We start from the raw sequence: 57,671 nt of genomic DNA on the forward strand, positions 1-57,671 counted from the left end.
TGTAGACAATTGTGTTTCTATTGCTAATGCAGACCAAGCAGATGCAGATGGAAATGGAATAGGAGATGCATGTCAAGATACTGATGGAGATGGTGTAAAAGACAATGTAGATAATTGCCCAACTGTTGCAAATGCAGATCAAAAGGATACTGATGGAAATGGTGTAGGAGATGCATGTCAAGATACCGATGGAGATGGTATATTAGATATTAATGATAATTGCCCAACTGTTGCAAATGCAGACCAAAAGGATACTGATGGAAATGGCGTAGGAGATGTATGTCAAGATACAGATGGAGATGGTGTAATTGACGATGTAGATAACTGTCCAACAAATTCGAATGCAGACCAAAAGGATACTGACGGAAATGGCGTAGGAGATGCATGTCAAGATACAGATGGAGATGGAGTAATGGATGATGTAGATAATTGTATTAATACAAAGAATGCAGGTCAAGAAGATGGAAATAATGATGGAGTAGGAGATGTTTGTGATACTAGTTATTTAAATCCTGATAATATTTCTATTGAAACGATATCTGAAACATGTGTAGACCAAAATGATGGGAAAATTACTGTAAATGTTAAACAAACATTTGTAAGTTATACGGTAACTATAAAAGGAGATGGAAAAGATGAAACAAAAGCATTAACAGGAACATCATTAACTTTTGAAAATTTAAAACCAGCTAGTTACGAAGTTTGTGTTAAAATAGATGGTAAAAATTATACACAATGTTTTGAGATTAATATAATCAAAGCAAGTACAGTTGCATTAAAAGTTGCTAAAAACCAACAGTCAAGAGATTATACATTTAGCATTAGTTCAGGTACAGCTCCTTATAATGTTTACTTAAATGGTAATTTAATAAATACATATAATGTATCTACATTTAATGTTAAAGTTCAAGGAAGTGGAGTTTTAGAAGTTAAGACAGCTAAATCTTGTGAAGGAGTGTTTAAAACATCAATAAACAATATTTTCTTAAGAGAAAACCCTGTAACTGATTTTATTAAATTAATTCTTCCTTCAGATAGTGCGTCAAATTTAGATGTATTAATTTATGATGTTACTGGTAAAACAGTAATAAATAAGAAGATTGAAAAACAAGGGAATGAATTATCAATTCCATTCAGTAACTTTAAATCAGGAATTTATATTCTTAAAATAGGAGCAGATAAAACTAATACTTTTAAAATCTTAAAATAATGAGAAAAGCAATAAAAAATATAGCATTATTTTCAATTCCATTATTCGTAGCCTGTGGAGGTGGAAGTAGTTCAAGTGGAGGAGGAGAAGTAGTTAACGACGCTCCAAGTAAAGTAGATTTAGTATATCCTACAGAAAATTTATTATGTATAGAAAATAGTATTACTTTTGATTGGAGTGATGCTACAGACCCTAATAATGATAATGTTACTTATAAAGTAGAAATCTCTAAAAATAGAGATATGTCTAATATAATTAAAACTGAAACAGCTAGTACATCTCAAGTTCTTATTACATTAGATAAAGGAGTAGCTCATTATTGGCGAGTAACTGCTACTGATAGTAAAGGGAAATCTGGAGATGCTTCTTCCGTGTTTGCTTTTTATACAAAAGGAACAGGAACAGTTAATATAGCACCATTTACAGCTGAATTAACAAGTCCAGCTATGGATAGTTCAGTTTCTGGTACTACTGTTAGTTTAAAATGGAAAGGTGCTGATTCAAATACAGGAGATACTTTAAAGTATGATGTATATTTTGGAGAAGACGCTGATCCACAAACTAAAGATGGAGATCTTCTAACAACAAACACACATGATGTTACAGTTGTAAGTGGAAAAACGTATTACTGGAAAGTAAATACAATTGATGATTCAGGAGCAAAATCAATTGGACAAATATGGAGTTTTAAAGTAAATTAATACAATACTTTAATTATATAGATAAAAAAAGAGGTGATTTTTAAATCACCTCTTTTTTATTTTAAATGCTTTTCAGCCATTTTTTCTAACTCGTCATACCAGTTTTGACCAAACTTTCTTACTAAAGCCTGTTTTACAAATTTATAAACAGGTACCTGTAATTCTTTTCCTAAAGAACATGCATCATCACATATTTCCCATTTGTTATAGTTAACTGCAGAGAACTCACTATAATCTTTAACACGAACTGGGTATAAATGGCAAGAAACTGGCTTCTTCCATTTTACGATTCCTTGATTATAAGCTTCTTCTATAGCACAAAGAGCGGTGTTTTTATCATCAAAGATTACATAAGCACAATCTGCATCATTAATAAGAGGAGTTTCCAATTCACCAAAATCACTTGTAATCCAAGTTCCTTGTTTCTCAATTGCCTCAATACCTTCTTTACGAAGAAAAGGTTTAATTTTTGGATATATGTCTTCTAAAATTTTTGTTTCTTCTTCTTCTAATGGTGCACCAGCATCACCATCAATACAACAAGCACCCTTACATGCTGATAAATTACAAACAAAATCTTTTTCTATAAGATCTTCTGAAACGATGGTTTTTCCTAATTGAAACATAAAAGATATTTAAAGTTGGAAGTTTACATTAACTTCACGTAAATTTAGATGCAAAAATACTAGATTGTAACATTACTTATCTAATTTTGTACACGAAAAACAATATAATATGAATTTTAATTTTAAAGAAATTTTTACCGCCTTTATGGTATTGTTTGCAGTAATTGATATTATTGGAAACATTCCTATAATTATTGACTTACGTAAAAAAGTAGGTCATATTCAATCCGAAAAAGCCTCTGTAATAGCTGGTTTTATTATGATTTTATTCTTATTCGTAGGAGAAAGATTATTAAGTTTAATTGGCATAGATGTACATTCTTTTGCAGTTGCAGGAGCATTTATTTTATTTTTTATTGCTTTAGAGATGATTTTAGGAATTACTTTATACAAAGATGATGAAGATGAAACGTTAACAGCAACTGTTTTTCCACTTGCATTTCCATTAATCGCTGGTCCAGGTAGTTTAACAACACTTTTATCGTTACGTGCTGAATTTGACATAACAAACATCATTATAGCAGTCTTATTAAATGTGTTAGTAATTTATTTAGTACTAAAAACATCTTCTAAAATTGAAAAAATGATAGGTAACAACGGAATTAAAATTATTAGAAAGATTTTTGGAGTAATTTTATTAGCAATAGCGGTAAAATTATTTGCAACGAATATAAAAGTATTATTAGCCTAGATGATTTTTGACGTTTTAATTATTGGAGGAGGAGTTGCAGGAATGCAATGTGCTCTGGTTTTAGGATCTGCTCAAAATAAGATTTACTGTAAGGATAAGAAAATAGGAATAATCTTACATCAACGGACTTCTCATTTGCAAAATGCTTTATTTAATAATGTTTTGGGTTTACCATCTGGAACATTAGGAAAAGATATTTTAGCACAAGGGAAAGAGCAGTTAAGAACAGAATATTCCAACGTAGCCCAATTAGAAAACGAAAAAGTAATAGCTGTTTTAGATGATGGAGAAGAATTGTATAAAGTAGTAACTAATAAAAATGAATACTTTAGTAAGAATGTTGTTGTAGCTTTAAATTATTCTAAACCTTTTGAAATTGCAGGCCTTGAGCAGTATATAGAGCCTCATATGAGGGCTAATGCAATGAAAGACAGAATACAATTGCGTAATTTTAACCATCTAATAAAAAAAGGTTTGTATGTTTGCGGAACTTTAGCTGGATGGCGAAGTCAATTTGCTATAGCAGCAGGTAGTGGAGCAAGTGTAGCTACTGATATATTAACCGAGTGGAATGATAATATACCAACTAAAGTACACGATAAAATAATAATTAAGTAAATTTTTAAAATAGTACATATAATGATGAAAAGAATATTAATGTTAGGGTTTATTACTCTTTTATATATTAATTGTGGAGGAAATGATAATGAAGTGGTTCCTACACCAGACGATAAGGTTTTAGCTGTAAATGATTCTTATCAAGGAGAAGAAAACACAGCAAAAGTAATAAGTAACTTCTTATCAAATGATACTTATAAACAAGGAAATGTTAAGGTAACTGTAGAAGCTACTTCATTAAAAAATGGGAAAATAACTCAAAACGGAAATGAGTTTACGTATACACCAGCTCAAGGTTTTATAGGGAATGACTCTTTTAAATACACAATTTGTAGTACTATTACAGCAACAAGTTGTGCTACCGCTACTATTACCATAACAGTAAAAACAGGATCTGGTAATTCTAATAATTCAGGAAATTTTAATATTCCTTCAGAATTAGCAAGTTATTATAACGACGTGAATTTTACTTTAACAGGAACGTCATTAAAAGATGCTTTAGCAACAAAAATAACAAGTACACACACAACAAATTTATCTTATACTCCAGGAGTTTGGGATGTTTTAAAACAATCAGATTTAGACCCTAGTGATAATACAAAGGTTCTTTTAGTTTATGGATATGATGATACTGATGGAAATACTGTTAACGATAGATCACGTAGTAAAGATGCTAACGGAGGTAATTCTGGAGATTGGAACAGAGAGCATGTATATCCTAAATCTTTAGGAACTCCTAATTTAGGTACTTCTGGTCCAGGTGCAGATGCACATCACTTAAGACCATCAGATGTATCTTTTAACTCTCAAAGAGGAAATAAATTATTTGCCGCTGGATCGGGTAATGCTGGAGATGTGTCTGGAAATTGGTATCCTGGAGAAGAATGGAAAGGAGATGTAGCACGTATGATCATGTATATGTATTTACGTTATGGAAATCAATGTTTACCTAAAAACGTAATCGTTGGGTCAGCTAATTCATCTGATAGTAATATGATTGATTTATTATTGCAATGGAATATTGAAGACCCAGTATCTGATTTTGAAAAAAATCGTAATAATGTAGTTAAGGGTGCACAAGGAAATAGAAATCCAATAATAGATAACCCATATTTAGCTACTGTAATTTGGGGTGGAGCTGATGCAGTTAATACTTGGAAATAAAGATAACACTAGAGTTAAAGTTATTTTAAAATAGCTTTAATCATATTTTTATAAGTTCTTCCAATAGGAAGAGAAATATTATTAATAGATAAACTTGTTCCGGTAAGTTTATCTATTTTTTTTGTGTTTACAATGTACGATTTGTGAATTTGTACAAATTGATTAGAATCTAAAGAAAGTTTCCAGTTTTTAAGAGAATCAATAATAGTTAATTTTTTGGCAGAAGTATAAAAAGTAATATAGTTTCTATCAGATTCTAAGTATAATATATCCGATATATATACTTTATGTATTGTTTTATCGATGTTTAAAAAAAGAGCTTTTTCCTGTTTTATCTCTTGATGATTTAAATTTTTTTCAACCTTAGTTATAGCTTTTAAAAAACGATCAAAAGAAAAGGGTTTCACTAAATAATCAACAATAGTGTCTAGTTCAAAACTTGAAACTGCATAATCCGGGTATGCAGTAGTAATAACTACTTTAGGAGGATTTTTAATTGTTTTTATAAAATCTAATCCAGAAATATCAGGTAAATTAATATCTAAAAAAATAACATCTACAGTTTCACTTTTTAAAAAGTTGTTTGCATCAATAGCGGTTTGAAAAGTTTTTATCAAACAAATATCAGGCACTTTACGAATATAGTTCTTTAAAATATTTTGAGCAGGAAGTTCATCTTCAATAATAATACAATTCATTCCAGATTAATTTAAATTTAGAATTAATGATGTTGTAAAAATATTAGCACGATCAATTTCTAATTGATATTTATCTTTATATAATAAGTTTAGTCGTTTTTTTAAATTTTCTAAGCCTATAGCATTTGAATTTGTAATTAATTTATCATTAAAACTATTTTTAGAAACACAAGTTAACACGTTGTTTTTTACATTGATTTCAATAGTAATAACACTATTTATAGAGCTGTGTTTAAAAGCATTTTCAATAATAGTAATTAATAAAAGTGGAGCTATCGTATAATCATCTTTATCTACAGAGGTATGATAGTTAATTTGTTTTAAACCTTCTGTTCTAATTTTATGAAAAGTAACATAATTATTAATGAACTGTATTTCTTTATCTAAACTTACTTTTTCAGCATTACTTTCATATAAAACATGTTTTAAGTTATCAGATAATTTTAAAATTAAATCTGGGGTATTATCAGGTTTTTCAAGTGAATATGAATAAATAGTGTTTAAATTATTAAATAAAACGTGAGGGTTTATCTGCGATTTTAAAAATTTTAACTCCATCTCGGTTCTTTCTTGTTTAATATTTTCAACTTCTTCTGTTTGATTAATATATCTAAAAAGCATCCATATAAAAGAGAAAAATAAAAGAGGAGTTAAGGTTTGCCATAAATAATCACTTAAACATTTCATAATTGTACAACCACAACGTGTAAAAATATTACAGTATAGTTGGGTAGCTAAAAAAGAAATGAGAATAAAAATTAAACTATATAGTATGTACCATTTCTTTTTGACAAAAAAAGGTAGCAAAATTTGATTGTTGGTGTAAACAATTACAACAAGAATAAAAAAATACTGCAAAAAAGGGTTTTCAGCCCAATAATAGGGTGTGAAAACAAATAGTGAGACAAATGTAAATAAAGCCCAGAAAAGCACATGAATTAAAGCCTCAACACTGTTTTTTCTATTTAGTTTAATCATAGGGTTTGTAAGTAACTAAAATTTCATCATTCAACAAAAGAATAAGTATGAAAGGTTATTTAGCCAGTATCAAATGCAGCTTTTACAAATATAGTTGTTGTTAATACTGTTTTATATGCTTAATATCCTTCAAGTTTTTTTCTAGAATGAGAATCAAATAAATTCGAACATAATTCTAAAAAAGATGAAAAAACTATTAATAAATGCATTCCTTTTAATCAGCTGTATAAGTAATGCACAGCAAATTAATCAAACAACTCAAGATAGTAAAGGAAGACTTATGTTATTGGGTAAAACCAACAAAAAAGCTTTTGTAACTAAAGAATTCTCTTGGTTTCAGAAGAACTATAATAAATATATTATTAACGATAAAGTAGTCAATAAATTAAAAGATTCACTTAAAAATTATAAAATCAAAGCATTCTATGGTACTTGGTGCGGAGATAGCAAACGAGAAATTCCAAAATTCTATAAAGTACTTGATAAAGCAGGGTTTAATAAAAATGGTTTAGAAGTAATTGCAGTTGATAGAAAACCAGAAGCATATAAAGCATCACCAAATGGAGAAGAGAAAGGGTTGAATATTCACAGAGTACCAACATTTATTTTTTATAAGAATAATAAAGAAGTGGGAAGAATTGTTGAGTATCCAAAGCAAGATTTTGAGCGTGACATTCTTACTATTATTAATGGGGAAAGATATGTTCCACAATACATAGTAGTTGAAAATTTACACAAATTAATGAAGCTTAAAACATTAGAAGAATTAAAGAAAGAAGAGAAAAAACTAATGGTTTCATTTGCTGAATTTACAAAGGGAAGTAGAGAGTTAAATACTTTTGGATATAAATTATTACGATCTAAACAAATAGATAAAGCCTTATTTGTATTTGAATTGAATACTAAAATGTATCCATATAAGTATAATGTTTTTGATAGTTTGGGAGAAGCCTATTATACAATTAAAGATTATGAACAATCATTAAAAAACTATGACAAAGTTTTAAAATTAAAACCGAACGATAAGACTGCTTTGGAAATGATTGAGAAAATAAAAAAAGAAATGATTTAATAATTTAAAACAAAAAACATGAAAACAATTTTACCTTTTTTAGTAATCTGTTTTATTACAGTTACTGTAAGTGCTCAGGAATTTAAATTTGTAACAGAATCAATAGATTACGGAAAAATAAGTCAAGGATCAGAAGGAAGGCGAGTATTTGAATTTACCAACGTAGGAAATGCTCCTTTAATAATTAAAGATATAAAATCTACTTGCGGATGCGCAATACCAAAGAAACCTGAAAAGCCAATTATGCCAGGAGAAAAAGGGCAAATAGAAGTATCGTATGATACAATGAGAATGGGAGGGTTTTCAAAAGCGGTAACTATTCTGTCAAACGCAAAAAAATCACGAAAAATGCTAAAAATTAAAGGGTTTGTTAGTAAAGATAAACTTAATAAAGAAAAAGTTTAATTTACTGTTTGTAGAAAAACCGAGTTATCACTAACTCGGTTTTTTAATAGGTATTTAAAATAGTATCATTTTATTTATCAGATACAATTATAATTATTGCGATGATTAGAATGATAAATAAAACAAGAAAAAATATTTTCCAAAAAGAATAAGGTCTATTACCCGATATTATCCCAGTTTGTCCATTTACATAAAAATTAAATTTCTTGCTATTAAAAATATAGGAAGATATATAAACAGGTAATAATATATGTTTAAAAGTCTCTTCAGAAAGTTTCATTTCTATATTATTTACACGCTGTGTATCGCCACCTATGTCTCTGCAAGCCCAGTTAGTTGCAATATTTTCAGCTTCGGTTTGAGATTTTAAATGTCCATCTTCTAAAGGTAAAGTGTACTTTTCAGTTATAAAACCAGCTAAATATTTAGAGTTAAAAGTTTCTAAGGAAGTTAAATTCCAATTTGCTATTTCGCTAGGTAATGAATTGTTTCTTTTTTTTGAAGCATTTATAAGTGTGTCGTCAATAAAGCCACTTACAGAACCAGAAGCAGGTGTCCATCTAGTTTTCCTTACTTGTCTTGTTCTTCTTACACTTTTCCCATTTTCAGTAGTATTATAGCTTTCAGTAACGTAATAATAATCTCCTCGCTGTCCAATATAATTAGCAAAAAGTTCAGCGTCAAAAGTCCAATAAGGAACATACAACCCTTTAGTTTTTTGAGGGTCTAAAGCCGCTTTTTGAAGTTTATTAGGAGCAAACCATAAACTTTTTACCCATTTCCTGAAAATCTCATGAGACTGCTTATGTGTTAATTGAAAAGGAAGTATAGCTCCTGGTAAAATCCAATCTTCATTATAAGCATCTTCTACTACTAAGGGTTGACTACAATATACACAGTGTAAAGATTTGTAACTTTCTTCAACATGTTGATTTGCTCCACAGGACTTACAATGTAACATACTAATTTTTTCAGTATGAGATTGTGCTCCCATTTTATCTAAATAAGGATACAGTTCAAGTTCTTCAAATACAGAATCCGTTTCTTCTATAGTCTCTTCATAACCGCAATAATCACATTTAATTTCAGAAGAACCGGGCTTATATAATAGCTCTGCGCCACAGTTAATACATGGTTTTTTTTGTTCAGAATGTTGTATTGTTTCTTGATTCATTGATGTTAAAATCTACCTGTTATTTATTACAATAACAGGTAAGGTTTCAATTATAGATTTTTATTTTAATTATTTGGTAATGGAGGTGGAACTGAACCTAATAAGTTTTGTAATTCAGGTACACTTTGTAAACTACTCCAGTTGGTCATACCTTGTTTCCAAATTAATGTATTTGCATTAATAGTTCTATTTCCAAATAAGCTTTTTAAAGCATCATAATTAACAGGTCCAGCTTGTTGACCATTGGCAGCATAAAAATACTGTACTTGATTTGGTAACGGTGGAGGAACAGCTCCAGTTGGAGTTGATTGGTTGGTGGTTGTAGTTGTTTGCGTTTGTTGGTTAAATAATGTTCCCATTTGTTGAGCCATAGCAAAACCCATACCCATACCTATACCAGCACCTGCAGCACCAGATTCATTAGCAGCAGCTACTTCCATTGCTTTAGCAGCTTTAAATTTAGTTAACTTATCTAAATCTAGTTTATTAAGCCTACTGTACTCAAAAATTTCTTTTTTAAGATCTTCAGGCATTGAAACATTTTCAATGAAGAACTTTTCTAATGATATACCTACCGAATTAAATTCTGGATTCATTACTTCCAAGCAAGTCTCCGATAATTCATTAGTATTGGCAGCATATAATTCTATAGGTAAATTAGCTTCTCCAATAGTATCGGTAAAACGAGTAGAAATTAAACTTTTAAGATGTTCGTTAATTTCATAATTGGTAAAATGACTATCAGTACCAACAATATCAGTAATAAATTTACCCGCATCGTTAATTTTGAAGGCATAGGTACCAAAGGCTCTAACTTCTACAAAACCAAAACGATCATCATTTAATGTAATTGGATTTTTCGTTCCCCATTTTTCATCAGTAAACAAGCGAGAACTAACAAAATATACCTCAGCTTTAAAAGGACTATTAAAACCATACTTCCAACCTTTTAAAGTAGCTAATATGGGTAAGTTTTGTGTGTTTAAGGTATATGTACCTGGCTTAAATACATCGGCTAATTGACCTTCATTTATAAACACAGCTACTTGTCCTTCACGAACGATTAATTGTGCTTCGTTTTTAATTTCGTTTTGGTATCGTTCAAAACGATGAACTATTGTATCATTAGTATTATCTAACCATTCAATTATATCAATAAACTCGTGACTTAGTTTCTTTTTTATTTCATCGAAAATTCCCATTTGATTCTTTTTAATAGATTACTCTTACAATATAAGTAATCTTAATTTATTTTTTGTTACAAGTTTTACCAACAAAAAAACTCAAGCTATTAGCTTGAGTTTTTTAAATATTATATAAAAAAGGTTTATCCTTTTAAACTTGCTTTCATAAATTCACTATTCATACGAGCAATGTTTTCTAAAGAAATTCCTTTAGGACATTCAATTTCACAAGCACCAGTATTAGTACAGTTTCCAAAACCTTCAGCATCCATTTGAGCTACCATGTTTAAAACACGATCTGTAGCTTCTACTTGTCCTTGAGGTAATAAAGCATATTGAGATACTTTAGCACCTACAAATAACATTGCAGAAGAGTTTTTACAGGTAGCAACACAAGCACCACAACCAATACAAGTTGCAGCATCCATAGCGTCATCTGCATCTTTTTTAGGAATTGGAATTGCGTTTGCATCTTGCGTATTTCCTGAAGTGTTTACAGAAATGTAACCACCAGCTTGTTGTATACGTTCAAAAGAAGTTCTATCAACAACTAAATCTTTAATTACAGGAAATGCTGCAGCTCTAAATGGCTCAATAGTAATAGTATCACCATCTTTAAACATACGCATGTGTAACTGACAAGTAGTTACACCTCTGTCTGGTCCGTGAGCTTCACCATTAATATACATTGAACACATACCACAAATACCCTCACGACAATCATGATCAAAAGCAACAGGTTCATCACCTTTATTAATTATTTGCTCATTAAGCACATCCATCATTTCTAAGAAAGACATATGCTCAGAAATGTCGGTTACTTGGTAATCGACCATTTTTCCTTTATCACTTGCGTTTTTTTGACGCCAAACTTTTAAAGTAAGATTCATAATACTTTCTTATTTATATGAACGTTGTTTCAATTCAATATCGTTAAACTCTAATTCTTCTTTGTGTAAAACTGCATTTGCAGGTTCTCCTTTATATTCCCAAGCAGCAACATATGCGTAATCTTTATCGTTACGTTTTGCTTCTCCTTTTTGTAATCCGTCTAATTCAACAGATTCTTCTCTAAAGTGACCTCCACAAGACTCGTTTCTATTTAATGCATCCTTTGCAAATAATTCTCCTAACTCTAAGAAATCAGCTACTCTTCCAGCTTTTTCTAATTCAGGGTTCATTTCGTTTGCATCACCAGGTACAGTAACGTTTTTCCAAAAATCTTCACGTAACGCTTTAATTTCAGCCATTGCTTCTTTTAAACCTTGTTCGTTACGAGCCATTCCACATTTTTCCCACATGATTTTTCCTAATTTCTTGTGGTAATAATCTACAGAATGTTCTCCTTTATTATTGATAAAGAAATCTACACGTTCTTTAACTGCTTTCTCAGCTTCTTCAAACTCTTTAGAATCTGTTGAGATTTTACCTGTACGAATATCATCAGATAAATAATCTCCAATTGTATAAGGTAATACGAAATAACCATCAGCTAAACCTTGCATTAGTGCAGAAGCTCCTAAACGGTTTGCACCATGATCAGAGAAGTTAGCTTCCCCTATACAATATAAACCATCAACTGTAGTCATTAAGTTATAATCAACCCAAACACCACCCATTGTATAGTGTGTTGCAGGATAAATCATCATTGGAGTTTCATATGGATTTTCATCTACAATCTTCTCATACATTTGGAATAAGTTACCGTATTTTGCTTCAACGATAGCTTGTCCTAATTCGTATATTTTTGCTTCAGAAGGATTAGTTACGTGTTGTAATTTTGCTTGCTCTCTACCATAACGATCGATTGCCGATTTAAAATCTAAGTATACAGCTTCTCCTGTTGCATTTACTCCGTAACCAGCATCACAACGCTCTTTTGCTGCACGAGAGGCAACATCACGAGGTACTAAATTACCAAATGCAGGATATCTTCTTTCTAAGTAATAATCTCTTTCATCTTCAGTCAATTCAGTAGGCTTTTTACGACCTTCTCTAATTGCCAATACATCTTCTATATTCTTAGGAACCCAAATACGTCCATCATTACGTAATGATTCAGACATTAAGGTTAACTTAGATTGGTAGTCTCCCGAACGAGGAATACACGTTGGGTGAATTTGTGTATAACAAGGATTTGCGAAATACGCTCCTTTTTTATGAATTTTCCAAGCTGCAGTTGCATTAGAACCCATTGCATTGGTTGATAAGAAATATACATTTCCGTATCCACCAGTTGCAATTACAACGGCGTGTGCTGAATGACGTTCGATTTCACCAGTAATTAAATTACGAGTGATAATTCCACGAGCTTTTCCATCAACAATAACAACATCTAACATTTCGTGACGATTGAACATTTCAATTTTACCACGAGCAATTTGACGGTTCATTGCAGAGTAAGCACCTAATAATAACTGCTGACCAGTTTGTCCTTTTGCATAAAAAGTTCTTGAAACTAATACACCACCAAATGAACGGTTATCTAATAACCCACCATATTCACGAGCAAAAGGAACTCCTTGTGCTACACATTGGTCAATAATATCAGCAGAAACTTCTGCTAAACGATGTACGTTAGCTTCACGAGAACGGTAATCTCCACCTTTTACAGTATCGTAAAATAATCGGTAAAAAGAATCACCATCACCTTGATAGTTTTTTGCTGCATTAATTCCTCCCTGTGCTGCAATCGAATGTGCTCTACGTGGAGAATCTTGATAAGCAAATGCTTTAACATTATAGCCTAATTCAGCTAAAGTTGCTGAAGCAGAACCACCAGCTAAACCTGTACCAACTACAATAACATCAATGTTACGTTTGTTAGCAGGGTTAACTAAATCAATTTTGTCTTTATAAGTTGTCCATTTATCTTTAATTGGACCTTTTGGTACTTTTGAATCTAAAGCCATACTTGTTTCGTATTAATGATTGAAATGGTGAAATAATGCAATAATGATAAATCCAACAGGTAATCCAATTGCATAAATTTTACTGAATGTTTTCAATCCTTTAGTGTATTTATTATTTGCTCCAACTGATTGGAATGCAGAACTAAAACCATGTAACAAGTGCATTGCTAAAAATACAAATGCAATGATGTAAGCACCAACTCTAATTGGATTTAAGAATTTGTGTTGTAATTCGTGGAAATATCTAAGTTCTCCATCGTGTAAACCACTCCAGTCACCTTGAATGAATTTGGTGTTAATTTCTGGGAACCAGAAATCTACGAAATGTAACAATACAAATGCTAAAATTGCTGCTCCAGACCAAATCATGTTTCTACTCATCCAAGTAGAATTTGCTGCTCCGTTATTCTTAGCATAACTTACTTTTCTTGCACTCCAGTTTTTTGCTTCTAATACAAATCCCATTACAAAGTGAAAAACTACTCCGAAAATTAAGACAGGTTGCATTACATATTGTATTAACGCGTTGGTTCCCATGAAATGAGATAACTTGTTAAATGTAGCTCCGTTGTCTGGAAAAATTGAAGTAATGTTGATTGCAAAGTGCTGTAATAAGAAAAACATCAAGAAGAATGCCGAAAGTGCCATGGCAAATTTTCTTCCGATTGAAGATTTTAATAATCCCATTATTTTGTTTATTGATTATAATATACTACAAATTTAAGGGCTTCACGCTACACGGACAAACTTTACGAATTCTTTTCTTAAATATTTAGAATGGGTTTAAATAGGAAGAGTAGTCTGCTAAAAAATAAATGATTAAATAACCTTTTGCTCTGATGAAATTATCATTTACTCAGTTTTTATAAGAGTGTTTGTAGTAATTCGCAGTATAATTAGAACAAAATTTATATAATGAAATCAGGAAAAAAAATCGTAATAGGAATAATCATTGGATTAGCATTCGGTGTCGTAATAGGATTAACAATAAATAATTTAGCTCTTGGGATTATTGTTGGAACAGCTTTAGGAGTAGCTACGGGAGTTATTTTTAAATTAAAAAAGTATCCAAAATTAAAATGGACGTTAGTTTCAGTAATTGGTTTAATAATAATTATTATTTCATTCGGAGTTTGGTTTATTAATCTCTTGCCTCTTCAGGAAATGAAAAAGGATTTAACATCGAGTAAAATGGAAGATATTTCTTATTTATCTAAAAACATTATTCCACAAAGAGGAAAAATATTAGCAGTGGTTACCAGTACTGAAACCATGGGAAATAGTGGAAAAAGTACAGGTTATGAGTTAACTGAATTATCACGTGCTTACTATGTTTTTAAAGCGAATGGTTTTGAAGTAGATGTGGCAAGTCCTTTAGGAGGAAAACCAGCAGTTATTCTTGATGATGATGATATGAGAGAATTTGATTATGCTTTTTTAAATGATTCTATAGCACAATATAAAACGAGTCATACAATTCCATTGAATGATGTAAAAGGAGAAGATTATAGTGCTGTGTTTTTTGTTGGAGGTAAAGGAGCAATGTTCGATTTCCCACATAATAAAGCAATTCAAGAAATTGTAAAAAATCATTACCAATCAGGTAAAGTTATTGGGGCAGTTTGTCATGGACCTGCTGCTTTAGTAAATGTAACTCTTGATAATGGAACACATCTTTTAGAGAATAAAAAAGTAAGTGGTTTTACAAATGAAGAAGAATTACTGTTAATTCCGGATGCAGCATCTATATTTCCTTTTCTTTTACAAGATAAATTAACATCGAGAGGAGCTAAATTTAATGAAGGAGCGATGTATTTAGAAACAATAAGTCATGATAATAATTTAATAACAGGACAGAATCCTTGGTCTACATGGAAATTAGCCGAGACTATGATAAAACAATTAGGATATATGCCTAAGTATAGAGAGAATACAGGAGAAGAAAATGCTGGAAAAGTTCTGTTAGTGTACGAAAAAGAAGGTTCTAAAAAAGCAAAAGAGTTAATTGATAAATTAATAATACAAGAGAAAAAGCAAGTTGATAGATTATTAATGGCATCACACAGTGTTATGGCAGCAATGAAAGGAGATATAGGTCAATTTTTTGGTTTGTTAGGATTAACTTCTTATACAAAAAGTAAATCTAAAAGGAATTAAACAAGATCATTTTGAAAACTTAAGAAAACATAAATCCAAAGTGATTTATGTTTTTTGATTTTAGTAAATATTCATAAATTTGAGGAAAATATTCTATTGAGTTTTTTAGAAATACTTCTTATCATTATTAGCAGTGCAGGTCTTTTGCATGGTGTTTTATTTGCTTTTTATTTAGGCTTTTTTAAAAAGAAAAAAGTACTAACTAATTTATTATTAGGGCTCATATTAATTTTTATGGCTTTTAGAATAGGGAAGTCTGTAATGATGAATTTTGGTGATGATTTAGAACCTGTATTTATCTTTGCAGGATTAGCTTTTTTACTATTAATTGGCCCATTGTTGAGATGGTATTTATTAGGAATGTTACGCCCTAATTTTAAACTAACAAAAAGCTATTTTGTAGAATTAACTCCTTTTTTTTTAGTTTTTATAATGAGTTTTTTTATTACCAAAGAATTGTTTGAAAACAATAAGATTGTAATAATAATACTTTCAAGCGTACTTCTTTTTATTTATCTACATTTTGCTTTTTATATAGGAGTTTCATGGAAATTGTTGAAAAATAAAAAAAAGGAATTAGAAAAAGAGAGAAAAACGAAATCACAAAAAGCAATATTCGATTGGTTAAAACTTGTTATTATTGGTTTTGTTATTATTTGGATTTCATATTTTTTAAATCTTATAGAAGATTCAGTTCCATATATTATTGGACCAATAATGTATTCGATAATTATCTATTTCCTAAGTTATAAAGCGTTTGAGTTAAAAATTACAGAAATAGATGGAAATGTTTTTAAACCCAATGATAATTTAATTTTGTTTAATCGAATATCTAAATTAATTATAGATGATGGATTGTATTTTGAATCAGATTTAACACTTTCAAAATTAAGTAATTTGTTGGGGGAAAGTACTCAGAATGTATCATTAATTATTAATCAATATGCTAAACGAAATTTTAATGATTTTATCAATTATTATAGAATTCAAGAGGCAAAAAAGATGCTTTTAGATCCAAGTAACGAAAAGTTTACCATTTCTTCAATAGCATTTGATATTGGATTTGGTAGCCTATCTTCTTTTAATAGTGCTTTTAAAAAGCTTGAAGGAACAACACCATCAAGTTTTAGAAAAAATAAATAAATATTTTATCAATTAGCTAAAACAAAATTTAAAATATTAGATAATTCTTGAGGCTTTTCTAAAGGAATCATATGCCCACAATTTTTAATGCTAATGAATTTTCCTTTTAAAGTACGGTTAGCTGCTTTTTTTATTTCTTCAGAAAGAACTAGCGCATCGTTTTTGGCAGAAACAAACAAAATAGGAGTATTCAATTTAGAAACTTGTTCAGAAATATCTATCCTAGAAGAGGTAGCTTTTAACTGACGGATTAAAACTTCTTTGCCTAAATCGTTATCCATTTTTCTAATAACTCCAGTAATTTTTTTGTTGTGATGATTATCTGGATGTAAGAACTGTTGAATTCTTGTTTGCGAAATTCCTTTGTATTTATGTTTTTCTAAAAAAGTAGTAGTACTTTGCCTTAGTAGAATTTCTTTTTCGTTTAACCCATTTGCATTGGCAGCCACAATAATTAATTTTTTGACTTTTTCTGGAAAGTGAATAGCAAAATTTAAGGCAGAGAATCCACCTAAAGAGAATCCAACAATAATTGCAGGTTCTTCAATTTTAGATAAAATAATAGTATTGATTTCTTTAAAAGAAATTGCGGAAGTAATATCAACATATATGGGTTCTATGTTTTCTAATTTTGGAAATACAAATTGCCATAGATCTACAGTACACATAGTACCAGAAATAAAATATACTTTTTGCATTTATTTTTTACTATTAGAATTAATCAAACATTTATTGTTCTCCCATTTACCTTTTAAAGACTCTTGAGTAATGTGTTCATTGTTACAAGTTAAAAAACCACCTTGTTTGTCTTTTTTAATTACTCTTAGTTTTCCATCAAGAATTGCATTGATAACTCTGTAAATTAACCCATTTTTTGGAGTTTTACTTCCTTTTCGAGTAAAAGATAATCCGATTTCATTATTAAACAAATCCATAGTAGAAGATATTTTATCTGGAATAACTCCATCCTCTAATTTGCGTTTTTTATAGGTTTTGTAATTTTCTCTTTCATGTGCTTTACCTAAAGAACGTGCAGCGTTTAAACCAATTTCTTGTCGTAAACTAGCCATCCAAAAAGCATGGCGAAAAGCATCTACTTGTCCACCTGAAGGATCACCATCTAAAAGAGGAGATTTTTTAATAGAGTCAGCAATTCTATTTGCTTCACGTGAAACATTTAATGCTTTTTTTGCCTTGAAAGGATGAAATAGCACCCACATCTTTTTTTGATGTGATAGTTTTTTTAATTTTTTCCAGTTCGATTGTGAGAAAGCAATAGTGTTTAAAAAGATGAAATAAACAAATAAAAACCTCTTAATTGACATGTAATGAATTTTAGTTCAAATATAGCCTTGTTTTGTTAGCTAATAATATTTTTTCGACCAAGAATAAAACTATGCAAAACTATGGCTATACAAGAGGTAACTTCACATTCGTACAAAGATATTTTTAGTTTACAAACAATTCAGTTTGATAAGACCTGTGTCATAAACAAACCGCAACGAATAGATGAGTATAAAATTTTTTGGATTAAACAGGGTACTGGAAAATATAGTATAGACTTTGAAACCTATTCTTTTGAAGGAAATGTACTGTGTTTTCTATCTCCAGGACAGATATTTTCTGTCGATTCAGAAAAGATAAACGAAGCGCATTTGTTAAGTTTTGTGCGAGATTTTTATTGTATTCAAACACATGATTCCGAAATAGCATGTAATGGAATCTTATTTAATAATATTTATGAAACACCATTTGTAAAACCGTGTAAAAAGGATATAGAAAAATTAAATTTCATTCTAGAAAGTTTAGTTGATGAGTTAAAAAACACTGAAACTGCACAGTATGATATGCTACAAGCATATTTAAAACAGTTTATAATTCATTCAGTAAGAATAAAAAAAGAGTTACATACTGTAAAAGAAGATTCCGAAACAAAGTTATTTAAAGATTTTAGTTTGTTGGTAGAACAAAATTTTAAAAAACTACACAGTGTTACCGATTATGCTAATCGTTTAGGAATTTCACCAAAATCGTTAACGAAGCATTTTCAAAAAATAGGAACAAAAACTCCTAGCGATTTTATTAAAAATAGGGTGATAACAGAAGCAAAACGAAAATTATTGTATTCAACAGAAGCAATAAAAAATATAGCGTTTGATTTAGGGTTTAACGATCCTGCATACTTTTCTCGCTTTTTCAATAAAGCAACAGGGCAGTCGCCAAAACAGTTTCAAAAAGAACAAAAGGCATAAAAAAACTCGCAACACACAAGGGCTACGAGTAAGGGGTATTATTAAAGGGGGTATAACATAAGGGGATATGTTATGTATAATAATGAGACAAATATAACATTCTTTTCCATTTAGCCAATTAACATAGGTTAATATTTTTAAAAAAAAAGTCCTAACGTTAGGAACCTTTGTCCATTTTTAGAAGGTTATTCTCGTCGCATCTTTGTACTAGAATTTTAACCAATGGTTTTCATGGTTAATTAAAAATATAAAAAATGAAGACAGCAGAAGAATATCAATGCCCTAATTGTTGGGGATACCAAGAATACGACAAACAATTTTCTGAAAGAGAATTGTGTAACAAACAAAATTAAAAACTTTTAAAAAATATAAAAATGAGTACAAGAATTGAAACATTAAATCCAGAAACAATAACAGGGAAATCAAAAGAATTATTTGATACAGTACAAAACAAACTAGGCTTTATACCTAATTTAATAAAGGTGTTTGGAAATTCGCCAGCTACTTTACAAAGTTATTTAAGCTTAGGAGACTTAACTGCTAGTGGAAATTTTTCAAATAAATTTAGAGAGCAACTAGCATTAGCTATTGCTGAAGAAAATGAGTGTAACTATTGTTTATCTGCGCACACAGCAATTGGTAAAATGAATGGTTTAACAGAAGCTGAAACTGCACAAAACAGACAAGGTATATCGGTTGATGCCAAAGTACAAGCTGGATTAAACTTTGCACAAAGTGTAACTAAAAATAGAGGTAAAGTAAGTTCTGAAGAAATAGCAGCAGCAAAAGCAGCAGGTTATAACGATGGAGATATATTAGAAATAGTATTAAACGTAGTTTCTAATACACTAACAAATTATGTAAATCATATAGCAGAAACAGAGATCGATTTTCCAGAAGTAGAAGCAGGAAAATTTACTGTAAAAGCATAACAAAAATCTTGAGTTAGTTCTTGTAGTAATATGTGAGGCATAACTATAATAACTGTTATAGACTACAAGACTGCTCAACCCTTAAATAAATTTATAATTATAAAAACAAATCAAATGAAACGAATTATTGCAATTTTAGTATTAACATTAGGTATTGCTTTTCAAGCAAATGCACAAGATGTAAAAACAGTAGCTTTAGAACAAACAAAAGGTGAGTTTACGCAACAAGGATTAACCCTAAAAGAAGGAACTTATATTTTTGAAATTTCAAACAAAGAAGTAGGGCACGATGTAGGTTTTGTATTAGCTCCAAAAGGGAAAGTAGAAGCGAAAGATCATATCAAGAATGCTTATGTAACTTCTTTAGTAAAAAACAATTCAAAGTCTACTTCTAAAAAAGTAAGCTTAAAAAAAGGAGAATACGTGTATTTTTGCCCGTTAAATCCAACCCCACAATACACTTTAAAAGTAGAGTAAGCTTTTATATATAAAAAGAAACCCCTGCATATTTTGCGGGGTTTTCTTTATGTTAAAACTCAAAAATACAATTAAATTTAATCAAGTTTAATTACTTCTTTTTTTAATACCATTTCACTTATGTTTGAAGAAGAAACTTGAAGGTAACCATTGTTTGTTTTTTCAATAATCTTACAAGTTAAAATCATTTCAGGTAGATTTTTATTTTGCGGATTCATTAAATCTTCAACAACTTTAAGTTGATAGGTACAATCATTAATCCAAGTTACAGAGAGTTTTATTTTGTATTTGTGTTTTTTGTTTTCTTCTATTTGATATTTTGATGTTCTCTCAATATCAGTAACACCACTCAATTTATCCACTATTCTATATTTACCAATTTTAAATGAAGAACAATTGACGTTCTCTTTTTTATTTTGACAGTAAGTATTAGATACAATTAATAATAATATAATAGCTAACTTCTTCATTCTTTTGTAATTATTTATTCATAATATCTTCAATCTCATCAGCGTCAATAGGAATGTTACGCATTAAGTTAAAAGGCTCTCCAGTTTCTTGTATTACCACATCGTCTTCTAAACGAACGCCAAAGCCTTCATCTGGAATATAAATACCTGGTTCTACTGTAAATACCATATTAGCTTGCATTGGCTCGTGTAATAAACCATAGTCATGAGTATCTAAACCCATATGGTGAGAAGTACCGTGCATAAAGTATTTTTTATAAGCAGGCCATTTTGGATCTTCGTTTTGTACATCGGCTTTGTCTAATAAACCTAAACCTAACAATTCAGAAGTCATTAATTTACCAACTTCTACGTGGTAATCAGCCCAAATAGTTCCAGGAACTAATAATTTTGTAGCGTCATTTTTCACACGATTTACAGCATTGTATACTGCTTTTTGTCTGTCGGTAAAACGACCAGAAACAGGTACTGTTCTTGTCATGTCAGATGAATAGTTAGCATATTCTGCACCTACATCCATTAAAATTAAATCACCAGCTTTACATTGCTGATTATTTTCAATATAGTGTAATACATTTGCGTTGTTACCTGAAGCAATAATTGGTGTATAAGCGAATTTTTTAGAACGATTTCTAATAAATTCGTGAATAAATTCTGCTTCAATTTCATATTCCCAAACTCCAGGTTTTATAAAATCTAAAACACGTCTAAATCCTTTTTCAGTAATATCACAAGCTGTTTGTAATAAACCCAACTCTATTTGGTCTTTTAAAGAACGTAAACGTTGTAAAATAGGATTACTTTTTGCTACTGAGTGTGCAGGATATTTTTCTAATAACCATTTTGTAAAACGAGCCTCACGAGTTTCTGTTTCTACAGAAGCACGATAATGTTCGTTTGTATTTATGTAAACAGTTTCTGCCAAAGCCATCATTTCTGCCAATACTTTTTCTAAGTCTTGTAACCAAAAAACAGATTTAATACCACTTGTTTCTAAAGCTTTTTCTTTAGTTAATTTTTCTCCTTCCCAAACAGCAATATGCTCATTTGTTTCACGTAAAAACAACACCTCACGTAAATTTTCTTTCGGACAATTTGGAAATAATACTAAAATACTTTCTTCTTGATCTACACCACTTAAAAACAAGATGTCACGGTGTTGTTCAAAAGGTAAGGTACTATCTGCACTTACTGGATATATATCATTTGAGTTAAAAACGGCTAAACTATTTGGCTTCATTTGAGCCATAAAGTTTTTACGGTTTTTAATATATAAATCTCTATTTATTGGATGGTATTTCATAATAAATTCAATTAAATTATAAACTTGTTTCAAAAATAAGCAAACAAAATGTGCAAATATTAGCCATTTGGCGTTATTTTATATTTTTTCTAATTCTACTCATGTGTCTTGTAGAAATTCCTAAAAAAGAAGCTAAATAATGTAACGGTACTTCTTGTAATAATTTAGGTTCGTTTAATAATAGTTTTTGATAACGTTCTTCTGGAGTTAGTGTAAGTAGGTCTATTCGGTAATCGTCAATTAAAAAAATTTGATTTTCAATTAAGTTAAAGTAAAACTGATGAAAACCTTTATTGTTTTTTAAAAGAAACTTAAAATTAGTTGTAGAAATTACCCATAAATTACAATCACTTAAAGCTTTTATGTTTTTACGAGAGGGTGTTTGTTGTAAAAAACTCTTCAACGAAGCGGTGCATGAATTTTTTAAACCTAAATAGGTTGTTTTCTCTTCATTAGAAATTTGAATGGAGTGTTGTAAAATTCCACTTTCAATAAAACAAAAGTGTTTGCAAACATTACCTTCTTTAGCAAAGTATTCGTTTTTTGAAAGTGTTTTAAGAGAAAAATGTTTTAGAATTTCTGGTACAAAGGAATTTAACAACTCGTTGTTTATAACTGTTTGTATGTACTGTGTTAGGTTTTCTTTTAAAACATTCATTATTAGTTAAATTTGGTTTAAAAGTATAAAAAAAGGATGCTTATTAAAGCATCCTTTTTTTATATATGTGTAATTTTATTATTTATTTAAACTCTCTGTAGCACGTCTTTCCAATTCAGCTTGAAATTCTTCCATAACTGGTTTTACAGTACTATCAGGTATATCTGCCACTTTAATATACATTAACCCGTCAACAGCATTATTAAATTTAGGATCTACATTAAAGGCTACTAAACGCGCATTTTGTTTTACATATTTTTTAATTAAAACAGGAATACGTAGTGCTCCTGGTTCAATTTCATCAATAATTTTATCAAATTTTTGCATGTCAGCTTTGGTTGCATCAAAAACAAAATCTTTATCGGCATCTTTAAGGCTTACTTTAAACTCTTTTTTAGGATGTATGTATTGTGCTACATATGGGTCGTAATAATGAGATTTCATAAACTCAATCATTAACGATTTTGAAAATTCTGAAAATTGATTACTAATACTTACACCTCCCATTAAATATTTATATTCTGGGTAACGTAATGTTGTGTGAACAATTCCTTTCCAAAGTAAAAATAAAGGCATTGGCTTTTGTTGATAATGCTTTGCTATAAAAGCGCGACCCAACTCAATGGTACTCTGCATCATTGAGTATAGTTCTGGCTCTATTCTAAATAAAGTATGAATGTAAAAACCATTAATTCCGTGTTTCTTATAGATGTCTTTACCAAGACCCATCCTGTAAGCTCCAACTAATTCGTTTTGAACATTATCCCATAAAAATAAATGGTGGTAGTATTTATCAAACTTATCTAAGTCAATAGCTTTATTTGTTCCCTCTCCAACATCTCTAAAGGTTATCTCACGAAGCCTTCCTATTTCATGTAAAATATTAGGGATTTCTTTTGCGTTAGCAAAAAACACTTCATAATTTTTACTTTGTAATAATCTACTTCCTTTATCTCTTAAATCATCAACTTCTTTAATAAATAAATCAGGTGTTTTTTGAGAAGTTATTTTTTTAGCTTTTTTAGGAATCTTTAAATTTTGAGTTGATAAAATCTTTTGAGGTGTTTTCTCAAAAGGGTTTGCCAACATATATGTTTTCTTTCTTATAAATTCATAAAAAGAAGGAACATCTGTATATTGTTGTTGGTCTTTAACTGAAATAGGTTTCCCTATTCTTACTTTTATAACTCTGTTTTTTTGTGAAATTACTTCTGATGGAAGTTTAGCAGTACGTAAGGTTCCACTAATTTTAGATAAAATATAAAATAATTGGCTATTCTTTGCGTGAAAATAGATAGGAATAACTGGAACTTTTGCTTTTTTAATCAAACGTACAGCTCCTTCTTCCCAAGGTTTATCTACCATTAATTTACCATCACGATACGTAGAAACTTCTCCTGCTGGAAAAATACCTAAAGGTTTTCCTTCTCTTAAATGCATTAAAGCACTTTTAATACCTGAAACACTCGATTTTGCATCCTTATGAGTTTCAAAAGGATTTACAGGCATTACATATGGTTTTAATGGTTCTATTCTGTGTAGTAAAAAGTTAGCAATGATTTTATAATCTGCTCTTTTTTCAATCAATAGTTTTAATAATAAAACCCCATCTATTCCTCCTAATGGATGGTTTGATATTGTAATAAATGGACCATCTTTTGGAATTCTTTTTAAATCTTCTTCTGGTATTTCAAATTCAATTTTACAATCTTCTAAAACACCGTTTAAAAAATCTAAATCAGATTTATTTTTATTGTTGTTGTAAATTCTGTTAATAGCAGAAATACGTAAAGTTTTAATCAATAACCAGCCAATAAAAGTCCCAGCAACACCGAACTTATCTACTCCAATAACTTTAGCAATCTCTTTTGATGTAACTATTCCCATACATTAATATCCAGTTAAACGTAACCGCAAATATAACGGAATTTTACGAGCTTTTCATCTTTTATTGTATGACCAGTTGCGCTGTTTCGGTATTAATTTGACGAATAATTGATTTTCCTTTTTTCTGAATGCTTTTTAGGGCGTCATTATTAAAATGACGAATTGTATAAAGCGTTACATCTCTATATGACTTTATATTAAAATTTGTTTTTAGATCGTTGTAAAAGGTATCAAAATTATTATACTTATCTTCTATACATACCGAAAAACTTATAGCTGAGTTTTGAATTAAATTTACTTTTAATTTATACTCATGTAATTTTTTAAATACATCACTAATATTATTTTCAACCATAAAAGAAAAGTCTTTAGCGGAAATTGAAGCTAAAATTTGATTTTTCTTTACAATAAAACATGGTACTTCGGGAGTTATTTTCTTTCCTCTTCCTACACAAGTTCCGTTGTTAGAAATATCTTTAAAAGAACGTACATAAAGTGGAATGTTTTTTTGTTCTAAAGGTTGAATTGTTTTTGGGTGTATTACTGAAGCTCCATAAAAAGCCATTTCTATAGCTTCAGTATATGATATTTCATTTAACAGTTCAGTTTCTGTAAATACTCTTGGATCTGCGTTTAAAACACCATCAACGTCTTTCCAGATAGTTACGTTTTTTGCATTTAAACAATAGGCAAAAATACCCGCAGTATAATCAGAACCTTCTCTACCTAATGTTGTTGTTTGATCACCATTACTTGCTAAAAAACCTTGAGTAATATTTAACTGAGAAATATTTATGTTTTTATTTATTTTTTCTTCGGTAAGACCCCAATTAACCTTTGCATCTCTATAATTTGTATCAGTTTTTATATAGTCTCTCACATCTAACCACTGGTTGTTAACTCCAGTTTCTGTAAGATAAGTACTTACAATGTTTGTTGATAAGAGCTCTCCAAATCCAACAATTTGATCATATACATAATTGTAATCGGTTGAGGTGTTTTTAACCATAAAACCACTTAACTCACCAAATAATAAATTTACTTTGTTATAAATTTCATGATCTTTTTCAAATAAATCATTTATAATTTCTTGGTGGTAGTTTATTACAAAATCTATAGAGTCTTGTAAGCCATCTTTTTTATAAAAATAATTATTAATTATCTGTTCAAAAGCATTGGTCATTTTTCCCATTGCTGAAATAATAACTAAAAGATTTTCAGTTCCTTCATGTTGTAATACACGTGCTACATTTTTTACGCCTTCTGCATCTTTTACAGAAGCACCACCAAACTTAAATATTCTCATTACAAAATTCTTTTAAGTTATCTTCACTCATGTGACATACTCTCCATTCATCATAAACAGATGCGCCAGTACTTTTATAAAAATTAATAGCACCAATGTTCCAGTCTAAAACTTCCCAAGCAACTCTTTTAAAGTTATTTTCATGAGCATATTTCATAATAGAAGCATATAAAGCTTTTCCTGCACCAATTCCTCTTTTAGATTCTGTTACCATTAAATCTTCTAAATGAATTGCTTTTCCTTTCCAAGTAGAATAACGTTCGTAAAACAAAGCCATTCCTATGATTTCCCCATCAGATTCTTCAGCAACGAAAGTTTTAAACTTAGGGTTGTCTGAAAAACCATCTTGTAGTATATCATTAACAGTAACTTTTACTGCATCTGGCTCTTTTTCAAAAACAGCTAATTCGATAATTAAATTTAATATAGCTTGAGCATCTTTACCTTCTCCGGACCTAATTATAAAACTCATTGTAAAATTTTTGTGTAAAGATACTTCTTAAAAAATTCCTTTAAAACAAATAGAAATTTATAACACATCATTTTAAATTGTTGAATTTTTAATATGAGATTCTGTATATTATTATAAAAACAAAAAACGCAATCTTATCGATTGCGTTTTTGTTTGAGTATTTTATTTAATACTTTTTGAAGTATCACAATCTGTTAGATCATTACAAAACTTCAACAAACTCTCCTCGGTATTTTTATATGCCTTAGCTTTTGCTTTTTTTGCTACTTCTGGACAGCTTTTTGCAAGTTTCATTAGGTTTTTCTTAAAACCAAAAACGAAACTCATTCCAGAAGTTGATTTTCCTTTATCACTTCCAGGAGTAACAAAGACAAGTTCTTTATTATTAAATTTATATAAATTAATTTTATCAGATTCGAAAAGTACTTTACATAATTTATCTGTTGCACCTCCTAAAGCTTGACCTACGTTTACAGCTCCAGATTTTATAGAAGACTCTTTGAATTTTATATTCTTATAATGAAGACCATCAATAAATAAAAGTTCTTTACAACCTTTTGCCTTTTTTACCCTTGTTCCTATTGGAGTACCATTGTTATCATACTGTACAGTTTTTATGTCATATCCAATTTTTGCTATATTAGTTGTATTGATATCTACTAATACAGTATCGTTCTTCTTAGTAATTAAATAAGCTTTGTTTAATTCTAAGTTAGAACTAGGTTTAGGTTGTTGTGGCGTTTCTTTTACTTCTTCTTTTACATTACTAATATCTTCGGTAAGAACTTTCATGTGTCGAGACTTCATTTTGTTTGCTTCTAAAGTCTTAGTCAGAGATTCTGCATATCTAATAAATCTTTTTCCGTCTGATTTATCATAGCCATTCTCAATTAATTTTTGAGCATTCTCTTTAACCTTTTCAGGCATATCTAAATAATAATAAATATTAGCAAGGTTAAAATAACTAGCATATTTAACCTTTCTCATTTTACGTTTTTTCCCTGGATATCTAGGGATAACATCATTAAAGTATTGTATAACAGGCTCTAATTCTTTACGGATTTCATCCATTGGCTCATCATATTTCATTTTAGCGAAAATAACTTTCATATTATTATAGGCTTCATGATGTTTTTGATGCTCAGGATGACGTTTTGAAGCAAGAATCCATAAAAACTCACTTTGAGTACTGTACGGTACATAACCATATCTTGAGTTTAAATAAGATTTAATGTTAGACTTAATAGCAGATTTATGCTTTGACCTATGATTACTTTTAATATCATATTTATTTACAGCATAATGTCTTTCAGCCTTATAATAGCTATTAAACGCATTACTTGTATAGTTAGACTCATTATTAAAAGTTTTTTCATAGCTCTGACCACTTAATGCGTTAATAACATTAATGTTAGCGCTTGATATAAATTTAGCTTTTGCTTTATAAGTATATGATACAGATATTACTTTACCTTCTTTGTTTTTCTTTTCATGCTTAATCTTTTCAATTTTTGCATCACTAACCGAAGTGCCATTAAAATTATAATTAATGTCTAAAGTACCAGGAGCATTTACTTTTGAATATCCCTGAATAGCAATCCCATTAAGGTTAATAGAAAATGTTCTTTTATCATTTTCTATGATAGGATCTGAAGGAAGTTTAACATAAGATACACTAAATCTTTCTCTGTCTAGATTTGTGCTTTGTGCTAATAAAGTAGCGGGTAATAAAAGTATTACTAAAAGTAGTAATCGTTTCATAGTTTGAGTTTTTATGATTTTTTTAACAGTTAGCGAATATAAAAAAATATTCTTTTTTACTACAAAAGCAGTTGGAGTTTTTGAAAGAGAGATTATAGAATGTTAGGGAAGCTATGAGGTTATAAAAATAAATATTCGAAAACGTTGTAGTTGCTATAAAAAGTTGGCATCTTTGTACAACAACACAAAAATTTGACATGAACAAAACACATATGACTCTTGGGGAGTATATTATTGATAATCAAAATCATTTTAAATATTCTTCCGGAGAACTTTCTCGTTTAATTAACTCAATAAGATTAGCAGCTAAAGTAGTAAACCACGAAATTAGAAAAGCTGGTTTAGTTGATATTACCGGAGCTTCCGGAGATATAAATGTACAAGGAGAAACTCAACAAAAATTAGATGTTTTAGCTAACGATTTATTTAAACAAACACTTATTAATAGGGAAATTGTTTGTGGAATAGGAAGTGAAGAAGAAGACGATTTTATTGTTGTTGAAGGAAAAAATAAAGCAAACGATAATAAATATGTGTTATTAATGGATCCTTTAGATGGATCTTCTAATATAGATGTTAACGTATCTGTAGGTACTATTTTCTCTATTTATAGAAGAGTTTCACCTGAAGGAACAAGAGTAACCAAAGAAGATTTTTTACAAAAAGGATCAGAGCAAGTAGCTGCTGGTTATGTTGCTTATGGAACATCTACGATATTAGTTTTTACAACAGGTAATGGAGTAAATGGATTTACTTTGAACCCAGCAATAGGAACATTTTATTTATCACATCCAAATATTCAAATTCCTAAAAAGGGTTCAATTTATTCTATAAATGAAGGAAACTACGTGCATTTTCCACAAGGAGTAAAAGAATATTTAAAATTCTGTCAAGAAGAAAAGGAAAATAGACCATATACTTCTAGATATATTGGTTCTTTGGTTTCTGATTTCCATAGAAACATGATTAAGGGAGGAATATACATGTACCCAACAAGTACAATTGGACCAAAAGGAAAATTACGATTGTTATACGAATGTAACCCTATGGCTTTTATAGCAGAACAAGCTGGGGGTAAGGCTACTGATGGTTATAGAAGAATCTTAGATTTGGAGCCAACTGAACTACACCAAAGAGTTCCTTTTTTCTGTGGAAGTACCGATATGGTAGAAAAAGCAGAAGAATTTATGGCAAAACATCCAGAAGACGCAAATTATTAAGATAGCAATGCGAAAGTTAAAACCATTTTTATTTTTTCTTGTTTTTATAGTTGTAATTTTTACATCGTGTAGTACACTTAAAAAAACAACTGTTTTTCAAAATTCTAAAGAAGCAACAGAAAAACCTTACGTTATCTTAATTTCTTTGGATGGTTTTCGTTGGGATTACGTTAAGCGTTTTTCACCACCTAATCTTTCTAAGTTTATAGAAAATGGTACAAAAGCAACTTCATTAATACCTTCTTTTCCTACCAAAACATTTCCAAATCACTATACTATAGCAACAGGAATGTATCCAGAAAATCATGGCCTTTTAGGAAATAGTTTTTACAGTCATGAAAATAATAGCTTCTATAGCATTAGAGATCGTAAAAAAGTAGAAGACGGAAAATACTACGGAGGTACACCAATTTGGGTTTTAGCTAATAATAGTAATATGGTAACTGCAAGTTACTTTTTTGTTGGAAGTGAGGCAGATGTAAAAGGAGTAAGGCCAAGTTATTATTTTCCTTACAATGGGAAAACTCCAAATATTGATAGAGTTAATCAAGTAGTTGATTGGTTAAAGATGCCTTCTGATAAAAGGCCGCATCTTATAACTATGTATTTTTCTGATATGGATGATATAGGTCATAGATATGGACCGAATAATGATGAAGCCATAAAAGAAGGTTTATATTCTTTAGATAATACATTAGGGGAGTTGTTTAAAAAAACAAAAGAATTGAATCTTCCTGTAAATATTGTTATTGTTTCAGACCATGGAATGTTAGAGGTTAAAACTGATAAGTTTATTTCGATAGACGCTATAAAAAATGATGAATTATATTCGGTAGTTAGCAATGGAACTATTGTAAACATACATCCTAAGAACCCGAAAAAATTAGAAGAAGTATATACGTATTTAACTTCAAGAAAAGGACCTTATAAAGTATACAAAACAGCGGAGACCCCTTATTTTGAATACGTACCAAAAAATAAAAATTGGGGGCCTTTTCAAGTAATTCCAAATGATGGATATTATTTTACATATCGTAAGAAAAGTAAAATGTCTAAAGAAGTATTTGTTACAGGTCAACATGGATTTAGTCCAGAAAAAAAAGAAATGCACGGTATTTTTTATGCTAATGGTCCAGTTTTTAAAAAAGGGTACACAACAGCATCAGTAAAGAATATTCATATTTACCCTTTACTTTGTAAAATATTAGAGTTAACACCACCTAAAGATATAGACGGTAACATAGAAAAACTTAAAAATATTTTGAAAAAACAAAATTGATATATTTTATAGTTAAATAAATTTTCAATAAGGCAAACGGTTGTTTGCCTTATTTTTTTGAGTTAAATTTACAATCGGAAAGAATGAAAATATAAACTATTAAAAAACAAATAATTATGGCTTTTGAATTACCAGAATTAGGATATGCTTACGATGCATTAGAACCACATATAGATGCAAGAACTATGGAAATTCACCATGGGAAGCACCACAACGGATATACAACTAAATTAAATGGAGCAGTAGCTGGAACAGATTTAGAAGGAAAATCAATTGAAGATATCTTAACAAATTTAGATATGAGCAACGGAGCTGTACGTAATAATGGAGGAGGTTTCTTTAACCATTCATTATTCTGGACAGTAATGAACCCAGAAGATAGAGGATACTTATCAGGAGAATTAAAAGATGCTATCGAAGCAGAATTTGGTTCAAAAGAAGCATTTATCGATGCTTTTTCTAAAGCAGCAGCAACACAATTTGGTTCAGGATGGGCTTGGTTATGTGTTCATAAAGGAGGAAAAGTAGAAGTTTGTTCTACACCAAACCAAGATAACCCATTAATGCCAGGTGTAACTTGTGGAGGAACTCCAATCTTAGGATTAGATGTTTGGGAGCACGCTTACTACTTAAACTACCAAAACCGTCGTCCAGATTATATTGATGCTTTCTTTAAAGTAATTAACTGGAACGAGGTAGAAAGAAGATATGCAGAAGCTAAATAGTAACTATGTTACTTTAGGTATTCAAAATAATATCTTATAAAACATAAAAACCCGCTATTAGCGGGTTTTTTTATGTTTATACTTTTTGAAAACGCAAGCTTTTAATCCTTTGTTCAAAAGAAGTTTCTTCTACTGGTAAAACCACACTTTCAAATAAATTTAATAAATCTCCAGAGTGCTTTTCAGAAGCTAATTGTATTAAATTAAAATAAGCAAAAGAGCTCCATAAAACGGCTTTTAATTCAGTTTTAGCCTCATTCCACATACGAATTTCAACTAACAATTTTCTATCTCCATAATGAATTAATTGAGAATCTATAGTAACAGTTTCCATTAAGGTAGCAGGTTTTAAATAAGAAATTTGATGAGAAGCTACTACCCAGCTTTTCCCTTTACTTTTCCCATGTGCATAAATGTCTAAATTGTAATTGTTAATTAATTGATCTTCTCTGGCATTTATTAGATAGTTAAAATACGAAGCATTGTTTAAATGGTTAAAAGGATCGCAATCTTGAAACCTTATTTTTGTTTTGCTTTCTAAAATTTTTGGTAATTCCATAGTAAATGAGTTTAAATATACCAATTGGTATATTTTTAGTTAAAAAAATAGTTATAGTTGTAAATCTTGTTGTATAACCTGTTTCATGGTTAGTGATAAATCTGTAAGAAAACTAGGATCTTTCATTATATATGACATGTATACAGCACCTTCAATCATATAAAAAAAACGTTTCGCATAAGTAGTATTATCTACAGTAGGTTTAATTTCATTAGCTTGCTTTCCTGCTTCAATTAATAAAGAAAATTGCTCTAAAATTCGAGTATTGTAAGAGCGAACTAAATTAGCTATAGCTGTATTCTGATTGTTAGAATCTACACCAATATTTAAAATGGGACAGCCACCAAATTGTTTGCTATAATTGTAATAGTTTTCATAAAATGAAGCAATATTATATAGCTTTTTAATGGGGGTAGTTTCTTTATTAAGATGTGTGTTTAAATCTTTTAAAACCTTTCTTACTGAAAAACGAAAGGCATCAAGAGCCAATTCTTCTTTGTTTTCAAAATGACCATAAATAGCACCTTTAGTTAAACCAGTAGCTTGAGTTATTTTTGATAAACTCATTGCCGAATATCCATTCTTGTTGAATATTGGAGCAACCGTTTCAATAATAAAAGCTTTTGTTTTCTCTGATTTAGACACTATAATAGTATGAATTAAAGTGTAAAGATATAAAAAATATACCAATCGGTATTTTTTATACTAAAAAACAACTCCTTTAAAGGAGGAGTTGTCAATTTTATATATCTAAAGCTTGTGCTAAATCGGCTAGTAAATCATCAATATCTTCAATCCCTACGCTTAATCGAATTAAAGAATTCGTAATTCCTAATTTTAAACGTTCAGCTTCTGGTATCGATGCATGAGTCATTGTTATTGGATGACTCACCAAACTTTCAACACCACCTAAAGATTCTGCAAGTGTAAAAATTTTAGTGTTTTCTAAAAAAGAAAGTGCAGCTTCTTTCGTTTCTTCTTTTAAACGGAAAGAAACCATTCCACCAAAATCATCCATCTGCTTTTTTGCAATTTCATGGTTTGGATGACTTTTTAAACCTGGGAAATAAACATCACTTACTTTTGGGTGTGCATTCAAAAATTCAGCAACCGCTTTTCCATTTTCACAATGACGCTGCATACGTAAGTGTAAGGTTTTAATACCTCTTAGGGCTAAGAAGGAATCCATTGGCCCAGCAATAGCACCTGCTGCAAACTGAATAAAATGCAATTCTTTGGCAAGCTCAGCGTTTTTTACCATTAAAGCTCCCATAACAAGATCTGAATGACCTCCTAAGTATTTTGTTGCCGAATGCATTACAATATCTACTCCTAAATCTAAAGGACGTTGTAAATAAGGTGTTGCAAAAGTATTATCAACACCAATTAAAATATTGTTGTTTTTTGCTTTTACAGCTTTGGTAATTGCAGCAATATCTGCAATTTTCATTAACGGATTGGTTGGTGTCTCAATCCATATTAACTTGGTGTTGTTAGAAATAGCACTGGTTACATTAGCTATTTTATCCATGTTTACAAACTGAAAATTTAATCCGTAGTTTTTAAATAGTCTTATAAACATACGGTAAGTACCGCCATAAATATCGTCGCCAGCAATAACTTCGTCACCAGGTTTTAAAGTTCTTAAAATACAGTCAATAGCAGCTAAACCCGATGCAAATGCAAAACCATGTGTTCCGTTTTCTAAAGTTGCAAACGAATTTTCTAGTGCTGTACGCGTAGGATTTGCACCTCTAGAATATTCATAACCTTTATGTATTCCGGGACTAGATTGTGCATAGGTTGAGGTTTGAAAAATCGGTGTCATTACAGCACCTGTAGACTCCTCATGCTTTTGACCTCCATGTATGGCTTTGGTATTAAATTTCATGCGTTGCTTTGTTTTATACCAACTTAGTTAAAGCCATGATAGTACCTAAATGAATACCTTCATGAAAATTATTAAAGGCAATAGCATTTTCAATAGAGTCTAAAACAAACCCAGTACTTGTTTCATAGTTGTTGTAGCTTGTAAAAATTCCAGCATCAAAATCTTCTTGTAAAGTATCAGGTAAACCAATTAATAGCTCTTTTATTTCTTCAAATTCTTCTTCAGTAAATATTTCAGTAGGAGCAGTTCCTTTTCTGTACTTTTCGATCAATTCGTCAGAAGCTAAACAGTTTAATCCAGAAAGTTTATAATGTAATAACTGCTGAGTTACCACCAAATGGGCAACATTCCAAGCAATGTTATTTTTAAAACCTTCAGGAATTTTATGCAATTGTTCACTTGATAAACCTTCTATCTTTTTTAAAACTAATTCTCTTGATTTTTTTAAAACTTCAAATTGTTTGTTCATTTTTCTACTTATTTTAGCTAGTTCAAAGATAATTATTTAGCCATGAAGAAAGTTTATTTTTTACAAACTTGTGATACCTGCCGTAGAATATTAAAAGAAGTAAATCTAGAAGGTTTTGAAAAGCAAGAAATAAAGACAAATGCTATAACTGTGGATCAGTTAGAAGAAATGCGAAAATTGACAGATAGTTATGAGAGTTTATTTAATAAACGAGCGAAACTATACAAGGAAAGAGATTTAAAAAACCAAGATATAACGGAAGCAGATTACCGTCAATTTATATTGGAAGAGTATACGTTTTTAAAACGTCCAGTTTTTATAGTAGATAATGAGATTTTTATAGGAAATAGTAAAAAAGTAGTGGAAGCTTTAAAAGGAAGAGTGAATTAAGATTTTTTTATTGTTATTCTTTAATGTTTGCTTATTAAAGAATAATTAAACATTATAATATTAAAAACTGCCTTAGTAATGAGGTGGTTTTTTATTTTTAGAAAAAAAATAAAATGAATAGAATTGTAAGATACTTGTTATATTTAATAGTGTTTTGCTTAATAACATTAATTATAAATGATCTTTTTAAAAAAGTAAAAGGGCAAAATATCGAAACTATAGATTATTATTTAAGTACTGCATATGGATTTATAATGTGGTTATATTATTTATTTTCTGGGAGGTTAAAAAAAACTGAAAAGAAGAAAGGCTAAAATAAATGCCTTTTAAATATAAACTTTTGAGACTCTTCTCAGCGGAATAATAAAGAATGCTTCGAGTGAATAATATTTTGTACCTAATGAAAGAAACACTTTACTTCTAATGAAAATAGTATTTTGTTTCTAATGAAAGTGTTGCTATGTGCCTAATGGAAACAACAGCATACTGAGTGGTATAGAGTCGCTATACCGCCGGTATTGTATTGCTATATCACTCAGTATGCTGTTTAAATAATTACCGTTATGGTACTTAAATAAGTATAGTTATTCAAAGTAATTGCCGTACTGTAAAGAAATAAAAGTACTAGCGCTTACTTTTATTTAGAAGCTATTTTGTTTTGAGAAGAAGCTAATAAGCTAGCTAATTCGTCTTTTGTTATTTTTGTTTTAATACCTAATAGTACTAATTTATCGCTGTCACCACTAGCTCTCACAATAATTTCTCTTACGAATCCCTTTTTTTCTAAAAATAAAACTTCAGCTTTACCGCCTTTATCTTTAGCTCTAACTAAAGTTTTTAAGCTGTTTTTTCTAGAAAAACGTCTAAAGTCTTTAGAAACAGAATTGTTGTCATTGTTAAAAACCATAACCTTAAAATCACTCGATTGTTCTAAGAGGTTTTTTAACTCTTTATTGTCGCTATCGTCTAAAAAAGATCCTGCAAAAGAACTAGATAGGTTAACTGAAAAAGCAGATTTATCTTTATGACTTTTATAAAATTGTTTGAATTTTGCTTCCTGAGCAGATAAGCTTACTAAAAAGAAGCAAAAAAGTGCAGTTATAATTCGTTTCATAATGGTTTGTTTTAGTTATATTATGAAGACGAGTAGCGGTAAAATTTGTTACAAAAAAAAGTCTTAACAAATTCTGTTAAGACTTTTTAGTTGGCCTACAAGGACTCGAACCTTGAATGTCGGTACCAAAAACCGGTGTGTTACCAATTACACCATAGGCCAGTTGCGTGATTGCGGGTGCAAATTTAGGACTTTTTATAATATAACCAAAACTTTTTTTAATTTTTTTCTTTTAACAGAAAATTAGTTGAATTGAAACCATACAAGTATAATCAAATTTTTATTTTTGCTAGTAACAAAAACACGCTAGTTATTAGTACATTCGCGATAACTTTATAAAAAACTATGAACGATTTTAACTACAAAAAGTGGAACACAATTTTAGGCTGGGTTACATTTGCAGTGGCATTAATTACGTATACATTAACCTTAGAGCCAACAGTGAGTTCTTGGGATTGTGGTGAATATATTTCTACAGCAGTAAAATTAGAGGTTGGGCATCCACCTGGAGCTCCTTTATTTCAAATGCTAGGAGCATTCTTTGCAATGTTTAGTAACGATCCTAGCCAGTGGGCAATGATGGTAAACTTTATGTCTGGGCTAGCTAGTGCGTTTACAATCCTATTTATGTTTTGGACTATTACGGATTTGGCGAAGAAAATGGCAACTAAAAATGGTAAGTTTAATAAAAGTGAAGCCATTGCTGTTTTAGGAAGTGGAGTAGTAGGAGCTTTGGCGTATACGTTTTCAGATAGTTTTTGGTTTAGTGCAGTAGAAGGAGAAGTATATGCGATGTCATCATTTTTAATGGCATTGTTATTTTGGTTAGGCTTACGATGGGAAAGTGAACTAAATACCCCTAAAGGAAATAAATGGTTGGTGCTAATAAGTTTTGTAGTAGGGCTTTCGTTTGGAGTACATATATTATCGTTATTAGTAATACCATCTATCGTATTATTATATTTCTTTAAAACCTATAAAGACATAAATTTAAAAACAACAGCAATAGCAACTTTAATATCAATATTAGTTTTAGCATTTGTTTTTAAGTTCTTATTTCCGTTTACACTTAAGTTTTTTAGTGTATCAGAGCTTTTCTTTATCAATCAAATAGGAATGCCTTATAATTCAGGAACTATTATAGCAGGATTGGTTTTAATAGCACTATTTTATTTTGGTTTAAGTTATACTCGTAAGAAAAACTTAGTAATGGCAAATACTTTAGTGTTGTCGGTATTATTTATAATGATAGGTTTTTCATCATGGTTAATGTTACCAATACGAGCAAATGCAGATACGGTAATTAACGAGAATAATCCATCAAGTGCAAGAGAGCTGTTGGCATATTATAATCGTGAGCAATATGGAGATGCCAATGTTTTTTATGATAAATATTATTCCGTTTCTTTTGACAGAGAGCAAGACGCTGCTAACCCATATAAAGACGATAAGCCAAAGTATGAGAAGAAGAATGGTAAATATGTAATTGTAAATAAATACAAAAATGTATTACCTAATTATTCAGATAAACATAAAGGGTTTATACCAAGAATGGTTAATCCTGCATCAGAGCAACATTATAAAAGAATAGCAGGAATACCTGCACGTAGTAAAAGACGACCAACATTTGTAGAGAATGTGAAATTTATGATCGATTATCAATTCGGTTATATGTATGGACGTTACTTTATGTGGAATTTTGTTGGACGTCAAAACGATATACAAGGGCATTTAGATATAGAAAATGGAAATTGGTTAAGTGGTATTGATTTTATTGATGAGATTCGATTGGGTTCACAACAAAATCTACCAGACGATGTTAAGAATAATAAAGGACGCAATACGTATTACTTTTTACCACTAATCTTAGGGTTAATAGGTTTGCTTTATCAAGCAAAGAAAGATAAAAAGAATTTATACACACTAGCATTGTTTTTTGCCTTTACAGGGTTTGCAATTATATTTTATACCAACCCAAAGCCATTTGAGCCAAGAGAAAGAGATTATGCAGTAGTAGGGTCATTTTATGTATTTGCAATTTGGATAGGATTTGGAGTATTGGCACTATATGAGTACTTAAAAAGCTATGCAAATAAAAGAACTGTAGCTATAGCAGTATCAGTAGTCTCATTACTAGCTGTGCCTGTATTAATGGGAGCACAAAATTGGGACGATCATAATAGAGGAGATCGATATGTAGCACAATTAAATGCGCAAACCTATTTAGAAAGTTGCGATCCGAATGCAATTATATTTACCATTGGAGATAATGATACTTTTCCACTTTGGTATATGCAGCAAGTAGAAGGTATTCGACCAGACATTAAGATTGTAAACACGAGTCTTTTTCAAACAGATTGGTATATAGACCAAATGAAAAAGAAAACCTATGATGCAGATCCAATACCATCACAATTAACACACGATCAGTATAAATATGGAACTTTAGATGTGGCGTATTATTATGAGTTGCCTCAATTAAGAGATTCAATTTTATCAATAAAAGATTTTATGCGTTGGATTGCAAGTGATAATGATGCAACTTATTTAGAAACAGGAGAAGATTCTAAAGAAAAGTTCTATCCAACAAACAAAATTCGAATTCCTGTAAATAAAGAAAATGTATTAAAAACAGGATTGGTAGCACAAAAAGATGCTGATAAGATTTTACCTTATATTGATATTACTGTTGATAATCAAGGGTTGACTAAGAATAGGATTTTAATGTTAGATATCTTAAATAATTTCGATTGGAAGCGCCCAATTTATTTTACGGGTGGTGCTAATGCAGATGAAGAATATATTTGGTTAAAAGATTATTTACAATTGGACGGGATGGCATATAAGTTTGTGCCAATAAAAACACCAAACAAAGGGAAGTCGATGTTTGATATGGGACGTATAGACCCAGAAAAAATGTATGCCAATGTTAAGAAATGGGATTGGAAAACCATAAATAACGGTAAAATATATTTAGACGAGCAGAGTAAGCGTAATGCAATATCAATTCGTAATAATTTAATGCGATTATCTGAAGAGTTTATGAAGAAAGGAGATTCAGTAAACGCAAAAGACGTGTTGGATTTATCGTTGTATAAAATGCCAATTAAAGATTTTGATCATTATAGCATTTCTTTAGGATATCCAGAATTGTATTACCGTATGGGTGATATAGATAAAGCTAGGGAAACAGCAGAAACGTTAATAGATATCTTTCAGCAAAAGTTAAAGTATTATAATACGTTTAATTATGAAGACACTGATTTAATTAGAGAGAATGTAGAAACAAACCTATATATGTATCAAAACATAATGCAGCAAATAATGCGTTACGATGATGATAAAGAATATGGAAAGAAATCTCTAAAAGATTATTTAACTCATGAAAGTTTGTTTAGTTCATCTTCACCGGAAGAAAATGAGCAGTTTATGCAAGAATTAGATTCTATTAAGCCTTAAACTTAATGAGGTTGTATTTTATAAAAACGCCACATATACTTAAGAAGTTGTTTCCTAAGTATACGTGGTGTTTTCCTTCAGTAGAAAAAGAAATTTATTTAACTTTTGATGATGGGCCAATCCCTGTAGTTACAGAGTTTGTGTTAGATGAGTTGCAGAAATATAAAGCAAAAGCTACTTTTTTTTGTATAGGGGATAATATTAAAAAGCACTCTTCAATATTTTCACGAATAGTAAAAGAAGGGCACTCGATAGGAAATCATACGTTTAATCATTTAAATGGTTGGAAAACGACAAATAAAAATTATAGAGAAAACATAGAGTTGTGTGAAAAGATTATTTTAAAAGAAGCCGTAAAATTAGAAGAGTTTAAGGAAGTAAAGTTGTTTAGGCCTCCTTATGGAAAGATAAAAGGAAAGCAAGGAAAAGAACTACTTAAAAAAGGGTACAAGGTTATTATGTGGGATGTACTTTCTGCGGATTTCGATGCTACTGTAACTAAAGAAAAGTGTTTAAGTAATGTGGTCGACAATGCAGAAAAAGGAAGTGTTATCATTTTTCATGATAGTATAAAAGCAAGTAGGAGTTTATATTATGTTCTTCCAAAAATTTTAGAAGAATATACAAAGAAGGGGTATAAATTTAAAGCAATACTTTAAACGTATTGTTGTACTAAACCAATTAAAGTATTAGCATCTTGTTCGCCTGTTTGGCGCCATTTCATTTCTCCATCTTTATAAATCATAAAGGTTGGATTTCCTTTAACGCGTAAAGCATCTGCAAGAATTTCGTTCTTTTTAATATCGATTTTGATAACTTTTGCTTTATCTCCTAATGCAGCAGCAACATCACGAAGTGTATCTAAGCTAGGTTCTACCTCGCTCCAATCAGTATAAAAATCAATTAAAACTGGTTTGTCAATACTTATAATTTCGCCAAACTTTGTCATCCTATATGGTTTTATATAAAAAATTTATCAAAATTATCGATTTTTTTTCAAATAGATATTAACATTTGTTTAAAATCGCTTAAAATCAGCCTTTTTTTAACTCAATTACAGTAATTTCTGGCCAAATACCCACTCTTCCAGGAAAAGCATGGTATCCAAAACCTCTATTTACATTAATATACCGTCCAAATTCTTCATATAATCCAGCCCATTGTTTATAAACATACTTTGCAGGACTCCATTTTATAATACCAGGGATTTCAATACCAAATTGTAAACCATGTGTATGACCACTTAAGGTTAATTGATAATTAAAGTCATCTTTTTTAATCTTGTATTCCCAATGGCTAGGATCGTGGCTCATTAATACTTTAAAATCGTCTTTATTAATGCCTTCAGAAGCTTTTTTTAAATCGCCAGCTTGATTAAACCCTTTTCCCCAGTTCTCTACACCAATTAAGGCTATTTTTTCACCATTTTTTTCTATGTACTTGTTTTCATTCAGTAATAAATCAAAACCAATTTTAGGATGAATTTTTTTAATGGCTTCAAAATTGGCTGCTTTATCTTCTTCGTTTTTCCATTTAGAATAATCACCATAATCATGATTTCCAAGAATAGAATACTTTCCTATAGGAGCCTTTAATTGTTTAAACATTTCAATCCAATCGTCCATTTCATGAGCAAAATTGTTTACAATATCACCCGTAAATAAGATTACATCCGATTTTTGTTCATTTATTAAATCTACACCATACTGAATTTCTTCTTTATCGGTAAAACTTCCAGAATGAATGTCGGTAATTTGGGTAATGGTAAAACCATCAAAAGCAGCGGGTAAATCTTTAAATTTTAATTGATACTTAAGTACTTTGTAATTGTACTTACCTCTAAATATTCCGTATAATAAACTAGCAAAAGGGATGGCAGCAATACCTAAAGCTAATTTTGCAATAAAAGTTCTTCTTCCAGCTAAAGCTTTGGTTTCATTTGAGGAGAAAAAAGAAATCCCTTTTTGAATCCATCTTACTACGTCTTCACCAACCATAAATAGTAATATAAATAGTTTAGGTAATAAGACTAATAAAAGCATACCAAAAGCCCATTGAAATTGTTTCGTTTGCCCAGAGCTTCTGTCTGAAGAAAAAATCACGTAGAAAAAATTAGCATAGGCTAAAACTCCAATAAATAACCACCCGTATCGGATAAATTTGTTTTTGGTGACTGTTTTAACTGCTTGGAAAGCATAGGCTTCAAACAAAATGATAAGTAACGAAATAATAATAATTGTTATCAGCCAACGAGACATATTTAGTTTTTTTAAAGTCGGACAAAGATAAGGCGATTCTTAAAAATCAATTTTTAACATCTTGTTAAAGTTTCGTAGCTTTACATGCGGAGTTCGTAGTAACAATTTTTATAGATTATTTTTCTTAAATAGATCTATTTCAGTAATTTATTTCAATAGGCTTTAAACAACAAAATGGCAGAACAAAAACGATTATTTTTATTAGATGCATTCGCATTAATTTTTAGAGGATATTATGCTTTTATAAAGAATCCAAGAATAAATTCTAAAGGAATGGATGTTTCTGCAATTTTAGGATTTACAAATTCCCTATTAGATGTTATCAAGCGTGAAAAACCAGATTATTTAGCTGTTTGTTTTGATAGAGGCGGGAGCGTTGCAAGAAAAGAAGCTTTCCCAGAATACAAATCTAACAGACAAGAAACACCAGAGGCTATAAAAATAGCGGTACCTTATATAGAAGAAATATTAAAGGCAATGAATATTCCTGTGGTAGTAAAACCAGGTTTTGAAGCTGATGATATTATAGGAACTTTGGCTAAAAAAGCAGAAAAAGAAGGCTATACTACATTTATGGTAACGCCCGATAAGGATTTTGCTCAATTGGTTTCTGAAAATATTTTTATGTACCGACCGCGTTTTGGTGGAGGTTATGAAACTTGGGGGGTTCCTGAAGTTCAAGAAAAATTTGGAGTAGAAAGACCAGAACAAGTAATTGATTTTCTAGGAATGATGGGAGATTCTGTAGATAATATTCCAGGACTTCCAGGAGTTGGTGAAAAAACAGCAAAAAAATTCCTTGCAGCTTATGGTAGTATGGAAGGTTTGTTAGCTAGCACAGCAGAACTAAAAGGAAAGATGAAAGAAAAGGTAGAGGCTAATGGAGAATTAGGTCTTTTGTCGAAAGAGTTAGCCACGATCATGTTAGATGTGCCTGTTGAATTTGATCAAGATCATTTTAAAATGTGTCAACCTAATATTGAAACAACTAAAGAAATTTTTAATGAATTAGAATTTCGTCGTTTAACAGATAATTTTTTAAAAACATTTGGAGTTTCTCCAGTGGCAGAAGAAAAACAACCAGAAGCTACGAAAGCTAAAAAAGTAGTTTCTTCTGAAAAAAAATCAATAGGACAATTCGATTTGTTTGCAGATCCAGCACCAGGAGCAGGAAAGGTTATAGAAGAGGATGTTATAAATGGGTTTAAAACCATTGAAAATACAAACCATTTTTATCAATTAATAAATACACCACTCTCTAGAAAATTGTTGTTACATAAATTAATGCAACAACAATCAGTATGTTTTGATACAGAAACAACAGGGTTAAAAGCATTAGAAGTAGAGTTAATTGGGATCGCTTTTTCATGGGAAGCAAATAAAGGATATTATATATCATTTCCAGAAAATCAAGAAGAGACACAGGTTCTTCTTGAAGAGTTTAGACCATTTTTTGAAAATGAAAGTATAGAGAAAATAGGTCATAATTTAAAGTATGACGTTAAAGTATTGTCAAACTATGATATGCCTGTAAAAGGAAAATTGTTTGATACGATGATTGCTCATTATTTGATAAATCCAGATATGCGTCATAATATGGATGTTCTTTCAGAAACATACCTGAATTATCAACCGGTTTCAATTACAGAGTTAATTGGGAAAAAAGGAAAGAATCAACTTTCTATGCGTCAGGTAGAACTTTCAAAACAAAGCGAATATGCAGTTGAAGATGCAGATGTGACATTCCAGTTAAAAGAACATTTTTCTAAAGAATTAGAAAGCGGAAATGTAACCAAGTTATTTAACGATGTAGAAACTCCATTAGTCTCAGTTTTAACAGCGATGGAAATAGAAGGAATCAATTTAAATACAGCGTTTTTAAATTCTTTATCAGTTGATTTAACGAAAGATATTGAACAGTTAGAACAAAATATATACAAGCAAGCAGGAGAAGAATTCAATATAGGGTCACCTAAACAACTAGGTATTGTTTTGTTTGAAAACATGAAGTTGGTTGATAAGCCTAAGAAGACAAAAACAGGGCAATATTCAACAGCAGAAGATGTACTTTCATATTTAGCAAAAGATCATGAGATAATTGCTGATATATTAGAATATCGCCAGTATAAAAAATTACAAAGTACTTATGTAGATGCTTTACCAAATGAGGTAAACCCTAAAACAGGACGCGTACATACTGTATATGCTCAAGCAGTAGCAGCAACTGGAAGGTTGAGTTCTAACAATCCGAATTTGCAAAATATTCCAATTAGAACAAAACGAGGACAAGAAGTACGTAAAGCTTTTATTCCAAGAGATGAAAACCATGTATTATTAGCTGCCGATTATTCTCAGATTGAATTAAGGATTATAGCTGCTTTAAGTGAGGAAGAAACCATGATTAAAGCATTTCAGGATGGAGAAGATATCCATGCTTCAACAGCTGCAAAGGTATTTAATGTAGCTTTAGATGAGGTAACTCGAGAGCAACGTAGTAATGCAAAAACAGTAAACTTTGGTATTATATATGGAGTTTCTGCATTTGGATTGAGTAATCAAACTGATTTATCCCGTAAAGAGGCAAAAGCTTTGATTGATACTTATTATGAAACCTATCCTAAGTTAAAAAATTATATGTCTAAACAGGTAGATTTTGCTCGTGATAATGGATATGTAGAAACGGTTTTAGGTCGTCGTAGATATTTAAAAGATATTAATTCTCGTAATGCTATAGTGCGCGGAGCTGCGGAAAGAAATGCAGTAAACGCGCCAATACAAGGTAGTGCAGCAGATGTTATAAAGTTAGCTATGATTAATATTTATAATAGATTTGAAAAAGAAAATTTCAAGTCGAAAATGTTATTGCAAGTACATGATGAATTAGTGTTCGATGCACATAAAGATGAGTTAGATACAATTCAGCCAATTATAAAAGAAGAGATGGAAAATGCTTTTAAAATGGCTGTTCCATTAGATGTTGAGGTTGGTTTAGGTGAAAATTGGTTAGAAGCACATTAAAAGCTAGAAAATGGAACTAGATTATCTAGAAAATGTAAATGGTCTTGATGAAAATGTTGTTAGATTATACAATTTTAACAAAGAAGAGGCTGTTAAATTAAGTGAATTAATTGAAGATGTTATTATAAATAAAAAGCAACGATTAGATTTGTCTCAGGTTGATTTTATTAAACCTAGGAATTGCAATTTAATTTTGGGCTTATTTAAATCAGATGAAGGAATACTTACTGAAGATCATAAAACCTTTTATTGTGTTCTTACGCTAAAAGGTTTTATAAATATGCTTAATCTTATGGAGCCTTTTTGTAAAAAGGAAACAAGGAGTTTTCAATATTTATATGATATTGATAACCCCACAGATTTATTGTTTTCTCCTACGGCTAGTTGGTAAGCTAGTTACTTGATAACAAAAGTTTCATTTTGAATCCAGTTAGCTCTTAGTTTAAAAGAAGTTTCAAAATAAATAACTTGTTCAGGCTGTTTTCTTAGTAAAAAGTTACCGGTGTCCCACTTGTGGTTATTATTTTCATCAATAATAGCTCTAACAGTATATTCTTTAGGTTCTAATAAATTAAATTCTATTTTTTCCGAAGTAGAAATATATTTCGTTTTTATAACAACATCTCTATTCAAAAGTTGGATAATTACGGGATATTTTGTTTCTTTTTTAATGTCTAAAATAATACTCCCATATTCTTCGGTAGTAAGCGTATTAAATTTATAATCTAAAGAATCGTTTGTTGTTTCATAAAGATCAATAACTCCTTTTGGTAATACTTTAAAATTGTACCCCATTTTTGGTTTTTTTGAAAATAAAACAGCTAGTTTGTTAATTCCTTGTTTTTTTAATTCAAAAGCCACATCAATTGTGTCTTTATCTACTAAAGAGAATTTTGTTTTATCAATAGTTTCAATAGGGTTGTTACTGTTTAAAAACATGGTGTCATTTAAATGTAATACTCTACTTACATTTGAAGAAACTGCTAAAGAGTCTATTTTCTTTTTACGTAAACGTACAGTAATAGTATCTTTAAAATTAGTATTACTAATTATAAAATTTAAAGAATCTTGCTTTATCGGTGTATACCAATAATAAAGAGTGTCTTTGTCTTTTTCGTACTCAGAAAAGGATTTGAAATTTGATGGTACAGTTGATAATAAATCAACTTTCATATTTTCTTTCTCACCTTCAAATCCAAATAAAATTTTTCCTTTAGTTATTTCTTTACCTCTTTTAAATTTATAAGGTTGTAGTTCTTTAAAAATACGAATAGGATTTATAACTGCGGTGTCTTTAGGTAAATAAATAGTATCTGTAAAAAAACCAATTTTGTCAGTTTTGCTGTTAAAGAGATAGTTGTTTGAGGCTTGTTTTAAGGCTAACAAAAGATACTTTCCTTCACGTAAATTTGTAAATTCAAAATTCGTGGAATCTAAAGTGTTAGTTACATAGTTGGGTTTTTGTTTATATATAATAGAATCGTTGTAAGTACTATCTAGTTTATATAATAATACACCTATTTGTTTAAGCTTTTCTTTTGTGAAAGAAGGGGAAATATTACCTTTTAAAGTTAATGAATCAATATAATTTCCGGTAGAAAAAACGTATTTAAAACTTTCTAACTTATTATTTTCATTATTATCTTGAATAGCATTACCAAAATTAAAAGTATAGGTAGTGTTAGATTTTAAAGTATCTAATATTTTTATGTTAATATATTTACTAGGTGTTCCTTGTGGTGTAATTAAAGGAGGGTTTTTTAAAGGAGGAGAAACAACCAGTTGTTTAGATAAATCTTTTAAAACAACATATTCATCAAACTCTATTCTAATATTTTTTTTGTCAAAATGAATGGTTTCATAAGGAGGGTTGGCGGTAACCATAATAGGAGCGTCTTCATCTTTTGGACCTCCTTCTGGTCTACCTTTTCTAGCACAACTAGCCATTATAAAAGCAAATAAAATAACTAAAAGAGTGTGTTTATTTTTCACAAATTAATATTTAAAATATAATACCAAAAGTAGTAAAATAAGACGAATGAAAATTATAGATTTTGTGTATATGCCATGGTAGCTATACTTATGGTTATATCTTTTGTTTTTAACAGTTCTTTACAGCAGGTTTCAAGAGTTGCTCCAGTAGTTATAACATCGTCTATAAGTAACACGTGTTTTTTTTCTAGGAAGTTGTAATTTTTTAATTTAAACTTAGTTTTATTATCAGAAAAACGTTCAAAACGTTCTTTTAAAGTCTGTGTTTTTGAGACAGAGACTTTAATTAATATATCAGGTATATATTTAATGGTTAAAATATTACTTAAAGTTTGCCCAAATTTTGTAAGTTGGTTATATCCTCTAGTTTTTAATTTTTTCGAATGAAGAGGTACGGGAATTATATAATCTATATTATTGAAAATACCAGACTCTTTTAATTGAGTACCAAACCAGTTACCAATAAAAGAACCTATTTGTTGTTGGTTTTTATATTTTAATTCATGAATAATTTTTTGAGTTATCCCATGTTTTTGGTAATATAAAAATGACCGAATACTTTTTATTGGTACCTTTCCAAAAAAAGTGGATTCTAGTGTAACATTTGTGTGTGGGTTGTCGTCAATAATAGGAAGGTCATTATTGCAAACAGTACATAAGTACTTTTCATTTTGTAATAATGTTACCTCACAATTAACACATATATTAGGATAAAATAAACAGAATATTTCTTTTAAATATTGCATCTTTACAAGCAGTTTTTAGAAGAAAGATACAAAAACCTAAGAGAAAGTATTTTGAGTAAGAAATTTAATTTTTTTAAAGAAGCAGTAAAAAACTATAAAACATCAGGGACTATTGTCCCTAGTTCTAGGTATTTAGCAGGTAAAATGTTAAGGGGGATAAACTTTTCAAAGGCAAAAGTTATAGTAGAATTAGGACCAGGAAATGGTGCAATCACACACGACATTTTGAAAAGAATTCAACCAGATGCTGTTGTAATATGTTTTGAAATTAATGATGCTTTTTATAATGAATTAAAAAAAATAAAACATCCACAGCTAATTGTTTTAAAAGCTTCAGCAGAAGAAATAAAAAGTGAAATTGAAAAACTAGGATATGGAAAAGCAGATCATATCGTTTCAAGTTTACCATTAACAATAATACCAAAGGAAATATCTCATAATATTTTATTAGAAAGTCATCAATTTTTGCATAATAAAGGAATGTTTATTCAATACCAATATAGCTTAACTTATTATAAAAAATTAAAAGAGGTTTTTGGAAATAATATAACTTTAAGTTTTGAGCCTTTTAACTTTCCGCCAGCATTTGTATACAAGTGTATTAAAAAATAGTATATTAGCGCAGAACACACCAAAATGTTCATCATAACCCCAAATGATGATTACCATACCAAAGTTGAAAAATAACGGCATTGTCGCCTTTTTGATGGTTTTAATAATTACCATTGGGTATCTGTCATACCAAAATGCCAGTGATTATGCGGAATTAAAAAATGTCTTTGATTTAGAGAAGAAAGAACTGGAAATGGAACTAAACATTGTTATAAAAGACTACGAAGATGTGAGTTTTAATAAAAATGAAGTTTCGTTAAAACTTAGAGATGAACTTCATAAAATAATAAAACTTAGAGATACTATTCAAAACTTAAAAGCTATAGATTACGGACTAATTCGTTTTTATAGAAAGAGAATAGCCAATCTAGCGAAACAAAACAAAATTCTTTTCACTCAAATAGATTCATTAAATCATATAAATAATGAACTTGAAACAAAAAACGATAGTGTAAAAGAAGTTTTACTAGAAAAAGAAAGTCAAAATACTCAACTAAAGAGCAAAAATTATTTTTTAGGACAGGAAAAAAAGGTTTTAAAAGAGAAGATTGCCGTAGCTGAAATTATTGAAATATCTTCAATAAAGGTTGAGGCAATGAAGAAAAAAAGAAGTAATAGGTATACATCTACTTCAAGGTCAAGTAAAACAGATGCTTTTAAAGTAGAGTTTAATTTATTAGAAAATAAAATTATTACAGAAGGAGTTAAACCCATTTATATTCAAATAATGGATGAGAACAAAAATATTGTTGCTCCATCTAAAGAAGTAAAATTAAAAAATAGAGAGAAGATATTAAGTAGTGATATTTTGATGGCAGAATATCATAATAAACAATTATCTGTTATCTCATTTGTTAATGTAAATCGAGAAAACATTAAAAGAGGATCTTACTTTATTAAGGTTTTCGTAGATGGTGTTTTTTCAGGCAATTCAATTGTGAAACTTAAATAAAAAAATGAAATAAAAACTATTAATTAAACCCCGATAAATCCCCTAAATTATGACTCCCCAAAAAAGAAAGAGCGCACTTATTGTTGTGCTGTTAATGCTCACATTATTTCTAACGCTGTTTTCGTTTCAGAAATCAAGCCAATATACAGATCTTAAAAAAATATTTCAAGAAGAAAAGACTGACTTAGAGAAAGAGTTAGACGAAATGATTAAGGATTATACCGATGTTGTAGTAAGGAAAAAACGTCTTTCTAAAAGATTAAAAGTCGAATTGGTTAAAATGAAAGAACTTCGTGATTCTATTAAAAACTTACGAACGGATAATTACAACTTAATTAGAAAATATAGAAGGAAGATTGTCTCTTTAGAAAGAGAAAACAGAAACTTGTTTATAAGGGTAGATTCTCTTAGTACTGCAAATAATGCATTAGTTCAAGAAAATGTAATTACAAATGAAATTTTGCAACAAAAAGAAACGATCAATGTTTCTTTAACAGAGAAAAATAAAGAGTTAACAGAAAAGCAAAAAGCACTTGAAGAGAAGGTTGCAATTGGAGGAGTTATTAAAACGAGTCCGGTTAAAGCAATTGCGATGAAAGAGCGTAGTAGCGGAAAACTAACTTCTACATCAAGATCAAGTAGAACAGATGCATTTAAAATAAACTTTGATTTATTAAAAAACCTAATAACGAATGCAGGAGAAAAATCTGTTTATATTCAAATAATAGATGAAAATAAAAAAGTTGTAGCGCCAAAAGGGGTTACGAACTTAAAAGACGGAGGTAAAATACAGTATACCGACTCTATTGAAGTTAACTATAATAATGATAGATTAAGTTTAGTATCATTAGTTTTAGTGAACAGAGATGATATAAATAAAGGAAAATATACAGTAAGCGCCTTTGTAGATGGCGTATATTCTGGAGCAACAACGTTAAAACTCAGATAAACAATAATTAAAATAGAAGAAAAAAGTGAAGAATTAAATGAATTCTTCACTTTTTTCTTTTAGAATAGCGTTAGTTTAAATCCTTATTTTATTTTTGCACCATGGCAAAACAAGAAGATCAATTTAAAAAAGTATTATCGCATGCTAAGGAGTATGGTTATGTATTTCAATCATCTGAAATTTATGATGGTTTAAGTGCGGTATACGATTATGCTCAAAATGGAGTAGAATTAAAGAAGAACATTAGAGATTATTGGTGGAAAGCAATGGTGCAAATGCATGAAAACATTGTAGGAATAGACGCATCGATATTAATGCATCCAACTACTTGGAAAGCATCAGGTCACGTAGATGCATTTAATGATCCATTAATTGATAATAAAGATTCTAAGAAAAGATACAGAGCTGATGTTTTAGTAGAAGATTATTGTGCTAAAATTGAAGGTAAAATAGAGAAGGAAGTTAAAAAAGCAGCGAAACGCTTTGGAGAAGCTTTTAATAAAGAGGAATTTCTTGCTACAAATGGCCGTGTTTTAGGATACCAAGAAAAAATTAATACAATTTTAAGTCGACTTGGGAAATCTTTAGAAAATGAAGATTTAGCAGATGTTAAAACCTTAATTGAAGAGCTGGAAATAGCAGACCCTTTAACAGGTTCTAAAAATTGGACAGACGTTAAACAGTTTAATTTAATGTTTGGAACAAAATTAGGAGCTTCTGCAGAAACAGCGATGGATTTATATTTACGACCAGAAACAGCACAGGGAATTTTTGTAAATTTCTTAAATGTGCAAAAAACGGGTCGAATGAAGATTCCTTTTGGAATTGCGCAAACAGGAAAAGCTTTCCGTAACGAAATCGTTGCACGTCAGTTTATTTTTAGAATGCGTGAGTTTGAGCAAATGGAGATGCAATTTTTTGTAAAGCCAGGAACACAGAAAGAATGGTATACCCAATGGAAAGAAACACGTTTAAAATGGCATTTAAGCTTAGGAATGGGAGCCGATAATTATCGTTTCCATGACCATGAAAAATTAGCACATTATGCAGATGCAGCTGCTGATATTGAATTTAAGTTTCCATTTGGTTTTAAAGAATTAGAAGGAATTCATTCTCGTACTGATTTTGATTTAAAAGCACATGAAGAACATTCAGGAAAGAAATTACAATATTTCGATCATGAAGAAAATAAAAACTATGTACCTTATGTAGTAGAGACATCAATAGGGTTAGATAGAATGTTTTTAGCAGTATTTTCAAATTCTTTACAAGAAGAAGAATTAGAAAATGGAACAACAAGAACAGTTTTAAAATTACCAGCAGTTTTAGCGCCAACAAAAGCAGCGGTTTTACCATTAGTTAAAAAAGATGGATTGCCAGAAGTTGCACGTAAAATTGTGGAAGATTTAAAATGGGACTTCAATGTGTCTTATGATGAAAAGGATGCTGTAGGACGCCGTTATCGTCGTCAAGACGCAAATGGTACACCATTTTGTATTACTGTAGATCATGATACGTTAAAAGATAATTCTGTAACTATTCGTCATAGAGATACTATGGAGCAAAAGCGTGTAGCTATTGCTGAGTTAAGAGATATTATTAAACAAGAAGTGGATGTTAAAAACTGGTTACAAAAAATGTAATTGAGTATTTTATATAAAACAAAAAATCCTATCATAGTAAATGTGATAGGATTTTTTATTTTTGCATCATTAAATAACAAACAATGAAAACTTTATTAAAAATACTATTTGTTATCTTTATATTATGGATGGTTATAGGAGGTTATCTTTTAAACACGGAACATCCAAAGGCACAAATAGTAATGGGTTTAGGTGTTTTATTCATGTCGTTTATCTTAATGCCTACATTTATTTATTATAGATATAAAGATGGTAAGTATAAAAAATATGTTATAAATAACAATCAAAATAAAAAAGCTGATAATTAATTATCAGCTTTTTTATTATAGACAATCCTAGTTATTAGGATTTTTATTATTTCTTCTTCTATTATTTCTTTTTTTAGGCTTGTTGTTTTTTGGGCCAGTAGAAGATTCGTTCTTTTTATTATTTCTAGATCTTCCTTCCTTTTTTTCTGAAGAATTATTAGAGTTGTCTCTTTTAGGTTTTCTGTCTACGGCACCTCTATGCGTAGCGCCAACACCTTTTTTCTTTTTAGAAGAACTCTTTTTTTGTGTAGAAGCTCTTTTGGGACCAGCAGTATCAATAGGTTCATAGCCTTCAATAACTTCGGTTTTCAGCTTTTGTTTTAAGATTTTCTCTATCTCTTTTTGGTATTCAGTTTCTTCGCTACAAACTAAAGAAATAGCTTCACCTTTGGCACCAGCTCTACCAGTTCTACCAATTCTATGCACATAATCTTCAGGTACATTAGGCAATTCGAAATTTATAACGTGAGGTAATAATGGAATATCAATACCACGAGCAGCAATATCAGTTGCTACAAGGACTCTATTAGTGTTGTTTTTAAAGTTAGCAAGGGCTTTAGTTCTAGCTCCTTGACTTTTATTTCCATGAATAGCAGCTGCAGAAACACCAGCTTTAACTAATTTTTCAGTTAATTTGTTAGCGCCATGTTTGGTTCTTGTAAAAATTAAAACCTGACTCCAGTTTCCATCTTTAATTAAGTTTATAACAACTTCTGTCTTTTTTCCTTTATCAACTGAATAAACTTTTTGAGAAACTTTATCAGCGGTTGAATTTTGTGGAGCAGCTTCAACAGAAACAGGATTTCTTAAAATCCCTTCAGCAAGCTTCTTTATTTCTTTCGAAAAAGTGGCAGAAAACAATAAGTTCTGACGCTTTGTAGGCATAAAACTTATTATTTTGTTGATATCTCTAACAAAACCCATGTCTAACATTCTGTCTGCTTCATCTAAAATAAGAACATCAACTCGTTTGAATGATACTGCTTTTTGATCATGTAAATCTAATAATCTACCAGGAGTAGCAACTAATATATCTACACCTTGTTTTAAAGTTTTAATTTGGGTAGAGGCTTTTACGCCACCAAAAACCACTGCAGATTTTATATTTAAATAGGTACTGTATTCTCTTACATTATCATAAACTTGAGCAGCTAACTCTCTTGTAGGAGTTAATACTAATGCTCTTAATGGGCGGTATTTTGGGTGTTTAGTTTCGGCTAATCGTTGTAACACAGGTAAAGTAAAACCAGCGGTTTTTCCGGTACCGGTTTGTGCAGAAGCTAATACATCTTTTCCTTCTAAAATGTATGGTATTGCTTTTTCTTGAATTTGAGAAGGGGTATCGTATCCTTTTTCTTTGATGGCTTTTAATAAAGCATCAGATAAGCCTAAAGATTTAAATGTCATATATATTTTTTCAGAAACACTTATAATAAGTATCTCTATGAAGCCGCAAAGATACTGCTATTTATTAGGAAGTGTTATAAATAAAAAAAGACGTCATTATGACGTCCTTTAAATTCAGTATTTTTTAACTTATTTTTTCATTACGCTTTTAATAAGTCCAATAATAACCATTAAAACACCACCACCAACACCACTACCAACAATATTGCCAATAATACCAGAAATATCAATATTTAACATGCCTAATAATTGAGCTCCAAGACCACCACCAAGAATACCTACAACAGAATTCCAAAGTGTACCCATTGAATACTTTTTTAATAAAGCACCAGCAATATTACCACCAACGGCACCACTTAATAAGCTAATAATTAATTCCATAATTTACTGTTTTATAATTAGTTAATTGAATCTAAAGAAAGTGAAAAATAATTAATAAAACAAATAAAATCAGTTACTTAGACGCTTCCTATGTGGAATAATGCATCGCCCATGTTTACAATTGGAAAGTTGTTTTTAGCAATGATATAGCCGTCAAAAGGAGCTTTTATGTGAAAATTAGTTTTACCATAAGTATCCATAATATTACCTAAAACTTGTCCTTTTTTTATCTTGGTTCCATTTTCAATTTTAGTATTAAATAGACCAGCTACTTTGGCACGTACCCATTTTCGTTTTTCAATTTGAATAGATGATGAGTTTTTGGGTATTTCAACATTATCATGAATCATTTTAAAGTGCTTTAAAATTCTAAGAGTTCCATTGATCCCTTGCTGAATGGCATTTTCATCTAAACGTAATGATTCTCCTCCTTCATAAACAATTACAGGAATATTGTTTTTAAAACATTGATTTCTAAAAGATTTAGGGATTAGTTTTGAGCCAAATATGATAGGAGCATTAAATAATTTAGCTAATTTATAGCCTCGATCATCTTCAGGAGTGTATCTAATTTGTGGAAAGTTATTTCTTTGAGCACCACCAGTATGAAAATCGATTGCAAAATCAATATTTTTAGTAAGCTCCCTTATTAAATAATATGCCATTCTACTTGCTAAAGATCCAGATTTCGACCCTGGAAAACTTCTATTAACATCTTTTCCATGCATATAACGTGATAAACTTAGAAAACCAAAAATATTTAGTAAAGGAACTACAATAACACAACCACGGTGTATTTTGTAGGATTTGTCAATTAGCATTCTACGTACAAGTTCAATACTATTTACTTCATCACCATGTAAACCACCTTGTAATAAAATAGTTGGGCCAACTTCATCACCATTAAAAACATATACAGGAATTTCAATAAGAGTTCCTGTAGGTAATCTATCAATTGGAATTCTAATTAATTTAGACTCACCTAAACCTATTTTATTTCCACGTATTTCAATTATTTCATTTTTAAACTCTTGTTCAAACATTTTTCTTCTAAAAATTTAATGATAGCCTTGGCTATATTATCTTTTGTATACGCTTCAATTCCTTGTAGTCCAGGTGTCGAATTAACTTCAATTAACAAAGGGCCTCTTTTAGATCGTATTAAATCAACACCAGTAACGGGTAATCTTAAATATTGAGCAGCTTTTATAGCTATTTCTTCTTCTTTAGGAGTTAAATTTACTTTAAAACCATTACCACCTCTATGAATATTAGAACGAAAATCATCCTCTAGTCCTTTTCTTTTCATTGAAGAAACTACTTGATCACCAACAACAAAAGCACGAATATCTTCGCTATTACTTTCTTGTATAAATTCTTGTAATAAAATACTGGTATTAGTACCATACATGGTATCGATAATAGATTTTGCAGACTTTTTACTTTCAGCTAAAATAACACCAGAACCATGAGTTCCTTCTTGTAGTTTAATTATAATTGGAGCACCACCTAATAAATCTATTTGTTCACTAATATTTTCAGGATTTACAGAAAATAAGGTGTCTGGAATAGGTATGTTTTTACGATTCATTATTTGTAAAGTGCGAACCTTATTTTGAGCTCGTAAAATTCCTAAAGAGGTAGCAACGCTGTATACACCATTCATTTCAAATTCTTTAACAACAGCAGCTCCATGACGAGTTGCCGAAGCGCCAATTCTAGGTATAATTACATCCGGAATATTAATAATGTTTTCTCCTTCGTATATAATTTCAGGCTTACCATTTGTTAGTTTTATAGAACATTTTAAATGATTTATAATTCTAATTTTATGTCCTCTACGATGTGCTTCTTTATATATTCTTTGTGTAGAATATATTTGGTCACTAACTGAAAGAATAAAAATATTCATAGTTATGTTGTTCAAATTACACAAATCTAACATTTTTTTGCATAGAGAAAATTGTTTTTTATAGCTATAAGAAAATGTTCTGTTAATTTTTTTGAAAAGATATATACATGGAGTACTTTCATACACTCTAAACCAAACAAAATGAAAGCGATTAGTAAAGTTTTTATAGCGCTATTACCTTATGCGTTAGTAGCACAACAGGCTACTTCTCCTAAAATAATTAAAGAATCATTACAGCAAAAAGAAGCATTAACAAAAACATCAATTGTTAAAAGCATTTCTTTTGAAAACATTGGACCTACAGTAATGAGTGGGCGTGTAGTTGATATAGATGTAAACCCAGAGAATACTACCGAATTTTATGTTGGATATGCATCAGGTGGATTATGGTATACGAATAATAATGGAACAACATTTACACCTGTATTAGATAGTTCTCCAACACAAAATGTAGGAGATATTGCAGTAGATTGGAAAAACGGAACGCTTTGGGTTGGTACTGGAGAAAATAATTCATCACGATCGTCATACGCAGGAATTGGAATTTTAAAGTCTACAGATAAAGGTAAAACATGGGAAAATGTAGGCTTATATGATAGTCAACATATAGGTCGAATTTTAATAAATCCAAATAACCCAGATGAGGTTATTGTAGGAGTTATTGGTCATTTGTATTCTTCTAATAATGAACGAGGTATTTTTAAAACAATGGATGGTGGTAAAACTTGGAAAAAAACACTGTTTATAAATGAAAATACAGGGATTATAGATGTGCAACAAGCACCTACTAATTTTAATGTACTATATGCAGCAGCTTGGGAACGCAATAGAAAAGCTTGGAATTTTGATGGTGATGGAAAAAACTCTGCAATTTATAAATCGATAGATGCAGGAAATACGTGGACTAAAATATCTGATAATAATGGTTTTCCTAATGGGAAAAGTGTTGGTAGAATTGGTTTAGCAGTTTTTAATGAGAATACAGTATATGCTTTTCATGACAGTCAGTTTAGAAGAAAAAAGGAAAAGAAAAAAGATAAAGAATCGAATGCATTAACAAAAGACGATTTTAAAACCATGTCTGTAAGCGATTTTTTAAAATTGAAAGATAAAAAACTAAATAGCTATTTAAAACTGAATGGTTTTCAAGAAAAATATAGAGCAGAAAATGTAAAACAAATGGTGCGTTCAGGATCTGTAAAGCCAAACGATTTAGCAAAGTATTTAGAAAATGCAAATACCTTATTGTTTGATACACCAGTAATAGGAGCAGAAGTATTTAAAACAACGAACGGAGGGAAAAACTGGAAAAAAACACATGAAGGATATTTAGATGACTTATATTATTCTTACGGATATTATTTTGGAGAAATACGCGTAGATCTACAAGATGAAAAAGGAATTTATGTATTAGGAGTTCCTATTTTAAAATCGAAAGATGGAGGGAAAACATTTACATCAATAAGTAAAGAAAATGTACATGCCGACCATCAAGCTTTATGGGTAAACTCTAAAAAGAAAGGACATTTAATTGACGGAAATGATGGAGGTTTAAATATATCTTATGATGATGGAGAGAGTTGGACAAAGTTAAATCAGCCAGCGGTAGGTCAATTTTATACAGTATATGCAGATAATCAGAAAAACTATAAAGTATACGGAGGTTTACAAGATAACGGTGTTTGGGTAGCAAGCAATAATGCAAAAATAAATAAGCGTTGGAAGCAAACAGGAAAAAATCCATATGAGAGCCTTATGGGAGGTGATGGTATGCAAGTTGCCGTTGACGATAGAAACCCAAATATTGTATATACAGGGTATCAGTTTGGTAATTACTTCCGTATTAATAGAAAAACTGGAGCGCAAAAATACATTCAACCAAAGCATAAATTAGGAGAGATACCTTACCGTTTTAATTGGCAGACACCAATTCAATTGTCAAAACATAATCAGGATATACTATACTTAGGAGGAAATAAATTGCATCGTTCATTAGATAAAGGAGACACATGGGAAACCATTTCAGAAGATTTAACGCAAGGAGGAAAAAAAGGTAATGTTGCATATGGAACGTTAACTACTATATCAGAAAGTCCATTTCAATTTGGATTAATTTATGTGGGTACAGATGATGGA

57 protein-coding genes and 1 tRNA gene (2 of these 58 running past the window's edge) are annotated in these 57,671 nt (G+C 30.1%); 27 read left to right on the forward strand and 31 right to left on the reverse strand.

All coding sequences use genetic code 11. The annotated features are described in order from the left end of the window. Positions 1-1,210, forward strand: partial view of a thrombospondin type 3 repeat-containing protein gene (locus tag Q0881_RS01760; RefSeq protein ID WP_299156376.1) — the final stretch only. It extends 3,032 nt beyond the left edge of the window; the window shows 1,210 of its 4,242 coding nt (coding positions 3,033-4,242); the start codon falls outside the window, past its left edge; it ends in the stop codon at positions 1,208-1,210. After that, on the forward strand, positions 1,210-1,911 hold the full coding sequence (locus Q0881_RS01765; RefSeq protein WP_299156378.1) for a hypothetical protein: 702 nt from the start codon (positions 1,210-1,212) through the stop codon (positions 1,909-1,911). Before Q0881_RS01760 ends, Q0881_RS01765 begins: the two co-directional genes overlap by 1 nt. 56 nt (positions 1,912-1,967) lie before the next feature. Here the strand turns inward: Q0881_RS01765 and Q0881_RS01770 are convergent, their stop codons facing one another. Then, on the reverse strand, positions 1,968-2,537 hold the full coding sequence (locus tag Q0881_RS01770; RefSeq protein WP_299156380.1) for a DUF3109 family protein: 570 nt from the start codon (positions 2,535-2,537) through the stop codon (positions 1,968-1,970). Positions 2,538-2,646: 109 nt separating this feature from the next. On the opposite strand from Q0881_RS01770, the gene Q0881_RS01775 reads away from it, so the two are divergent. Genes Q0881_RS01775 through Q0881_RS01785 form a run of 3 tightly spaced genes read left to right on the forward strand, consistent with a single transcriptional unit; the run spans position 2,647 to position 5,010 of the window. After that, the gene (locus Q0881_RS01775; RefSeq protein WP_299156382.1) at positions 2,647-3,228 is read left to right on the forward strand and encodes a MarC family protein; all 582 of its coding nucleotides are present in this window, start codon (positions 2,647-2,649) and stop codon (positions 3,226-3,228) included. Next, positions 3,229-3,846: an FAD-dependent oxidoreductase gene (locus tag Q0881_RS01780; RefSeq protein ID WP_299156384.1), complete on the forward strand. Its 618-nt coding sequence runs from the start codon at positions 3,229-3,231 to the stop codon at positions 3,844-3,846. A 21-nt stretch (positions 3,847-3,867) separates the two neighbouring features. Then, on the forward strand, positions 3,868-5,010 hold the full coding sequence (locus tag Q0881_RS01785) for an endonuclease (RefSeq protein ID WP_299156386.1): 1,143 nt from the start codon (positions 3,868-3,870) through the stop codon (positions 5,008-5,010). 20 nt (positions 5,011-5,030) lie between these two features. On the opposite strand, the gene Q0881_RS01790 is transcribed toward Q0881_RS01785, so the two are convergent. Further along, on the reverse strand, positions 5,031-5,708 hold the full coding sequence (locus Q0881_RS01790) for a LytTR family DNA-binding domain-containing protein (RefSeq protein ID WP_299156387.1): 678 nt from the start codon (positions 5,706-5,708) through the stop codon (positions 5,031-5,033). A gap of 6 nt (positions 5,709-5,714) precedes the next feature. Beyond that, the gene (locus Q0881_RS01795; protein ID WP_299156389.1) at positions 5,715-6,395 is read right to left on the reverse strand and encodes a histidine kinase; all 681 of its coding nucleotides are present in this window, start codon (positions 6,393-6,395) and stop codon (positions 5,715-5,717) included. A 475-nt stretch (positions 6,396-6,870) separates the two neighbouring features. On the opposite strand from Q0881_RS01795, the gene Q0881_RS01800 reads away from it, so the two are divergent. Beyond that, positions 6,871-7,758: a thioredoxin family protein gene (locus Q0881_RS01800; RefSeq protein ID WP_299156391.1), complete on the forward strand. Its 888-nt coding sequence runs from the start codon at positions 6,871-6,873 to the stop codon at positions 7,756-7,758. 18 nt (positions 7,759-7,776) lie between these two features. After that, positions 7,777-8,163: a DUF1573 domain-containing protein gene (locus Q0881_RS01805; protein ID WP_299156393.1), complete on the forward strand. Its 387-nt coding sequence runs from the start codon at positions 7,777-7,779 to the stop codon at positions 8,161-8,163. Between the two features lie 70 nt (positions 8,164-8,233). Here the strand turns inward: Q0881_RS01805 and Q0881_RS01810 are convergent, their stop codons facing one another. The 5 genes from Q0881_RS01810 to Q0881_RS01830 form a co-directional block, all read right to left on the reverse strand. Further along, positions 8,234-9,337 carry a DNA helicase PriA gene (locus tag Q0881_RS01810; protein WP_299156394.1) on the reverse strand — a complete coding sequence of 368 codons (1,104 nt, stop codon included), beginning with the start codon at positions 9,335-9,337 and terminating at the stop codon, positions 8,234-8,236. 65 nt (positions 9,338-9,402) lie between these two features. Beyond that, a complete protein-coding gene (locus Q0881_RS01815) occupies positions 9,403-10,539 on the reverse strand; it encodes an SPFH domain-containing protein (protein WP_299156395.1) in 1,137 nt (378 codons plus the stop codon). A 125-nt stretch (positions 10,540-10,664) separates the two neighbouring features. After that, positions 10,665-11,411 carry a succinate dehydrogenase/fumarate reductase iron-sulfur subunit gene (locus tag Q0881_RS01820; protein ID WP_299156396.1) on the reverse strand — a complete coding sequence of 249 codons (747 nt, stop codon included), beginning with the start codon at positions 11,409-11,411 and terminating at the stop codon, positions 10,665-10,667. Positions 11,412-11,420: 9 nt separating this feature from the next. Beyond that, positions 11,421-13,433 (reverse strand): fumarate reductase/succinate dehydrogenase flavoprotein subunit, encoded by a 2,013-nt coding sequence (locus Q0881_RS01825; RefSeq protein ID WP_299156397.1) that lies wholly within the window; start codon positions 13,431-13,433, stop codon positions 11,421-11,423. 12 nt (positions 13,434-13,445) lie between these two features. Beyond that, entirely contained in the window at positions 13,446-14,123 is a 678-nt protein-coding gene (locus Q0881_RS01830) for a succinate dehydrogenase cytochrome b subunit (protein ID WP_299157014.1), read from the reverse strand. Between the two features lie 225 nt (positions 14,124-14,348). Here Q0881_RS01830 and Q0881_RS01835 point away from each other — a divergent pair, with 225 nt between their 5' ends. Beyond that, the gene (locus Q0881_RS01835) at positions 14,349-15,590 is read left to right on the forward strand and encodes a type 1 glutamine amidotransferase domain-containing protein (protein ID WP_299156399.1); all 1,242 of its coding nucleotides are present in this window, start codon (positions 14,349-14,351) and stop codon (positions 15,588-15,590) included. 96 nt (positions 15,591-15,686) lie between these two features. Further along, a complete protein-coding gene (locus tag Q0881_RS01840; protein WP_299156401.1) occupies positions 15,687-16,733 on the forward strand; it encodes a helix-turn-helix domain-containing protein in 1,047 nt (348 codons plus the stop codon). An 8-nt stretch (positions 16,734-16,741) separates the two neighbouring features. Here the strand turns inward: Q0881_RS01840 and Q0881_RS01845 are convergent, their stop codons facing one another. Both Q0881_RS01845 and Q0881_RS01850 read right to left on the reverse strand, forming a co-directional pair. After that, positions 16,742-17,431: an alpha/beta hydrolase gene (locus Q0881_RS01845; RefSeq protein WP_299156403.1), complete on the reverse strand. Its 690-nt coding sequence runs from the start codon at positions 17,429-17,431 to the stop codon at positions 16,742-16,744. Then, a complete protein-coding gene (locus Q0881_RS01850; RefSeq protein ID WP_299156404.1) occupies positions 17,432-18,058 on the reverse strand; it encodes a hypothetical protein in 627 nt (208 codons plus the stop codon). Positions 18,059-18,139: 81 nt separating this feature from the next. On the opposite strand from Q0881_RS01850, the gene Q0881_RS01855 reads away from it, so the two are divergent. From Q0881_RS01855 to Q0881_RS01865, 3 genes are all read left to right on the forward strand, one after another. Further along, positions 18,140-18,985, forward strand: a complete 846-nt coding sequence (locus Q0881_RS01855; protein ID WP_299156406.1) for a helix-turn-helix domain-containing protein — start codon at positions 18,140-18,142, stop codon at positions 18,983-18,985. Positions 18,986-19,359: 374 nt separating this feature from the next. Continuing rightward, a complete protein-coding gene (locus tag Q0881_RS01860; RefSeq protein ID WP_299156408.1) occupies positions 19,360-19,917 on the forward strand; it encodes a carboxymuconolactone decarboxylase family protein in 558 nt (185 codons plus the stop codon). A 114-nt stretch (positions 19,918-20,031) separates the two neighbouring features. Next, entirely contained in the window at positions 20,032-20,394 is a 363-nt protein-coding gene (locus tag Q0881_RS01865; RefSeq protein ID WP_299156410.1) for a cupredoxin domain-containing protein, read from the forward strand. A 77-nt stretch (positions 20,395-20,471) separates the two neighbouring features. Here the strand turns inward: Q0881_RS01865 and Q0881_RS01870 are convergent, their stop codons facing one another. The 7 genes from Q0881_RS01870 to Q0881_RS01900 form a co-directional block, all read right to left on the reverse strand. Next, positions 20,472-20,864, reverse strand: a complete 393-nt coding sequence (locus tag Q0881_RS01870; RefSeq protein ID WP_299156412.1) for a hypothetical protein — start codon at positions 20,862-20,864, stop codon at positions 20,472-20,474. Between the two features lie 10 nt (positions 20,865-20,874). Beyond that, entirely contained in the window at positions 20,875-22,167 is a 1,293-nt protein-coding gene (locus tag Q0881_RS01875) for an aminopeptidase P family protein (RefSeq protein WP_299156413.1), read from the reverse strand. Positions 22,168-22,240: 73 nt separating this feature from the next. Then, the gene (locus Q0881_RS01880; RefSeq protein WP_299156415.1) at positions 22,241-22,825 is read right to left on the reverse strand and encodes a Crp/Fnr family transcriptional regulator; all 585 of its coding nucleotides are present in this window, start codon (positions 22,823-22,825) and stop codon (positions 22,241-22,243) included. A gap of 78 nt (positions 22,826-22,903) precedes the next feature. After that, a complete protein-coding gene (locus Q0881_RS01885; protein ID WP_299156417.1) occupies positions 22,904-24,712 on the reverse strand; it encodes a lysophospholipid acyltransferase family protein in 1,809 nt (602 codons plus the stop codon). 61 nt (positions 24,713-24,773) lie between these two features. Beyond that, on the reverse strand, positions 24,774-26,018 hold the full coding sequence (locus Q0881_RS01890; RefSeq protein ID WP_299156419.1) for an aspartate kinase: 1,245 nt from the start codon (positions 26,016-26,018) through the stop codon (positions 24,774-24,776). Further along, positions 26,005-26,490 carry a GNAT family N-acetyltransferase gene (locus Q0881_RS01895; RefSeq protein ID WP_299156421.1) on the reverse strand — a complete coding sequence of 162 codons (486 nt, stop codon included), beginning with the start codon at positions 26,488-26,490 and terminating at the stop codon, positions 26,005-26,007. The genes Q0881_RS01890 and Q0881_RS01895 overlap by 14 nt, the downstream gene beginning before the upstream one ends. 162 nt (positions 26,491-26,652) lie before the next feature. Further along, positions 26,653-28,251, reverse strand: coding sequence for a hypothetical protein (locus Q0881_RS01900; RefSeq protein ID WP_299156423.1), 1,599 nt, complete (start codon positions 28,249-28,251; stop codon positions 26,653-26,655). A gap of 197 nt (positions 28,252-28,448) precedes the next feature. Here Q0881_RS01900 and fbp point away from each other — a divergent pair, with 197 nt between their 5' ends. The 3 genes from fbp to Q0881_RS01915 all read left to right on the forward strand — a co-directional run bounded on the left by fbp (position 28,449) and on the right by Q0881_RS01915 (position 31,475). After that, the gene (gene fbp / locus Q0881_RS01905; protein WP_299156424.1) at positions 28,449-29,471 is read left to right on the forward strand and encodes a class 1 fructose-bisphosphatase; all 1,023 of its coding nucleotides are present in this window, start codon (positions 28,449-28,451) and stop codon (positions 29,469-29,471) included. Between the two features lie 7 nt (positions 29,472-29,478). After that, positions 29,479-30,750, forward strand: a complete 1,272-nt coding sequence (locus Q0881_RS01910) for an ectonucleotide pyrophosphatase/phosphodiesterase (RefSeq protein ID WP_299156426.1) — start codon at positions 29,479-29,481, stop codon at positions 30,748-30,750. A gap of 116 nt (positions 30,751-30,866) precedes the next feature. After that, on the forward strand, positions 30,867-31,475 hold the full coding sequence (locus Q0881_RS01915; RefSeq protein WP_299156427.1) for a superoxide dismutase: 609 nt from the start codon (positions 30,867-30,869) through the stop codon (positions 31,473-31,475). A gap of 76 nt (positions 31,476-31,551) precedes the next feature. Here Q0881_RS01915 and Q0881_RS01920 read toward each other — a convergent pair whose 3' ends face one another. The 4 genes from Q0881_RS01920 to Q0881_RS01935 all read right to left on the reverse strand — a co-directional run bounded on the left by Q0881_RS01920 (position 31,552) and on the right by Q0881_RS01935 (position 34,394). After that, on the reverse strand, positions 31,552-32,034 hold the full coding sequence (locus Q0881_RS01920; protein WP_299156429.1) for an acyl-CoA thioesterase: 483 nt from the start codon (positions 32,032-32,034) through the stop codon (positions 31,552-31,554). Positions 32,035-32,085: 51 nt separating this feature from the next. After that, the gene (locus Q0881_RS01925; protein WP_299156432.1) at positions 32,086-32,679 is read right to left on the reverse strand and encodes a TetR/AcrR family transcriptional regulator; all 594 of its coding nucleotides are present in this window, start codon (positions 32,677-32,679) and stop codon (positions 32,086-32,088) included. A gap of 97 nt (positions 32,680-32,776) precedes the next feature. Next, positions 32,777-33,925, reverse strand: a complete 1,149-nt coding sequence (locus Q0881_RS01930; protein WP_299156434.1) for a cystathionine gamma-synthase — start codon at positions 33,923-33,925, stop codon at positions 32,777-32,779. A 13-nt stretch (positions 33,926-33,938) separates the two neighbouring features. Then, positions 33,939-34,394: a DinB family protein gene (locus Q0881_RS01935; protein WP_299156436.1), complete on the reverse strand. Its 456-nt coding sequence runs from the start codon at positions 34,392-34,394 to the stop codon at positions 33,939-33,941. 42 nt (positions 34,395-34,436) lie between these two features. Between Q0881_RS01935 and Q0881_RS01940 the strand changes: the two genes are divergently transcribed. Both Q0881_RS01940 and Q0881_RS01945 read left to right on the forward strand, forming a co-directional pair. Then, positions 34,437-34,784 carry an ArsC/Spx/MgsR family protein gene (locus tag Q0881_RS01940; protein WP_299156438.1) on the forward strand — a complete coding sequence of 116 codons (348 nt, stop codon included), beginning with the start codon at positions 34,437-34,439 and terminating at the stop codon, positions 34,782-34,784. Positions 34,785-34,897: 113 nt separating this feature from the next. Continuing rightward, the gene (locus Q0881_RS01945) at positions 34,898-35,098 is read left to right on the forward strand and encodes a hypothetical protein (protein WP_299156440.1); all 201 of its coding nucleotides are present in this window, start codon (positions 34,898-34,900) and stop codon (positions 35,096-35,098) included. A gap of 323 nt (positions 35,099-35,421) precedes the next feature. On the opposite strand, the gene Q0881_RS01950 is transcribed toward Q0881_RS01945, so the two are convergent. Together Q0881_RS01950 and Q0881_RS01955 are read right to left on the reverse strand one after the other, a co-directional pair. After that, positions 35,422-35,898: a DUF4252 domain-containing protein gene (locus Q0881_RS01950; RefSeq protein WP_299156441.1), complete on the reverse strand. Its 477-nt coding sequence runs from the start codon at positions 35,896-35,898 to the stop codon at positions 35,422-35,424. A 90-nt stretch (positions 35,899-35,988) separates the two neighbouring features. Further along, positions 35,989-36,060, reverse strand: a tRNA-Gln gene (locus Q0881_RS01955). A gap of 183 nt (positions 36,061-36,243) precedes the next feature. Between Q0881_RS01955 and Q0881_RS01960 the strand changes: the two genes are divergently transcribed. Together Q0881_RS01960 and Q0881_RS01965 are read left to right on the forward strand one after the other, a co-directional pair. After that, on the forward strand, positions 36,244-39,357 hold the full coding sequence (locus tag Q0881_RS01960; protein WP_299156442.1) for a DUF2723 domain-containing protein: 3,114 nt from the start codon (positions 36,244-36,246) through the stop codon (positions 39,355-39,357). Positions 39,358-39,362: 5 nt separating this feature from the next. Further along, positions 39,363-40,016: a polysaccharide deacetylase family protein gene (locus Q0881_RS01965; RefSeq protein WP_299156444.1), complete on the forward strand. Its 654-nt coding sequence runs from the start codon at positions 39,363-39,365 to the stop codon at positions 40,014-40,016. On the opposite strand, the gene Q0881_RS01970 is transcribed toward Q0881_RS01965, so the two are convergent. Then, positions 40,013-40,306, reverse strand: a complete 294-nt coding sequence (locus Q0881_RS01970) for a thioredoxin family protein (RefSeq protein ID WP_299119665.1) — start codon at positions 40,304-40,306, stop codon at positions 40,013-40,015. The genes Q0881_RS01965 and Q0881_RS01970 overlap by 4 nt on opposite strands. Before the next feature lie 85 nt (positions 40,307-40,391). After that, a complete protein-coding gene (locus Q0881_RS01975; protein WP_299156446.1) occupies positions 40,392-41,615 on the reverse strand; it encodes a metallophosphoesterase in 1,224 nt (407 codons plus the stop codon). 174 nt (positions 41,616-41,789) lie between these two features. On the opposite strand from Q0881_RS01975, the gene polA reads away from it, so the two are divergent. Further along, positions 41,790-44,633, forward strand: coding sequence for a DNA polymerase I (gene polA / locus Q0881_RS01980; protein ID WP_299156448.1), 2,844 nt, complete (start codon positions 41,790-41,792; stop codon positions 44,631-44,633). Positions 44,634-44,643: 10 nt separating this feature from the next. Further along, entirely contained in the window at positions 44,644-45,024 is a 381-nt protein-coding gene (locus Q0881_RS01985) for a hypothetical protein (protein WP_299156449.1), read from the forward strand. Between the two features lie 5 nt (positions 45,025-45,029). On the opposite strand, the gene Q0881_RS01990 is transcribed toward Q0881_RS01985, so the two are convergent. Continuing rightward, a complete protein-coding gene (locus Q0881_RS01990) occupies positions 45,030-46,625 on the reverse strand; it encodes an Ig-like domain-containing protein (protein ID WP_299156451.1) in 1,596 nt (531 codons plus the stop codon). A gap of 53 nt (positions 46,626-46,678) precedes the next feature. Then, the gene (locus Q0881_RS01995) at positions 46,679-47,371 is read right to left on the reverse strand and encodes a phosphoribosyltransferase family protein (RefSeq protein ID WP_299156453.1); all 693 of its coding nucleotides are present in this window, start codon (positions 47,369-47,371) and stop codon (positions 46,679-46,681) included. Between the two features lie 51 nt (positions 47,372-47,422). Between Q0881_RS01995 and Q0881_RS02000 the strand changes: the two genes are divergently transcribed. The 5 genes from Q0881_RS02000 to Q0881_RS02020 all read left to right on the forward strand — a co-directional run bounded on the left by Q0881_RS02000 (position 47,423) and on the right by Q0881_RS02020 (position 51,835). Next, positions 47,423-47,983, forward strand: coding sequence for an rRNA adenine N-6-methyltransferase family protein (locus Q0881_RS02000; RefSeq protein ID WP_299156455.1), 561 nt, complete (start codon positions 47,423-47,425; stop codon positions 47,981-47,983). A gap of 43 nt (positions 47,984-48,026) precedes the next feature. Next, a complete protein-coding gene (locus Q0881_RS02005; protein ID WP_299156456.1) occupies positions 48,027-48,935 on the forward strand; it encodes a hypothetical protein in 909 nt (302 codons plus the stop codon). Between the two features lie 49 nt (positions 48,936-48,984). Then, on the forward strand, positions 48,985-49,884 hold the full coding sequence (locus Q0881_RS02010) for a hypothetical protein (RefSeq protein WP_299156458.1): 900 nt from the start codon (positions 48,985-48,987) through the stop codon (positions 49,882-49,884). Between the two features lie 101 nt (positions 49,885-49,985). Beyond that, positions 49,986-51,527, forward strand: coding sequence for a glycine--tRNA ligase (locus tag Q0881_RS02015; RefSeq protein WP_299156460.1), 1,542 nt, complete (start codon positions 49,986-49,988; stop codon positions 51,525-51,527). Positions 51,528-51,610: 83 nt separating this feature from the next. Next, complete coding sequence (locus tag Q0881_RS02020) at positions 51,611-51,835, forward strand: hypothetical protein (RefSeq protein ID WP_299156462.1); 225 nt, start codon at positions 51,611-51,613, stop codon at positions 51,833-51,835. A 27-nt stretch (positions 51,836-51,862) separates the two neighbouring features. On the opposite strand, the gene Q0881_RS02025 is transcribed toward Q0881_RS02020, so the two are convergent. The 4 genes from Q0881_RS02025 to Q0881_RS02040 all read right to left on the reverse strand — a co-directional run bounded on the left by Q0881_RS02025 (position 51,863) and on the right by Q0881_RS02040 (position 55,535). Then, positions 51,863-53,242 carry a DEAD/DEAH box helicase gene (locus tag Q0881_RS02025; protein WP_299156464.1) on the reverse strand — a complete coding sequence of 460 codons (1,380 nt, stop codon included), beginning with the start codon at positions 53,240-53,242 and terminating at the stop codon, positions 51,863-51,865. A 129-nt stretch (positions 53,243-53,371) separates the two neighbouring features. Continuing rightward, positions 53,372-53,623: a hypothetical protein gene (locus tag Q0881_RS02030; RefSeq protein ID WP_299156466.1), complete on the reverse strand. Its 252-nt coding sequence runs from the start codon at positions 53,621-53,623 to the stop codon at positions 53,372-53,374. A 77-nt stretch (positions 53,624-53,700) separates the two neighbouring features. Further along, positions 53,701-54,666: a succinylglutamate desuccinylase/aspartoacylase family protein gene (locus tag Q0881_RS02035; RefSeq protein WP_299156468.1), complete on the reverse strand. Its 966-nt coding sequence runs from the start codon at positions 54,664-54,666 to the stop codon at positions 53,701-53,703. After that, the gene (locus tag Q0881_RS02040; protein WP_299156470.1) at positions 54,636-55,535 is read right to left on the reverse strand and encodes a RimK family alpha-L-glutamate ligase; all 900 of its coding nucleotides are present in this window, start codon (positions 55,533-55,535) and stop codon (positions 54,636-54,638) included. Before Q0881_RS02040 ends, Q0881_RS02035 begins: the two co-directional genes overlap by 31 nt. A 141-nt stretch (positions 55,536-55,676) precedes the next feature. On the opposite strand from Q0881_RS02040, the gene Q0881_RS02045 reads away from it, so the two are divergent. Then, positions 55,677-57,671: the 5' portion of a glycosyl hydrolase gene (locus Q0881_RS02045; RefSeq protein ID WP_299156472.1), read on the forward strand. It continues 822 nt past the right edge of the window; the window shows 1,995 of its 2,817 coding nt (coding positions 1-1,995); its start codon is at positions 55,677-55,679; its stop codon lies beyond the right edge, outside the window.

The sequence above is a fragment of the uncultured Tenacibaculum sp. genome, from assembly GCF_947494125.1.
GTDB lineage: Bacteria > Bacteroidota > Bacteroidia > Flavobacteriales > Flavobacteriaceae > Polaribacter.

Excerpts from the sequence above, each read along its gene's own strand:
- Q0881_RS01765 (WP_299156378.1), top strand. The coding sequence starts at position 1,210 with ATGAGAAAAGCAATAAAAAATATAGCATTATTTTCAATTCCATTATTC.
- Q0881_RS01770 (WP_299156380.1), bottom strand. The coding sequence starts at position 2,537 with ATGTTTCAATTAGGAAAAACCATCGTTTCAGAAGATCTTATAGAAAAA.
- Q0881_RS01775 (WP_299156382.1), top strand. The coding sequence starts at position 2,647 with ATGAATTTTAATTTTAAAGAAATTTTTACCGCCTTTATGGTATTGTTT.
- Q0881_RS01780 (WP_299156384.1), top strand. The coding sequence starts at position 3,229 with ATGATTTTTGACGTTTTAATTATTGGAGGAGGAGTTGCAGGAATGCAA.
- Q0881_RS01785 (WP_299156386.1), top strand. The coding sequence starts at position 3,868 with ATGATGAAAAGAATATTAATGTTAGGGTTTATTACTCTTTTATATATT.
- Q0881_RS01790 (WP_299156387.1), bottom strand. The coding sequence starts at position 5,708 with ATGAATTGTATTATTATTGAAGATGAACTTCCTGCTCAAAATATTTTA.
- Q0881_RS01795 (WP_299156389.1), bottom strand. The coding sequence starts at position 6,395 with ATGAAATGTTTAAGTGATTATTTATGGCAAACCTTAACTCCTCTTTTA.
- Q0881_RS01800 (WP_299156391.1), top strand. The coding sequence starts at position 6,871 with ATGAAAAAACTATTAATAAATGCATTCCTTTTAATCAGCTGTATAAGT.
- Q0881_RS01805 (WP_299156393.1), top strand. The coding sequence starts at position 7,777 with ATGAAAACAATTTTACCTTTTTTAGTAATCTGTTTTATTACAGTTACT.
- Q0881_RS01810 (WP_299156394.1), bottom strand. The coding sequence starts at position 9,337 with ATGAATCAAGAAACAATACAACATTCTGAACAAAAAAAACCATGTATT.
- Q0881_RS01815 (WP_299156395.1), bottom strand. The coding sequence starts at position 10,539 with ATGGGAATTTTCGATGAAATAAAAAAGAAACTAAGTCACGAGTTTATT.
- Q0881_RS01820 (WP_299156396.1), bottom strand. The coding sequence starts at position 11,411 with ATGAATCTTACTTTAAAAGTTTGGCGTCAAAAAAACGCAAGTGATAAA.
- Q0881_RS01825 (WP_299156397.1), bottom strand. The coding sequence starts at position 13,433 with ATGGCTTTAGATTCAAAAGTACCAAAAGGTCCAATTAAAGATAAATGG.
- Q0881_RS01835 (WP_299156399.1), top strand. The coding sequence starts at position 14,349 with ATGAAATCAGGAAAAAAAATCGTAATAGGAATAATCATTGGATTAGCA.
- Q0881_RS01845 (WP_299156403.1), bottom strand. The coding sequence starts at position 17,431 with ATGCAAAAAGTATATTTTATTTCTGGTACTATGTGTACTGTAGATCTA.
- Q0881_RS01850 (WP_299156404.1), bottom strand. The coding sequence starts at position 18,058 with ATGTCAATTAAGAGGTTTTTATTTGTTTATTTCATCTTTTTAAACACT.
- Q0881_RS01855 (WP_299156406.1), top strand. The coding sequence starts at position 18,140 with ATGGCTATACAAGAGGTAACTTCACATTCGTACAAAGATATTTTTAGT.
- Q0881_RS01860 (WP_299156408.1), top strand. The coding sequence starts at position 19,360 with ATGAGTACAAGAATTGAAACATTAAATCCAGAAACAATAACAGGGAAA.
- Q0881_RS01865 (WP_299156410.1), top strand. The coding sequence starts at position 20,032 with ATGAAACGAATTATTGCAATTTTAGTATTAACATTAGGTATTGCTTTT.
- Q0881_RS01870 (WP_299156412.1), bottom strand. The coding sequence starts at position 20,864 with ATGAAGAAGTTAGCTATTATATTATTATTAATTGTATCTAATACTTAC.
- Q0881_RS01875 (WP_299156413.1), bottom strand. The coding sequence starts at position 22,167 with ATGAAATACCATCCAATAAATAGAGATTTATATATTAAAAACCGTAAA.
- Q0881_RS01880 (WP_299156415.1), bottom strand. The coding sequence starts at position 22,825 with ATGAATGTTTTAAAAGAAAACCTAACACAGTACATACAAACAGTTATA.
- Q0881_RS01885 (WP_299156417.1), bottom strand. The coding sequence starts at position 24,712 with ATGGGAATAGTTACATCAAAAGAGATTGCTAAAGTTATTGGAGTAGAT.
- Q0881_RS01890 (WP_299156419.1), bottom strand. The coding sequence starts at position 26,018 with ATGAGAATATTTAAGTTTGGTGGTGCTTCTGTAAAAGATGCAGAAGGC.
- Q0881_RS01895 (WP_299156421.1), bottom strand. The coding sequence starts at position 26,490 with ATGAGTTTTATAATTAGGTCCGGAGAAGGTAAAGATGCTCAAGCTATA.
- Q0881_RS01900 (WP_299156423.1), bottom strand. The coding sequence starts at position 28,251 with ATGAAACGATTACTACTTTTAGTAATACTTTTATTACCCGCTACTTTA.
- fbp (WP_299156424.1), top strand. The coding sequence starts at position 28,449 with ATGAACAAAACACATATGACTCTTGGGGAGTATATTATTGATAATCAA.
- Q0881_RS01910 (WP_299156426.1), top strand. The coding sequence starts at position 29,479 with ATGCGAAAGTTAAAACCATTTTTATTTTTTCTTGTTTTTATAGTTGTA.
- Q0881_RS01915 (WP_299156427.1), top strand. The coding sequence starts at position 30,867 with ATGGCTTTTGAATTACCAGAATTAGGATATGCTTACGATGCATTAGAA.
- Q0881_RS01920 (WP_299156429.1), bottom strand. The coding sequence starts at position 32,034 with ATGGAATTACCAAAAATTTTAGAAAGCAAAACAAAAATAAGGTTTCAA.
- Q0881_RS01930 (WP_299156434.1), bottom strand. The coding sequence starts at position 33,925 with ATGAAATTTAATACCAAAGCCATACATGGAGGTCAAAAGCATGAGGAG.
- Q0881_RS01935 (WP_299156436.1), bottom strand. The coding sequence starts at position 34,394 with ATGAACAAACAATTTGAAGTTTTAAAAAAATCAAGAGAATTAGTTTTA.
- Q0881_RS01940 (WP_299156438.1), top strand. The coding sequence starts at position 34,437 with ATGAAGAAAGTTTATTTTTTACAAACTTGTGATACCTGCCGTAGAATA.
- Q0881_RS01945 (WP_299156440.1), top strand. The coding sequence starts at position 34,898 with ATGAATAGAATTGTAAGATACTTGTTATATTTAATAGTGTTTTGCTTA.
- Q0881_RS01950 (WP_299156441.1), bottom strand. The coding sequence starts at position 35,898 with ATGAAACGAATTATAACTGCACTTTTTTGCTTCTTTTTAGTAAGCTTA.
- Q0881_RS01960 (WP_299156442.1), top strand. The coding sequence starts at position 36,244 with ATGAACGATTTTAACTACAAAAAGTGGAACACAATTTTAGGCTGGGTT.
- Q0881_RS01965 (WP_299156444.1), top strand. The coding sequence starts at position 39,363 with ATGAGGTTGTATTTTATAAAAACGCCACATATACTTAAGAAGTTGTTT.
- Q0881_RS01970 (WP_299119665.1), bottom strand. The coding sequence starts at position 40,306 with ATGACAAAGTTTGGCGAAATTATAAGTATTGACAAACCAGTTTTAATT.
- Q0881_RS01975 (WP_299156446.1), bottom strand. The coding sequence starts at position 41,615 with ATGTCTCGTTGGCTGATAACAATTATTATTATTTCGTTACTTATCATT.
- polA (WP_299156448.1), top strand. The coding sequence starts at position 41,790 with ATGGCAGAACAAAAACGATTATTTTTATTAGATGCATTCGCATTAATT.
- Q0881_RS01985 (WP_299156449.1), top strand. The coding sequence starts at position 44,644 with ATGGAACTAGATTATCTAGAAAATGTAAATGGTCTTGATGAAAATGTT.
- Q0881_RS01995 (WP_299156453.1), bottom strand. The coding sequence starts at position 47,371 with ATGCAATATTTAAAAGAAATATTCTGTTTATTTTATCCTAATATATGT.
- Q0881_RS02005 (WP_299156456.1), top strand. The coding sequence starts at position 48,027 with ATGATGATTACCATACCAAAGTTGAAAAATAACGGCATTGTCGCCTTT.
- Q0881_RS02010 (WP_299156458.1), top strand. The coding sequence starts at position 48,985 with ATGACTCCCCAAAAAAGAAAGAGCGCACTTATTGTTGTGCTGTTAATG.
- Q0881_RS02015 (WP_299156460.1), top strand. The coding sequence starts at position 49,986 with ATGGCAAAACAAGAAGATCAATTTAAAAAAGTATTATCGCATGCTAAG.
- Q0881_RS02020 (WP_299156462.1), top strand. The coding sequence starts at position 51,611 with ATGAAAACTTTATTAAAAATACTATTTGTTATCTTTATATTATGGATG.
- Q0881_RS02025 (WP_299156464.1), bottom strand. The coding sequence starts at position 53,242 with ATGACATTTAAATCTTTAGGCTTATCTGATGCTTTATTAAAAGCCATC.
- Q0881_RS02030 (WP_299156466.1), bottom strand. The coding sequence starts at position 53,623 with ATGGAATTAATTATTAGCTTATTAAGTGGTGCCGTTGGTGGTAATATT.
- Q0881_RS02035 (WP_299156468.1), bottom strand. The coding sequence starts at position 54,666 with ATGTTTGAACAAGAGTTTAAAAATGAAATAATTGAAATACGTGGAAAT.
- Q0881_RS02040 (WP_299156470.1), bottom strand. The coding sequence starts at position 55,535 with ATGAATATTTTTATTCTTTCAGTTAGTGACCAAATATATTCTACACAA.